Below are 55,171 nucleotides of genomic sequence, written 5' to 3'. Positions count from 1 at the left end.
GCGATGCTCGTGTTCGCCTTCTCCGGCGCTGCCTTCGCCGCAGGAATCAACCACTCCGGCCAGCAGCGCCTCGGTGCTGCCGCCACGGCTCCGGCCAACGGCTACAACCAGGACGGCTCTCCCAACCTCGCCATCCCGGGCGCCGGCACCAACACCTACATGGACTGGAACAAGGGTCTGGGCGACAACGCCAGCAACGGCAGCTCGCCGCACGGCAACTACACGACGACAACCGTAAAGTGTGTCGTGTGCCACGCGGTCCACTATGCCGGCGCCAACGGTGCCCCGGTCGGCTCTGCCACCGGCGTCGCTGACACCCTGTTGCGTGTCCGTGCCGACTCGGCGTGCATCCTGTGCCACGCCACCACCGGCCAGGCCGTCAACGGCCGTCCGGTCTACAACGGTCTGGGCGGCGCCATCGTCGGACCGGGCAACACCGGCGGAGCGACCGACAACGGTCACATCACCGGCACCAACTGCACCTACTGCCACACCAACGTCCACGGCGCCAACGCCGATGAGTCGGTCGCGGCACTGCAGGGCTTCCTGCTCAAGAACATGACGGCCACCAACGTGCAGGGCACGGGTGCCACGACGAACAACATGATCGATGCGATCACCGCCATCGACCACAACGCCGTGAACCAGGGCTTCGCCGCCGGTGCCGCACTGAACGGCACGATCGGCCAGTACGCCACGGACACCAACCACGCCCTCTACGGCGAGCAGGCCGTCGGCATCTTCTGCGCCGAGTGCCACAACGGTGCGTATGCCACCGCCGCCGCCGGTGCGTCGACCAACGTGCTCAACGCCTCCGGTACCTTCGTCGCCTACTCCGGCCACCGCATCGCGGCCGGCGCGACGAGCAACTGGAACTCCGACGGCTCCAAGTCCACCGGACTGGTCCAGAACCAGGCCGTCGCATGGGCCGCCGCCAACAACTGCAAGAGCTGCCACGACGCGACCGACGACTTCAACAACGCCGCCTTCCCGCACTCGTGGGGCAAGAGCGGGGTCAACTCCAGCAAGATGTGGCTCTTGACCGCCGCTGACGCTGGTGCGACCAAGGTCTCCGTAGGCCAGGCTTCCGCCACCACCTACAACAGCTCGACCAACCCGGTCCAGCTCACTGACGGTGTGTGCCTGAAGTGCCACGTCGCTTCCGGTGGGGCTGCTGGTGTCGGCATCACGTTCTAGATCGCATAAAGAGCATGTGGTGTCTGACACAGCTCTCAATTAGGAGGTTGAAAGTGGATAAAGGACTTACACACTTCATGAGGGGACGGGTGCGTCTCGCCCTTCTGCTCGTGGTCTGCATGGTCGCGATCGTCGCTGTCCCGGCGTTCGCACATGCGGCTGCATTCTCTGCCGAGTACCCGGCCCCCACAGCGACCCTGCACGGCCAGCCCGCGGTCGTCAGCGTCGACGTCGCCGGTGCGGCAGTCAACCCCAAGACCGCGACCATCACGGTCAACGGCCACACCTACAATGCCTTCGTGTCCGTGGCCTCGGCCTCGGGCTCGTGGACTTCGACCGAGGTCCTAGTCGGCACGGTCTACAAGACCCAGTGGGTCTGGGGCGCCACCGGCGCAGGGAGCACCACCGTCTCCTGCTACCCGAGCACCCTTCCGACCGGTACGACCATCAATGTCGTCATGAACGCGGCGGACAACACCGTCCCTAACGCCCCTGTCGCACTCACTGACAGCTGGTCGTTCACGATTGCCGTCAACGGGACGCCCGTCACGCCGCCGGCTGGGTCGGTGTATAACAACGCCATCTGCACCACCTACTGCCACACGGTTGGTGGTACTGCTATCGGCGTTACTGGCAACCACGCCAAGGATTACGTGAACGACAACGCTATGGGTCCGGACTGCTACTCGTGCCACCAGGGCGCCGCTGCGCCCGTTCACGGCGTCCCCACCTCGGCGTCGATGGTCGGCAACCATCTGACGGTCCAGAGCGAGATTGCAGCTAACAGCGCCGGGTGCGTCTCGTGCCACGGCAGCGATCTCCTCAGCGTTGCGACAAAGAATGCCGATGGTACCTACACCGTGCCTGCGGTGGGTGGAGCCACCGAGCACCAAGGTTGTTCATGCCATGAGTACCATGAGGCATCGGGCAAGATGGCGTGCGAAGGCTGCCACGTCAAGCCGATGGATCCGACCGCTGCGTACCCGTATCACGTGGGTGCGCACGATGCACTTCAGGCCGGTATCGGCGGTACAAAGAGCTCCGCATGTGTAACGTGCCACGGTTCCGATCTCCTGAATGTTGCCGCCGGGCCAATGACCCAGGGCGCACACGCGAACTGCGTTTGCCACGCTCAGGGTGTGGCCACGAGCGCTACAACGGAGTGCGTGAGCTGCCACACCGGCGGCGACGCCGCTCATGGGTTCGCAAACGGCTTGACGCATGGTGGCGGGGGCTGGATCGCAGCTTCGGGCCACAACACCACGACCTACAACGGCTTCGGTGGGTTGAGCAAGTTCGATGGTTCCCAGGGTGTCACGCTACAGGACACCTCCGGCGCAACCGTGCTCAGCACGTGGGCGACGCCAACGGTCAACGTGTTCAATCCTAGTGCCAAGGATGCCCAGGGTAACGCGTTGGGCTGGAACTCGATCGTTACGTGCCAGGATTGCCACACCGGCCTGAACGCTGCCGGTCCTCACGGTGCCGCTCAGAACTGGGGCATCGACCCGAACTATCCCGCGCCGTACAACATGGCGGTCAACTCGCACGCCACCGAGAGCGGCATGGCAGAGCGCTCGGGTACTCCGACCTTCACCGCGACCCAAGTCAGTGGTCCGATGGCGGACCTCACCGGCTTTGGCAACGGGGCGAACACAGCCTCCTACCGCGACTCGAAGCTGGCCGCTGCTGGACTTGCTGACGCCAGCAACGCCGGCACCGCGAACGCTGTTATCTGCGCGAAGTGCCACAAGCTCTTCGACTTTGACAACGCGTACACGGCTGGCAACTACACTGCGGGTAGCCACGGGTATGGCTACGTGAACGCCACCGGCATTGGCAACGCCAGCAACACGGCGCACTCCAGCCACCACTGGGACCTCAACAATGGTGCTGCCGACTGCGTCAGCTGCCACGTCGGTCTTCCGCACGGTTGGATGCGTCCTCGCCTGCTGGTCAACAGCTACAACGGTCCTTACACCGTGACCGTTGCTGGCGTAGACACGACGGCTACATCGGTTGCAGACCCGCCTCCATACCTGGATTCGAGCGCTCGCCTGATGACGCCGACGACTGGCACCAACCTCATTCCGCGTGGTATGGGTCCGCTGAGCACCGTCGACCAGCACACGCTGGTTAACGGTGGCGCCACCTGGACCGAGGCCGATTGCCTCGCTTGCGCCGGATCTGGCGCCAGCGGCCTCGAGCACACGGGTGATGCGAAGGATGCGAAGCTCAAGTAACTTTGGGCACAGTTGCACTGAGGTGTTCTGATTCAGTGCACGATGGGGGCGGGCAGCGATGCCCGCCCCCTTTTGCTCGCGCCGCTTCTCGGTCGCATTGGCGGTTGCGTCTGAAGTCTTGGATGCGCAGGGCGTCGACGACCTTAGTTCGGGTTCTTCACAGCCGTCTACGCGCGCGCGAGGCGAGACTGGGTGTGCCGCGAATCTACCGCGAATCGAGCGAGTATCAGATGGCATGGCCGATCGCGGTCAGGGTTACCGCATGCGCGCTGAGCTGCTTGACCTATCCCTCGGGCGACGCGCACAGATACGTGCTGAAACGCTGCCGTACCATCTCGAGAACGATTCAGGTGGTATCCCCGCGGCATAGCCTTTTCGGACAGACTGGCGCTCCCGTGCTTGTGACAGCCTGCATCTGCCGTGGAGGCGCCCCGGCATTGCGCGCGGGTGTCCGCCCCCCGGGTGGCTCCCGAACGCCGATCACGGCGGATACTCACAACGTGAGCCGGATGATGGCGCGGTCCCGTGGCAGTCAGCTGGCGACAGCAAGACGGGCAGAAAGGTGGTTTCCCCGGCCCCCTACACGCGCGCGAGGCGTTCGGCCCGTGCGTCCTATCGTGCGCCTAAGGGATTGCATCGCAGTGAATTTGAGTGTCGCTGAGTACGTTTAGCGTCGGGCGGAGTGTGCTGGAAGGCGCCTGATTCAAGCGCAATGAGCTGGCACTAGATGCTCTCGAAAACTGTTTAGGGGGTATCCCCCCCTACGAGAGTTCGAATCCCTCCCTCTCCGCCATTTAGCTGGGAAAACGCGGTCCCGGAGCCTCTCGAAGAGGAGCCGGGACTGCGCTGTTCCCAGCTCGATTGCTCCGAATCTGCCCCAATCTCAACCCAGAATTGGCATGAGTCTCTGCGTTGGGAGGGCGTGCGAAGGCAATGCGCTTTGGAGGTCGTCAGTGGTCGCCGGAAGGGGTAATTCGAACTCTAGAGGCGACGTCGTGGCCTACACGGCCAACTTCGCGGTGAACGCCGTGTACTACTCGACCATGACCAAGCTCTCAGGCTCGTCGAGCGGCAAGCGCAGGAAGTCCCACAAGCTGACGGGGACCGTCTCGCCCGCCGGACCCGGCAGGGTGACGATCGCGATGAGCCGCCTGGTCGGCAGGAAGTACAAGGCCGCAGGCACGGTGAAGGTCGATGTGGTGGGCGGCAAGTTCTCCTACAGCTTCAAGCCCAAGTACAAGGGGACGTGGCACTTCGTCGTGACCTACTCCGGCGGCGTTGTCGGAGTGACTACCTACCCGTCGTCAAAGCGCGGGACCAAGAGCATCAAGGTGAGCTAGCACCTGGACTGATTAGTCACGCAGACGGCAATTCCCGATTTGTGTGGCCGGGGCAACGTGCAACAGAGGCACTCCTGGTGACGCTCCAGTGACGCCCCGTGTCGCCACGCCCGGGCGGACGACGACCGACACGGATCTAGGACCCGCAGCCAAGAGGCGGTGCGCCTGGCTCACCACGGGGTTAAGATGAGTCAACGCCTGTGAACTTGGGAGGACTTGGTGCGCGCTCGCTCGATTCTGGCTCGTTCCGCGGGCGCTCTGGTGCTGTGCCTAGCCCTCGTCGCATCGACTCATGTGGGGCACGCTTTGGCGCAGGGCGCCTTCGTCCCGGCACCGGCTCGCTCGGACGTGGCCTATGACGACTCGCGCGGCATCCTCTACATCACCGACGGCGACCACATCGACCGATACGACGTCGCCGGCGGGCGATTGCTCACGCCGTTCGTCGTACCCGGCAGCATCCTGCGCGGCCTCGACCTGTCCCCAGACGGCAAGACTATCGCCGTCGCCGACCAGGTGTACGTCGGCGACTTTAGCTCGCGAGCCGTCGGCACCGCGCGATTCGAGCTCGTCGACGCCGTGTCCGGTGGCGTTCGCACTATCACGTTCCCCAGACTCTACGGCGAGGGGGGCACGTGGATGGTGGCCTACGGCAGCGATGGGCGCCTTGTCATCTCGTCGAGCTATCCCATGTACGTGTCGACCTCACTCCTGCGAGGCTACGACGACGCGAACGGCGTCACGACCATCAACTCGACGGAAGGCAACGCCGCCCTAGCGCCCAGTGGTGACAGGAATTACATAGGCCTAACGCTTCCAGGTTGGATGACAGACAACCAGTGGGCCGTCCACACGGTAGGCACCAGTGATGTTCAGCGCTACCCGTACGCTTTGCCCAACGCGTGGTGGTGGGGCTGGGACATCGCGGCCAACCGCAACGGAACGCAATACGCCGTTCCGAATGGCAACGCTGGCCTTGGCATCTACAGCGGTACGGGCGACAGCATCACGCAGATCGACGGCGTGCCAGGTGGCGCCAAGTACAGTCCCACCGCCGACGTGCTGTACCAGGCCAAGTCTGGCGAGACAGTCATCAATGCCTACGACACCGCGTCGTTCAGCAAGATCGCCAGCTACGACTTCGAGACGCCGTTCGTGGTCTCCACGAGTAGTTGGCGGAACCTGAACACCATGGTCATGAGCTGGCCCAGGATGGCCGTCGCCCGCGACAACAGTTTGCTGGCCGCTACCGTCACCGGCGGCGTACGCGCCATGTGGCTCAAGCCCGCCGTGACCGGAACCGTGCGCTCGTCCTCGCACGGCTACCCTGTCGAGGGCGCGACCGTGCAGTTGTGGCGCGACGTGGCAGGAACTTGGTCCGTCGAGGCCACGACGACGACGGGGCCGGGTGGCTCCTGGAGCTACGTCACCACCGACACCACTCCGCTGCGCGTCCACGTGGCCGACGCCAGCGGTGCGCACGCGCCCGCATGGGTGGGCGGCGCCGATCTGGCGAGCGCGGCAAGCGTCGTCGCAACTCTCGCGCCTGCGTCCGCAGACGTGACGCTTACGCTGGCCCCCTCTGCCAGGGGCACGATCACCGGCACGCTGCGTTCGAGCCGGAACCAGGCTCCGCTCCCCGGAATCTCCGTGGCCGCCTATCAGGAGGCCGACACCTCGACGGTCATCGCGTCCACAACCACGGCCGCCGACGGGACCTACCACCTCAACGGTCTGAGTCCCACTTCATATCGGCTCGCGTTCACAGATGCTACGGGCGAGTACGGCCACTCCTTCTTCCGGTCGCAAGGCTCGATCGAGGCGGCCACGCTCATCTCCGTTGCGGCGTCCGCCACGGCCGTCGCGACCGACACGTTGACCTACGTACCGTACTCGCTCAACGGCCGTGTGACGTCAGGCTCCGGCGCCACGGCCATCGCGGTGCCCCGAGCTGTCGTCGAGCTGTGGCGGCAGGGCTCCGGAGGCGCGTTCTCGCTCGAGACCTCCGTCGCCGTCGACTCTGACGGCAGGTGGAGCTACGCCTCGGACCGCAACGAGCCTATCAAGGTCCGCGTGACTGATCCGGGCGGGCTGTGCGCAGACACGTGGTTCGGCGGCACGGAACTAGGATCGGCGACTGCTGTCGTTCCTACACGCGACGGCACTCCTGCCTACGTGACGATGCCCATCCCCAATCCAGGCTCGATCTCGGGAACCGTGCGCAGCAGCAAAGACCAGCTACCCCGCAGTGGCATCCAGGTCGCCCTCTATCGCGGGGCCGCCGTACCGTCCGTGCTTGCGACCACCGTGACGGCCGCAGACGGCACCTACCGCTTTGACGGTCTCGACATAGCGGGCTATGCCGTCGCGTTCACCGACCCAACCGATGCGAACACGGCAGCGCTCGTCCCAACATGGCCCGACCAGCCTTATTACTCCCAGCTATGGATCGACGCTGCAGGCAGGGCCATCACCCAGGACATCACACTCACGTGGCGCCCCGCCAACGTCAACGGCAAAGCCACGTCCACGTTCCAAGGCCTGCCTGTGGCGGGCGCCGTCGCTGAGATATGGCGCCGAGGCGCAGACGGCGGCTACGCGTTCGAGGCCACAGTCACACCCACCGGCTACGACCCCATGTTCACGTACGGCTCCGATGACCTCGACCCGGTGCGCGTCCATTGGGTGGACCCCTCCGGCATGCACGCTGACACGTGGTTCGGTGGCTCGTCGCTTGCCTCGGCGACGGATCTCTATCCCGAGCGCGGCGGCGGTGGGCCCTCGGCAAACGTGATCATGCCGCTTACGAACCCGGCGACCATCGAGGGAGTGGTCCACAGTAGTGACCACGGGACGCCGCTGGCTGGCGTCCTCGCCGAGCTCCGGATCTACGCCTGGCCCCAGACAGTCGTAGCCACCACCACCACATCAGCGGATGGCACGTACCGTTTCGACGGCCTAGGTATCTCCGGCTTCACAATCCAGCTCGACGACCCTAGCGGCGCGCACCTCCCGCAGCTGTACCCCGGCGGCGACCTCTACCCTGACAACGGCGTCTGGATCTCCAAGCCCGGTACCGTGACCGCTGAGTCCACCATGACGTTCATTCCGATGCAACTCACCGGTATCGTGACCTCGTCATACCGAGCCAAGCCCGTCTCTGGCGCACTTGTCGAAGTGTGGCGCGCGGGCGACGACTCCGTCTGGAGCTGCGAGACCACGCTTACGGCTGACGCTGCCGGCTCCTGGACGTACTCGACCGACACCACTGCGCCCGTCCGAGTGCGTGCGATCGACCCGCTGGGCTCGCGCGACCCAGCATGGCTGGGCGGTACCGACGTCGCGAGCGCGGCAGACTGCGTGCCACTGCGAGGGACTCCTCCGCGCGCGGACATCGTGCTGCCCATGACGCACCCCTCATCCATCTCTGGCACCGTGCGCTCCGACCGCGACAACTCCGTCGTGGCCAGCGTGTCCGTCACGCTGTGGGCCGACGACGACGGCGTGCTCACCCAGATGTGTTCGACGGCGACGGCCGCCAACGGCACCTACTCGTTCCCGGGTCTCGGCCCGTCGTCGTACCGCATGAGCTTCGAGGACCCCTCCGGCAACAACGAGCCGTTCCCCGCGGGAGCGCTCATCGCCATAGCGGCGCCGGTCAACCTGACGCGCAACGTCACGCTGACCTTCGTTCCGTACACGGTCCAGGGCACGGTGACCTCGGACTTCCACAACATGCCGGTGGGCAATGCGTCGGTCGAGATCTGGCGTAAGCAGGCCGGCACGTGGACCCTCGCAGACATCCAATTCAGCGACTACGACGGAACGTGGAGTTACGAGACCACGTCTGATGAGCCTGTGAGGATCCGTGTATCCGACTCGTCGCTCATCTGCGAACCGGCATGGCTCGGCGGAGCCGTCGTTGCCAACGCCAGTGACATCTACCCCGATCGCAGTGGCGACCCGCTGGCCGATATCCAGCTGCATGTGGCGCAGGCGGCCTCGATCGACGGCGTGACCTACGACGACTACACGATGGCGGCGCTTCGGGGCGTCTCGGTGTCGCTCTTCGACGCGAACGGCGACTGGGCCTCCATCTTGGCTTCCACCACGAGCGGGCCGGACGGCAGCTTCCACTTCACGGGTCTTGCTCCCGGCGACTACTTCCTCTATTACGCCGACCCCACCGGCAAGTACGAATCGCAGTGGTATGACTACGAGTCCACGGTCGACTGGGCAGATCCGATCACCATTGACGCTCCCGGCCACCAAGACGCCAGCGCCTACCTCGACCCGGTCCGCGTCCAGTACCTTGCGACGCTCACCACCGCGACCGTCACGGTTGGCTCGGGTGCGCAGTGGGCCGGCCTGCCCTTCACGCTCACATCTGAGATGTACGACTCGATGTGGGGTGACGGCCTGGACGGGATGCCGGTAGTGGTGCAATCGTCAGCCGACCGCATCCACTGGAGCACGCTGGGAGCTGCCTCGGCCAATCCGTCCGTGTGGTCCGGTGGCTACCAGTTCACCTGCTTCGCCCCGGACGCCACGCCGCGCTACTATCGCTTCTACGTGCCCGCGACGCCCGACGTCGTGAGCACGAGTTCGCCGGACGTCTTCGTGCACCCCGCAATCCGCACCGCGTCGTGGGGCCCTCTGTCCGCAAACGGCACCGCGGCGCCCAACGTGACCGTCGCTGGTCCGATGTTCCCGCTTGAAGCCCAGCTACGCGACCAGTTCGGTAACCCGGTCGTCGGCGCGTCCGTCCACGTGAGCCAGTCACTCGACGGCCGCACATGGTTCGACTGCCCCGCCATCGTTCGCGAGACCGCGCCTGGGCGCTACACAGCTTCCGCCGAGGCCGGACGCGGCCGCATCTTCCGTTTCGAGTCACGCACCGGAGGAACCGCCACTCCCGCGGTCTCTGGGATTGTGAGCGTTCTCGCTCCGCGCAAGGCGCAGTGCTGGTTCTCCAACGGCCTACCCCATGTGGGCCGGACTACCGAGATCAGTGGCTGGTTGTGGCCTAGAGGCAAGAAGGGCACCAAGCTCGTCAGCGTCGTTGTACAGCGCAGGGTGGGCGGCTCGTGGAAGGCCTACAAGACGTTCCGGCCTGCCATCATCGACGGTCCCACAGGCGCCTCGCGTGCGCGCATCAAGCTCAAGTACTCCAAGCGGGGCGCCTATCGCGTCCACATGTATGTGCCGGGCACGAAAGGCTTCCTGCCGACCACTACGCCGTGGGTAACTTGCGCGGTCGTCTAGCGAGCCCCTGAGAACCCCACATCTCATGCGAAACACTTTGGATGGAGCAAGGAGGGGATTCTTGAGCAGGTCTCGTCGGCGCACTCGCCCCGTCCACCTACCCTCGGGCCGAGTGAGTCGAATCGTGCTGGCTGTTGTCCTTGTGGTTCTCATCGTCGCCTATCTGGTCTACCGGGTCCTTCACCACTGAGGTAGTGCGGAGGTTTCGTGGTGCTCCGCTCGGCTCATGTCAGCGAGCGCTGCTTGTGCCTCGGGCGCGTCGAGCGGATTCCGGCAACAATGGCCGCGACTGCCACCTCCTTGCAATGGGGGTTCCCTGACAGCGTCCGTCAGGATTCGACATCAGGCACCGACTAGGTCGTCTCACATGTGGACCAGATAGCATCTTGCGCCAATCTCCGACAGTCGCAGTCGGCCGCGCACTCGCACTCGAAGACTGTCTAGGGGGGTATCCCCTACGAAGGTTCGAATCCCTCCCTCTCCGCCATTTAGCTGGTCAAACGTGGTCCCGGACACCTCGAAAGGGGTGCCGGGACCACGGTGTCTTCCGACGGCAAGGTGTGACTTCCATGAGGCTTCCCGCAGGTCAGGTGCCTGGAGGTGCGCGGCAGTCGAAGCACCGTCGAGTCAGCAACACCGAAGTCCGGCCGAGCGATTGAAGAGTACAGATGCATCTGCCTGCGGAAACGCGCTGAAGCCGCCGGATCAAGACGGCGGCGATGCGACCCGATGACGGCCCCGAAACCAACGCCCCAAATGTGCGGCCCGACAGCGTGAGGTGTCTTCGAGAAGAGGCTTGAAGAAGTCAAAGAAAGGTAACAAATACATCTTGTTAGTATGTACGAATTAGTGGTATAAAACTCCCCATGTTGGGTGCCTTAGGGCCGCCAAATGGTCGGTTCTTCGGTTCCGAGAATGAAACCACTCGGCCAGTATCTGCCTCGACTCACTCGCCGCGTGGTTACTGCCGCCGCTTGGGAAATGGGGATCGACGATGTTGAAGGGACGCACGCTCTGGCTTCTGGCCGCACTGCTAACGATTGTGATTTGCTTCGCTCCCGGCACCGCGCTGGCCGCAGTGACCAGCGTTCATGCTGGCAGCGCCTCAGGTCCAAGTAGCTCCCCGGAAGGGACGCCATTCACGCTCTACGTGATTGGAACCGGGTTCGGCAGCTCATCGCAGGTGACGTGGACTCCACCTAGCGGCAGCGCGATTACGCTGGCCCGGCTGTCCCAGACCACGACTCAGCTGACGGCTTCCGTTCCGGCGACCGCGGTGGTCAATGAAGGTGCGTCCGGCACCGGCACGACTGCCTACAGGGTCAGCGTGACTGGCACTGGGGCTGGCGGTCCGCTGAACTTCCTGATCACCGAGGCGGACACGCTGACCGTGACGCCTGTGACAATCAATGCGACGTCCGGTGCAACGTTCTCGGGAACGATCGCCAATCTCTCGGACACGTGGGACAACCAGAATCCCTCCGAGTTCACGGTCGGCATCAACTGGGGCGATGGTTCGGCTACCGACACCGCCGGCACGGTCACGAGGACTGGCGTCGGAACGTACAGCATCTCCGGGTCTCACACCTACACGAACCCATTCTTGTCTACGACCGTCAAGACGGCGACCACGTACCCCGCGTCAACGATCCCTATAGCCAACAACGGCACTACCAACTTCGCCTCGTCCGGATCGCTGGTGGTGTTCACCGGGTCCGGCTACCAGACCGTGAGCTACACCGGTAAGACGACCGGCACGAGCGCTTCGTTCACGGGTGTCACGGGCTGGACCGGAAGCGGCACCCTTGCGGTCGGCAATCCGGTGACGCAGCAGTACCAAGCTGTGACCGTCGCGGTCACCGACCCGTCTCCCGGAACCGCCAGTTCGGTCGGCACGAGCTCGCTCACTGTTGCCGACGGGACGACCTACCTGATGAACGCCGGCCCCTTCTCCACGACCGAAGGCCAGACCTACACAGGTTCAAGCCCCTTCTTCCCCGGCAGCATCTACACCGGAGCGATATTCCCGACTACCGGCTGGTACCGCCTGCTGGTCAGCAACGGCAGCACCTCGGCGTGGTACACGCTCTACACGTCGGGCCCGAACAACTACATGTATCCGAATAGCACATCGGGCTCGGTCGTCTTCCCGACCGTAGGCCAGGTGCCCTACTCCGAGACGCTGTACCTGAACAACGGGACGCCGGTCGCCAGCGCGGCGAGCACGGTGACCGTCAACGACGCGGGTCTGTCGTACTACAGTGCCGTCAACACGTATCACACCGTTGAGGCGTCCTCGACTGGAACGATCCAGGTGGGCAAGTTCCTAGACAGCTACATCGGCGGTGGCGACCATCATGGTGACTTCACTTGCACGATCCACTGGGGTGACGGCAGCACCGACACGAGCGTGCCCGCCGTCTATGTGAGCAGCAACACATACACGGTCAGTGGCTCACACACGTATTCCGAGGAGGGCACCTACACGGCGACCTACGACGTCGCCGACGTCGGGGGCAGCACGCTGACCGGCGTGAGTACCGCTATCGTCGCGGTTTCGGACCCCTCCGTCGTCGCCACCGGGGTGGCGCCGCTCACGACGCCCTTTGGAACCCCTCTTGGCACTCAGGTGCTCGCCACGTTCACCGACCCGGCCGGGCCCGAGGCCAACGACGGCACGCACTACGCTGCGACTATCGACTGGGGCGGCAGCTTCGGCACGAGCGACGGCGTGATTGACTTCGCCGACGGCACGTTCACCGTGAGCGGGGACGTGCCCTACAGCGACCCCGGTACCTACTCGCCGACCGTCACGATCAACCACGAGGCGAGCACGCCACAGACCGTGACGGACTCGGTTGTCGTCCAAGCGCCAATCACCAACGATATCGTCCCGAGCACTCTGGGCAACGGCTCGATCACGCCTGACACGACCCAGACTGTCGTGTACGGATCGGACAGTCCGACGTTTACGATAACCCCGGGCGTGGGCAGCCAGATCCTTGACGTGGTGGTCGATGGCATCAGCCAAGGACCGATCACCAGCTACCAGTTCACGAATGTCACTGCGCCGCACACGATCTCGGCCATCTTCGCCATCGACACCTTCGACATCGTCCCGAGCGCCGGCGCCGGCGGCTCGATCTCGCCGAGCACGACGCAGACTGTCGACTACGGCTCGGACAGCGCGACGTTCACGATCACGCCGGACGCTAATCATCACATCGCCGACGTTCTGGTCGACGGGGTGAGCCAGGGCCCGATCACCAGCTACCAGTTCACCAACGTCGGTTCCGGTCACACGATCAGCGCGAGCTTCGCCATCGACACCTTCGACATCGTCCCGAGCGCCGGCGCCGGCGGCTCAATCTCGCCGAGCACGACGCAGACTGTCGATTACGGCTCGGACAGCGCGACGTTCACCATCGCGGCTGACGTGGGGCACCACCTCGTCGACGTCCAAGTCGACGGAGTGAGCCAAGGTGTGCTGAGCGCCTACAAGTTCACCGGCGTCACCGCAGGGCACACGATCAGCGCGACGTTCGACGTCAGTCCGATTCCGAGTGTCACATCGCTCTCGACGTATAACGGCGCACCCGGCACGATCATCACGATCACCGGCACCAATTTCGGGAGTACCGAGGGCGCCAACGTCGTGACCTTCGGCGGCTTTACCACTACCGCGCTCACGTGGTCCGATACTCAGATCACAGTCGTCGTGCCCGATGGAGCGCTCGAGGGTTATGTGGGCGTTTGGCGAGACGGCGTGTGCTCCAACGGTCTGTACTTCATCCCGTTCGACACGCCTGTGGTCACCTCGATTTCACCCGACTCAGGTCCCGTTGGATCCACTGTGACGATTTCCGGCTCCGGCTTCGGAGCAAGTGAGGGTTCGGGCGTCGTCACCTTCGGTGGGGTTACTACGACCGCTCTAACGTGGTCTGACACCACGATTACCGTTGCCGTGCCGCCTGGCGCCCCGGCTGGTTACGTGGGTGTGTGGCAGCACGGAGTGTGCTCCAACGGCATCTTCTTCACGCCGGGCACGGTCCCAGCAATCACCGGACTGTCCACGAGCATCGCTCCGGTCGGGACGACTGTGGTCGTCACCGGCAGCGGGTTCGGCGCGAGCCAAGGCAACGGCAAGGTCACTCTCGCGGGCGAGACCTGCGCAGTGCAGAGCTGGTCCGACACGTCGGTCACCTTCGTGGTGCCTGCTGACGCTACCGCCGGGTACGTCGGCGTATGGAACGATGGCGGAATCTGCTCCAACGGCGTGTGGCTGCAGCCTGTAGCGCGCATCGACGCCTTGTCGAACTGGTGGGGTGCCCCGAGTAGCGAGGTCACCATCACGGGTGCTGGCTTCGGTGCCACGCAGGGCAGCAACATCGTAACGTTCGGAGGCGTTACAGCGGCAGTCGTGAGCTGGTCTGACACGGCCATCGTCGCGACGGTACCCGCCTCGGCAACTGCCGGCTACGTGGGTGTGTGGACGAACGGCTTCTGCTCTAACGGCATCTACTTCCTGTCGATAACCCCGGCGGTCATCACGAATGTCGATCCCGGCTCGGCGTCGATCGGCAGCACGATCACGGTGACCGGCACCGGTTTCGGCGCCAGCCAAGGCGCGGGCGACTCGGTCACCGTCGCTGGGGTCACTGCCACTATCACCAACTGGTCTGATACCTCGATCACGGCGCAAGTTCCCGTGGGTGCAACGACAGGCTATGTCGGCGTATGGAAGAGCGGCGTGTCCTCCAACGGCTGGTACATGAGCGTGACGCCGTGAAAGGCAAGCGTCTCATCTGGACGCTCGTCGGCATCGCAGCCGTAGCCGCTGCTATCGCTCTGGCAGTCGTGCTCGTGGGAGTGAGTTCGCCTCACTCCCCGAGCACGGCCGGCCCAGGCTCCGCAGCCGCCACGCAGAGCGCGCCGGCGCCCGTCCCCGCAAGTGCGTCGCAATCCTCAACCGGCTCTCCGGGTGGACCAACGACGCCGGCAGTCGAATCAGCCACTGGTGTCGGGCAACCCGCGCCCGGGTCCTCCTCGGGCGGGCCGAAGGGTTCGTCGGGATCGCGAACGATACATGTGGCCAATCCTGCCGTGCCGGTCGCGCCCGTCAAGCCCAAGCCGAGCGGCCCAGAACTCAAGGACCACGTGTCAGCCCCGTCGGCGGTCACGTTCTTGGCAGTGAAGAACTTCGGTGCCCCACAAACGTACGCTGCGGCGATCACGCCGATCGGCTGGCAGGACAAAGCGGCCGGCATGCTCGTAGCGCGTGTCACTTCGGCGAGTCTTTCCGGCGCCATTGACGCGGCGACGGGTCAGCCGATGGGTGCGCCCGCGTCTGGCGCCGCCGATCACAGCAAGGAACTCGCGGGATTGACGCTCATCGCGTCGACCAATCCCGGTGTGCGAAGCGAGATCACGAATCAGCAGAGCTACAAGGCCTACATCGTTCTCCTGCCGTCAGGCGGCGGCGCGGTCTTCATCGTCGACAGGCTCAGGTGAGGTCATCAATGCCCATACAATTGACGCGAACCCAAGTGACTCCGGATTCGGGAAGCCGCAACGCTCGCTCGTTCGTCTCAGTGGCGGTGGCGCTGTGCTTCCTCGTTCTGGTGGCCGTGACCGTCTTGGTTCTGGACTGGACGACGGCGCTGTCGCTGATTGGCGGCGGGCTCCTCGTTGGGCTCGGCGCGGTGTGGCCGACGTTGTGGCTCGCTGCTGCGGTCAAGAGCCGCAGCGAGCGTCGCGTGAACGCGACGGCACAGAGCGCTCCGCCCTCCACACCCACTGGTTTGCCAACCATCTTCAGCGGGGCGCCGGTCCGCCTGACTGTGCTCGTCCCGGCGCGCAACGAGGCGTCGGTAATCGGAGGCATGGTTTCGCAACTCATCGCCCAGACTCACGCAGATTTCCAAGCCCTCATCATCGCGAACAACTGCACAGACGACACGGCCGCCGTCGCTCGCCGAGCGGCCGCCGGGGACGCACGCATTGAAGTCCTGGAGGCGACATTCGAGCGCGGCGTCAAGGCCGACGCACTCAACTTCGCACTCCCGCAGGCCACCGGCGATGCAATCGTGCAGCTTGACGCCGACAACGTCGTGGAGCCGAGCTTCCTCAAGAGTATTGCCGAGGCGTTCTTCGATCCCGAGACCCAGGCCGTACAGACGGCCATCCGAGCCTCCAACGTCGAAGCGGGCATCCTGCCACATCTGCAGGACGTCGAGTTCCAGGTTTACTCCGATGTCTTCAACGCCGGTCGCGCCGCGATCGGCCGTACCAGTTCGATCGGCGGCACGGGTTTCGCCATCCGCACTCCGCTGATCCGCGAGTTCGGAGGCTGGTCGCGCCATCTCGTCGAGGACTTCGAGCTGCATCTTCGTCTTGCTCGCGCTGGAATCAAGGTGGGCTACCTGGGCTCGGCGGTGGTCTTTGACGAGAAGCCAGCTACATGGGGGGCGCTGATCAACCAACGCAGGCGTTGGATCCGCGGGCATGTCTCGCTCGCCCTCTCGCCGAGAAGCGCGAGCGGGCTGCCGTTGCTCGAGGCGATCTACCTGTACTCGCCGCTGGGTATTGCGCTCTCGCTCGCGCTGTTGTGCCTCGGCTATGCGGCGGCCATGGCGCCAGGGCTGCTGCCGCCATTCGCCTACCTGTCGCCGATCTTCTGGCTCGCGAGCATCCTCGCTACGGGAGTGATGCTGTTCTTCGTCACGCGTTCGCGGGGCCACAAGGTGGGCCTGTTCTCGCTCTTGGCCTACCTCCTCTTGTTCGGCTTCCACTGGGTCGTCGTGCTCTTTGCTGCGCTGCTCCCGGCGTCTTGGGCCAAGACCAAGACAGTCCATGGCCGAGACGCTCGACGCGGCCTGGCGGGTTACCTCGGCGTGGACGGGATGCGCTCCGGCGCGGTGCTGGTCGCCACCCTGGTGCTGGCCGGGTTGTGGCTGACGCCGTTGGTCGGGGCGGTCGCCTCACCTGAGGTCCGCGCCCACATGCTGAGCCCGATCCAAGCACCTGACGCGTCCACGGTCGCAGTCATGAGCGTGGTCGAGAGCGCGGAAGCCGCTGGGCGCGCCTCCCTCACCGGCACCGTTGTGTCTGCGACCAACGGCAACCCCATCAAAAGCGCGGCGCTCACCCTGAGCCGGGGCAAGCTTCACTATCACGCGACCTCCAACTCGCACGGCACGTTCTTGATCACCGTGAGCAGGCCAGGCACCTACGCGTTCACGGCCGCCAAGTCAGGTTACTTGAGGGGCTCATGCTCGGTGCACTTGGGTTCGGGCGAGTCGGTGAGGGTGATGGTGATGCTGTCCAAGCAGCACAGTGGCGTCATCTACATTGTCCCGGTCCCGTACTAGGGCCGCAGTGCGGTCGCTTGAACGTGAAGCGCGCGCCGTTCCTATCGCCAGAGAGAGGATGAGTCTGATGAGCTCGAGCCAGCGCAGCTCGCGCGTTGTTGGTATCGCGATTGTCGCGATCTCGATCGTCGCGGCGGTCATACTCCCGCCCGCCGCTCTCGCAGCTTCCGGCGACAGCGAGAGCCACGCGGTTCCTCTCACGATCGGAACGAGCACGCCGGGGACGCTGACACAGGCGCCCTCCTCCTCGGCAGATTACCTGTTCGTGTACTCGGTCAACCTGACGGCGGGCCAGACCATCGCGGCGACGTATACAGTGTCACCGGCGATCACGGACCCCGACGTGCTGGCGTGGGCATCGTTTCGCACCGACGTCGCGTGGCTCGGCTCGGCGTGGATCTCGCCGACGAGCCGAGTGACGCATCTGCTGGCGCCCAAGTCAGGTACGTACTATCTGGGTGTGTTTGGCCGCAGCACGCCCGGCACGTTCACCATCGACACGTCCTTGGCTCCGCCAATCGAGTACACGCTGTCGAAGATGGTGGCGCCGAGCAGAGCGAAGAAGACGAGGTCCTTCAAGGTGTCCAGCACGCTGATTGGGCAGTTCGACGAGTTCAACGTGCCCGTCAGCTTTCTTGTCATGCGCAAGTCGGGCCGGCTCTTCAAGCCCTACCGCACCGTCAAGGCGACGCTTGCCAGCCGCACTGACGGTCGGCACACGTTGTTCTCGGCGAGGCTGAAGTTGCCGAAAGGCACCTATCAGGTACGCGCGCGCTTCCTCGATGCGGCCCACAGCGTGCCGCTGAAGAACCTGCCGCGCACGGTCACCGTCAACTAGCGACGCGCGGTCTAGGCGCCAGCCGATGCCGTGAGCACCTCGACGATCCTCTCGGCGGCATGGCCGTCGCCGAAGGGGTTGGCCCGCTTCGCCATCGCGTCGTAGGCGCCTGCATCGCTCAACAGCACCGATGCCTCGGCCACGATGTTGTCGGCGTCCGTGCCGACGAGCTTAACGACCCCCGCCTGCACGGCCTCGGGCCGCTCGGTGATGTCGCGCATGACGAGCGCTGGCTTGCCCAGAGTCGGCGCTTCCTCTTGCATGCCCCCGGAGTCCGTCAGCACGAGTGTCGACGCCTGCATCAACTTCACGAACGGCAGGTATTCCTGTGGCCCGATGAGGTGTACACGCTCTTGCCCGCCGAGCGCTTCGCTTGCGATGTCCGCGCATGCGGGGTTGCCGTGTGTGGCGAAGAGGATCTCGACGTCGTCGAATCTGTCGGCCAAACGTCCGACGGCCGAGCAGATCGACTCCATCGGCGCTCCCCAGTTCTCGCGTCGATGTGCGGTGACCAGCACGATACGCCGACCGCTGGCGAGTACGTCGGAGATCTTGCCGGGGCCGAAGTCGTACGGCCTCTGCGCAGTCTGGATGAGCGCGTCTACCACGGTGTTGCCGGTGACAGTGATGCTCTGCGGCTCGACGCCCTCCCGCAGGAGATTCGCCTCTGCGACGCTGGTCGGCGCAAAGTGCCACTTCGCGATCTGTGTGGTGAGGCGCCGGTTGGCCTCCTCGGGATACGGCTGTTCCAGGTCTTGGGTTCGCAGCCCGGCCTCGACGTGTCCAACTGGCACGTGGTGGTAGAACGCTGAGAGCGCCGCGGCAAACGTCGTCGTGGTATCACCTTGCACGATCATGATGTCTGGTCGTACCCGCGCCACCAGCGGCGACAGCCCTCCGAGGGCCCTTACGTTGATGTCGGTGAGCGATTGCCCGACCGTCATGATGTCGAGGTCGAAGTCGGGCGCAATCCCGAACACGCCGAGCACTTGATCAAGCATTTCGCGGTGCTGAGCCGTCACCGCGACCAGCGTCTCGAACTGCTCGTGGCGCTCTCGAAGGCGCTCGATGACGGGCGCGAGTTTGATCGCTTCGGGGCGTGTACCGAACACAACTAGCGCGCGCACGCGATTGCGCACTGCAAACCCTCCTGATCGCTACGTTAGGGCGGAAGAGTCGTTCTCGAGTCCTGTTCCCGTTCGTGCGCGATTTTACGAGTCCGGTGCGGCCCCCAGCGAACGATATCCGCTGAGCGGAAACGGCCTCCGATGACAAGTCCCCGGTCGGCAACGATCGTTTGACCAGCGCTTTCTGAAGCAGCCCCGTTCGCCGAGTAGGCGCCGGGGCTGCTGTGCGTTGGCGGATTCGAGCGGTGCGGGTCGCGCGCGCTAGCGATCCTTCAGCGGCACGTAGTCCTGCAGCGCAGAGACGCTCTTGTACGCCGGGCGAATGATCTTGCCGCCGTTGGCGAGCTCCTCGAGCCGGTGTGCGCTCCAGCCCACCACGCGGGAGATAGCGAACAGCGGCGTGAACAGCTCGGAGGGGATGTCGAGCATGCGGTAGACGAAGCCGGAGTAGAAGTCGACGTTGGCGCTGACACCCTTGTAGAGCCGACGCTGCGCCGAGACGATCAGCGGCGCGAGCCGCTCTACCCGCGTGTGCAGCTCGAACTCCTCGGAGTAGCCCTTCTCGGCGGCAAGCTTCTCGGCGTAGCCGCGCAGGATTACCGCGCGAGGGTCCGAGACCGAGTAAACCGGGTGGCCCATTCCGTAGACAAGGCCGGTGTGGTCGAACGCTTCCTTGTTCAGCACTCGATGCAGGTAGTCGGCGATCTGCTCGTCGTCTTTCCAGTCGGTGATGGTAGCCCGAAGATCGTCGAACATCCCCACTACTTTGAGGTTTGCTCCGCCGTGCCGCGGACCCTTCAGCGAGCCGAGCGAAGCGGCGATTGCCGAGTAGGTGTCGGTGCCGGTGGAGGAGACGACGTGGGTGGTGAACGTGGAGTTGTTGCCGCCGCCGTGCTCAGCGTGGAGTACGAGCGTCATGTCGAGCACGAGTGCCTCGAGCTGAGTGAACTTGCTGTCGGGACGAAGCATGTGCAGGAAGTTCTCGGCGGTGGAGTACGAAGGCTCGGGGCGGTGGATGACCAGACTCTTGTCGTGAAACTTGTCGAGATAGGCTTGGTACGCGTAGACGGCGAGCATCGGGAACTTCGCGATGAGGTGCAGGCTCTGGCGCAGGACATTGCGCGTGGACGTGTCGTCGGCCTGCAGGTCGAGCGTGTACAGGCCTAGCACGCCGCGCATCATCGCGTTCATCGCGTCGCGGCTCGGCATGCGAAGGATGCCGTCGTGGATGAACGACCGGGGCATCTTGCGCATGTCCGAGAGGTACGCGTCGAACTCCTCGAGCTGCGAGATGTTCGGAAGCTTGCCGAAGAGCAGCAGGTAGGCCGTCTCTTCGAACCCGGGCTGGCCTTCAGCCACGAAACCCCTGACGAGGTCGGTGATCTCGATCCCCCGGTACAGCAGCTGGCCGGGGGCGGGAACCAACTGGTCGCCCTCGACGCGGGTGCCGACCACGTCGCCGATGCGCGTGAGTCCGGCCATAACTCCTCGGCCGGTCTGGTCGCGAAGGCCTCGTTTGACGTCGTACTCTACGTAGAGACTCGGATCGACCGGGCAGCAGTCGTTGGCAATGACCGTCCATGCATCGAGAGACGCGTCCCTGCCAATGGGCACGCCCAAGTGCGGCTGGATCGGCGCGCTGTTGTCGTCCTGCGCCATGTGCTTCCTCTCGTCTGCGACTTGTGCCCCCGGCCGGAAGCGGCTCGAAGGATGCGGTCGCGATTTCTGTCTAGGTTCTGGGCGGCCGCCCGAAGCGGAATCGGCGTCGGCTTGCCCCGCTGCTGGGGCGTTCGCCCGCTGGCAGCACCGAAGTGATTCGGTACTGAATGATACATCGGGAGGCGGTATGGGGGTTACTTCACGCGCTTTACCAAATATGCGCCCGCAACTCAGCCGCCCGCACCATCGGCGTTCCATCGGGGATTTGGAAGGCTGCTGCGAACGCGGGGAGGTTTGCGAGCGGACCGTTGACGCGCACTCGAGCGGGCGAGTGCGGGTCGACGTTGACCAAGAGTCTGGCGTACTCGTCGGTGAAGTTCGTGTGCCACACGGTCGCCCATGAGAGGAAGAAGCGCTGCTCGGACGTCAGGCCGTCGATGAGTGGCGCATCGGTCGGCAGCACCTTTCGAAGCGCCGCAAGCGCGATCGTCAGCCCGCCGAGGTCGGCGATGTTCTCGCCGAGGGTAAGGCGCCCGTTGACGTGCAGGTCGTCGACGGCCACGTACGCATCGAACTGTTCGACCAGCACTTGCGCGCGGCGATCGAACTCGGCGCGGTCGGCCTCGGTCCACCACTCGCGCAGCGAGCCCTTGGCGTCGAAGTGGCTGCCACGGTCGTCGAAGCCATGCGTGATCTCGTGCCCGATGACCGCACCGATCGCGCCGTAGTTCACGGCATCGTCGGCCTCGGCATAGAAGAACGGCGGCTGCAGAATGCCGGCGGGGAAGACGACCTCGTTGAGCAGCGGGTGGTAGTAGGCGTTGACCGAGTGTGCCGGCATTGCCCACTCGCGAGTGTCGACCGGCTCGCCAAGACGGCGCAGCTCACGGTCGTGCTCGAAGGCGGCGCAGGCCATGCGGTTCTCGGCGTGCGAGGTCCGGCCGATGGATAGCGCCGAGTAGTCGCGCCACTCGTCCGGGTAACCGATCTTGTACGTGAAACCGGCCAGCTTCTCGAGCGCCTGGGGCTTGGTGGCGTCGGTCATCCACTCGGCGTCGCGGATCGCATCGCCCATCGCAACCAGCAGCTGGTCGACCATCTTCTCGCAGCGATGCTTGGCCTGCTCGGGGAAGGCAGCGGCGACGTAGAGACGGGCGACCTGCTCGCCGATGTCGGCGCTGGCAGCGACGAGCACGCGCTTCCAGCGCGGCCGCTGGTGCTGCTGGCCGCCCAGCGTGCGGCCGAAGAAGTCGAACGCCTCGTCCTCGAACGCGGGCGAGAGCGAGCTCGCGTACGCCCGCACGAGGTTCCAGCGAAGGTAGTCGCGCAGTGTCTCGATGGGCGCCTCGGCGAGTGTGGCTTCGAGCGCAGTGAAGAAGCCGGCGTTGTCGATGTTGACGCTCGCCGATGTCACACCCAACTCGCGCACGAAGCCGGTCAGTCCGAAGGCAGGCATCAACTCGTCGAGCGAGTCGACCGAGTGGCGGTTCATGGTGAGGTTCACGTCGCGCAGCTGCTCGTTGGTGTAGCACGCCTCGGCGAGGCGCGTCTCGAAGGCGAGGATGCGCTCTGCAGCCGCACGCGCAGCCCCAGCATCATCGCCGAGATTGACGAGCTGCTTGGCGATGTGGCCCACGTACGCCTCGCGCAGCTCGATTGAGCGCTCGTCGTCGCGCGTGTAGTAGTCGCGCTCCGGCAGGCCGAGTCCACCTTGCCCGACGTAGACGAGATAGGCGTTGGCGTCCTCGAAGTCTGGTGCGATGCCGACGTCCACCAGCACGCTGATTGCGAGCGGTTGCAGGTCGCCCGCGAGCGCGCGGACATCGGCGATGCTGGCGACGGCGGCGACCCGCTCGAGGTAGGGTGCAAGCGGCGCCGCCCCCGCAAGAGCGATCGCGTCCACGTCCATCGCTGCGGCGAAGTAGTCGCCCACCATGCGGCTCGGCGTTCCCTCAACCTGCGCGCTCTTCGCGGCGTCGAGCAGCAGGTGGTGCAGCAGCTTCTGGTTGCGCTCGTTGACCTCGTGGAAGGCGCCCCACGAGCCGTACTCCGGCGGGACGGGGTTGGCGTCGAGCCAGCCGCCGTTGGCGTAGCGGAAGAAGTCCTCGGAGGCGGGGACGTTCTCGTCGAAGAAGGCGGGGTCGATCGCTCGTGGCGCGTCGGTCATGGAGGCTCCCGAGGTGTGAATGCGGGTAGTGGAGTGGAGATTACCCGTTCCCGGGCGCCCGCGGCGAGCAATTCACCTCGACCTCACAACTGCAGGCGCTACTTCACGGTCAGCTTGATGGTCTTGGAGATGACCGGGCCGCGCCCCGAGTCGCCGGGGAAGCTGGCTCGCAGGTAGTACTTGCCGCGCACAGTCGGCGTGTAGTGCAGCGACCAAGTCCCGGCCGAGGTTGTTGTGACCCAGCGCTTCAACTGGCCGTGCCTAGGGACCGACAGAGTGATGCGAACGGTGCTGCCGGCTCGGCCAGGGCGCAGGACGCCGGAGATGCGAACCAGACGCCTACGCTTGGCGGTCGCCACGTTGGTCTTGATCGCGAGAGAGCTTGGCAACAGCGATGGTGCCGCAATCTGCCTGTACGCAAGGCTCGTGAAGCCGGAGTTCAGCGCCGAGACGCTGCTTGCCGATGTGTCCACGCGCCAGTCGCTGGTCAGTGGCGCGTCGAACCAGCAAACGCCGTCTATGCGTGTGTAGCGCTGCGCGATGGCGTCGAACATGTCGGAGATCCAGGCAGCCTTGCCACTGCCGCCTTCAACACAGCTCGTCTCGGCGATGAAGATGGGCTTGGGCGTGATGGCTGCGACCTGGTCGTAGGTCGCTCCAAAGACCTCGGAGAAACTGCGCCATGGCGAGCCGTTGTTGTAACCGTCCATTGCAGCGTAGTCCACGTACGCATCGCCGGGGTAGAAGCTCGCGACGTCGTAGTCGACGTTGGGGCACCAGACGAACTTGACGTTGGTGGCCCCCTGCTCGGCGAAGATGTCGTGGACGTGCCGATAGGCGGCGATCAGCGCTGCCGGCGTGTTGGCGCCAGTCGTTCCCCACGGGTACCAGTCGCCGTTCATCTCGTGGAAGGGCCGCAGCCACACCGTCTTGCCGTAAGACTTGGCGGCCTTCGCGAAGGAATTCAGGTACGCATCGTCGCTACCGTTGTTGATCGTGGCCAGCCCGCTGTTGCTTGTCGACCAGAACTCGAGCGTTACGAGTGGTGTGGCGCCGGCCGCATCGACGTTCGCGCAGGCGGTAGTCGGGAAGTTCTCGGTGTCCGCGATGAAGAAGTTGACGACCGAGGCATGAGTGCCGAGCTCGGCCTCCGCCGCAGTGATCGGGGCCATGCTGTTGGGAGCGCCTGGGACGTAGAGACCGAGCCAGCGGGGTGGGGTGGTCGCAGCCAGAGCGGGTGCGGCGAACGCACATGTCGAAAGGAGGACGGCCACTGCGGCCGCCACGAGAGCGAAACGCTTCTGCATGCTTGTACTTCCATCTAAGCGAGTCGTATGCAGGCGAGTCGCCCGCAATGCAAGACAAGCATGATGGGTCCGCATGAGAGGAGTCTGAGGCCAGTATTACGAGGTTCACATTAATAAAGGAAACGAATGGAGGTTCCGTGTGGCGGCGGCCGGCAGCGGGGGTGTACAAGGTCATCTACGGCCCATCCAGCCGGCCGCGGGGTGCTCGTGCGAGCGCGTATCGGCACTGGCTCACGTTTGTTCTGTGACGCAGGTCACCGGAGCTCCAACTATCCGGTCAAGGTCTTGTGCGGTGCGCCGATGAGGTAGGTGACGGGGGTTCCGAGATTGTGGATCCCAGCGGTACCCCGAGGAGAGCACCATGAAGACCTTGCCCCGCCTGATCGTGCTTGTCGCTTTGGTTGTTGCCGCACTTGCCGCCACTAGCTCCGTCGCATTCGGCGCGTCGCGACTCGTCTTTTCCGACGAGTTCAACGGACCGTTGAGCACAGCGACCTGGGCCAACGACACTCCGTGGAACACCCACTACACCACCGGCGAACTCGAGTACTACGACCCTGCCAACTGCACGTTCGCCAACGGCATGATGACGCTGAAGACTGAGACCCGAGCCAACAACGGCTATGCGTACAGCTCAGGCATCGTTACCAGCCTCCCGCACACCAAGTTCACGTACGGCTACTTCGAGATTCGCGCCAAACTCCCAGGCGGACCCGGTATCTGGCCGGCATTCTGGCTCACCAACGACAGCACGTTGGAGATCGACGCGCTCGAGATGTTGGGTAGCGACTCCCACCGTATCTACGGCACGCTGCACGAGCACAATGCGCAGATCTATCAGGGCATCAAGGACGGCCCGGACTACTCGGCGGGCTTCCACACCTACGGCGTCGACTGGCAGCCCGACCACGTGAAGTGGTACATCGACGGCGTCGAGTACGCCTCGTACAACCACGCGGTGCCCGCAGACCCGATGTGGATCACGCTGAACACCGCGGTGGGTGGCCCGTGGGGCGGCGTGCCCACGTCGGCGACGCACCTCCCGGTCAACTTCGACGTCGACTACATCCGTGTCTACGACACGATGCCCACCGCTAACGTCGCTCCCGTCGCCAACGCTGACTCCTACGCAACCGCGTACGCCACGGCCAAGAGCGTCTCGGCACCGGGCGTGCTCGGCAACGACACCGACGCCAACGGCGACAAGCTGACCGCCTCAGTCGTCACTCAGCCCACCAACGGAACGCTTACGATGGCGGCCGACGGCTCGTTCAAGTACACGCCCAACGCCGGCTTCTCGGGAATCGACTCCTTCACCTATCAGGTCAGCGATGGCTTGGCCGCCTCGGCTCCAGCCCAGGTGTTGATCGGGGTAGCCGGTTCGGACGTGCGCGGCCCCTTCGCGATGGGCGACTCGTACGCCGTCGGCGTCAACACCACGCTGAACGTAGGCACGGACAACGGCCTTCTGGCAAACGATATCGACACGATGGGCCGCAGTATGACGGCGCTTGTCGCCGTACAGCCCACGCACGGCACGCTGGCCCTTTCCGACGACGGATCGTTCGCGTACACGCCTGCCTCGGGCTACTCGGGAGTCGACACGTTCACGTACATCGCGGCCGACGGCAGCGCCGTGTCCGACCCGACCGGCGTTTCTGTCACCGTCGTCCAGCCCAAGACGATCGCGACCATGCCGGTAGTCAGGCTCAAGAGCCGCGCTCGGCGCACGTACAACGTTGGTGGAGCGGTGCGCTTCGCCGCCAAGCCCAAGTCCAAGGTCGTTGTCTCGTTGCAGATGCAGCGTTACCTGCGTGGCGCGTGGCACGCGTACAAGACGCCCAAGATGACCAACCCCGCCGCGAACTACAAGACGGTCGTCAAGCTGCGCAGAGGAACGTTCAGAGTGCGCGCGTCCGTCTCTGTCGGAGGTGCGAAGGCGGCCACCTCCGTGTGGGCAAAGTCGTTCCGAGTGCGCTAGACCTCAACCGCGCTACGACTGAGCGGGCGTCCCCTCCAGGGGCGCCCGCTCTTCGTCTGTCCGGCTGGGTGCCTGGGTCTGCTCCACACGCCGCCGGTGCTACTCCAAGGGCAGGCGCACGGTGGTGACGCAGTCCTCGCTGCCCTCGTCGATGAAGCCGAGCTCCGAAACCACCTGCAGCATGCGGTGGTTGTTGGAGTCGATGTAGCCGCTGATCTCGCGCAGCCCCTTCTCCTGTGCGATGCCGATGATCGTGTCGGTGAGCTTGAAGCCCAGTCCGCGGCGTTGGAACTCGTCGTGCACGATGACTGCGAACTCGCCTCGGCCACGGTCGGCCTCGCCCATCAGGCGCCCGACGCCGATAATCCGCTTCTTCTTGCCTTGGCCCAGCTCGCCGACGATGGCGATCTCACGGTCGTAGTCGATGTTGACGAACCGCGTGAGCAGCTCGTGGCTGATGTCGAGGTGGCTCACAAAGTAACGCTGGCGAAGTGTTAGCTCGGAGACGGTTCTGAGGAAGTCGGCAATCATCGGCTCGTCTTCGGGGCGAATCGGTCGCAGAAGCACCTCAGTGCCGTCCGAGAGCCGCCAGGGCGTCACATAGCGTGTCGGGTAGGGGGTGATGACCATATGCGGTCGCTTGGGCTTGTTATCCAGCACGCTCTTGTCGATCACGATGCGCGCATCGACGGCGCATGCCTTGCCATCGGCAATCACCAGCGGATTGATGTCGATCTCGGCGATCTCGGGGAAATCGACCACGATGTTGGAAAGCACGGTGAGCAGTTCCTCGAGCTCCTCGACCTTGGGTGCAACCACTCCTCGGCGAGGCGAGGCGATCGTCCGAAAGATGCGCGTGTCCTCCATCATGCGGCGGGCGAGAGTCTGGTTCAGTGGCGGCAGGCTCACCGAGAAGTCGGCGAGTCCCTCGGCTCCCACGCCGCCGGCCCCGAATACGATCACGGAACCGAACTGCGCATCCTTCTTCATGCCGAGAATCAGCTCGAAGTCGACCTCGCGAATCATCTTCTGTACCGAGACGCCCTCGATGACGGCCTTGGGCGAACTCTTGGCCACGCGTTTCATGATGCGCGCCCAAGCTGCCTCGAGATCGGCCGGGGAACACACCCCCACCTCGACGCCGCCGGATGCGCTCTTGTGGGTGATGTTGTGCGACATGATCTTGAGCACGACCGGGTAGCCGACCTTCTTGGCGGCCTTGAGCGCCTCGTCCACGGTCTCGGCGGTGACTTGCGGCACGACCGGGAAGCCGTAGGTGGTGATGAAGCGCTTCGACTCTTCCTCAGTCAGCACCGTGCGCCCACCGGCGACGATTCGCCGCAGCATCGCCTGGAGGTTGTGCTTGGGTGGGGCAACGTCGATTGCGAGTTCTGCGGGGGTCTCGTAGAGCAACTCGAGGTTGCGCGCGTACTCGTACATGCTCATGTACGTGCGCACCGCCTCCTCGGGCGTGTTGTAGCAGGGCACCGCCGCCTCTTGGAAGATGGCGCGTCCCGCGGCCACCGTCTCACCACCCATCAGCGCGGTGATCACCGGCTTGGCCGAGCCCTTCACGAGCGCCGCAACCTTCGCCGCCATGTCGTCAGGTCGCGCGTTGCCCTGCGGCGTGTAGAGCAGCACGATGCCGTTGACGCCCTGGTCGGCCAGGCACGCCTTCATGGCGGCGACGAATCGGTCGCTTCCTGCGTCTCCGAGCAGGTCGACCGGGTTGGCGTGGCTCCAGTAGGGCGGTAGCGCCTCGTCGAGCGCCGCCATCGTCTTGTCGGAGAGCTGGGCGAGGCGCCCGCCGTGTTCGATGACCGAGTCGGTCGCCATAACTCCCAGCCCGCCGGCGTTGGTGACGATCGCGACGCCCGGTCCCACCGGCAGGCGGCGCGAGTCGAGAACCTCGGCGGCGTGGAAGAGGTCGGCCACCTCGTGGACGCGGAGCACGCCCACGCGCCGGAAGGCGGCCTCGTAGACCTCGTCGTCGCCCGCCAGCGCGCCGGTGTGCGAGAGCGCAGCACGCGCGCTCTCGGAGTACCGGCCCGGCTTGAGCACGATGATTGGCTTGTTGCGTGCGAAGCTGCGGGCTGCGCTCATGAACCGCCGAGCGCTGCCGATCGTCTCCATGTACACCAGGATCGCGCGGGTGTGGGAGTCCTCGCCCAGGAAGTCGATCAGGTCGGCGAAGTCGACGTCGACCATGCTGCCCACCGAGGCGAACAGCGAAAAGCCGACATGCGCGCTGACCGCCCAGTCCAGCATGCCGGTGCCCAGAGCACCGCTTTGCGAGATCAGCGCGATGTCGCCCGGCTCGGGCGAGACGGTCAGGAACGAGGCGTTGAGCCCCACGCTAGGCCGGATGATGCCGAGGCAGTTGGGGCCGACAACGCGCATCGGGTAGTCGCGCAAGATCTTCTTGATGCGTTTCTCGAGAGCGAGGCCTTCTTTGCCGGTCTCTCCAAAGCCCGCCGACACCACGATCGCGCCGTAGACGCCGGCCTTTGCGCACTCGAGCAGGATCTCGGGGACGCCCGCGGCCGGAGTGGCAACGACGGCGAGGTCGATCGGTACGCCAACGGCGCCGATGCTCGGGAAGCACGGGACGTCGAAGATGGTTTTGTGGTTGGGATTGACCGGGAACAGATCCCGTCCCTCCGAAGCCATCAAGTTCTCCATGATGGTGCGACCGACCGTGTCTGGCGTTTCAGTGGCGCCAATTAGAGCGATCGTCTTGGGATCAAGCATTCTGCGCATGTGCGAAGCACCTCCAGTGGTGAGCGTTCCCTGTATACCCGTTGCGGCATCGCTGCGGGCTGCGCAACCCTGCCAACCACGAGTAGTCTGAGCAGCGGATAGGGCACAAAGACCAAACGGCCGCCCGGCCGTTGAATCGCCGAGGAGGTGCGTCGTGGCGCGAGCAGCACTGATCTGGGACCCTGCGCTCGCCGCCTACGACCTCGGCGATGCGCATCCTCTCAACCCGTTGCGCCTGACACTGAGCGTGGAGCTTATGGAGGCGTTCGGCATCCTGACCGGCGACGCCCTCGTCTCGCCGAGACCGGCCACAGAGGCGGAGCTGTTACTGGTCCATTCGGCGGGCTACATCGAGGCCGTGCGTCAGGCTAGCGACTGGAACTCCGACTTCAGGCCGATCATGGGCCTCGGCACCGACGACAACCCCACCTACCCGGGCATGCACGAGATCGCCGCGCTCACCGCCGGGGCGTCGATTCGAGCCGTCGATGAGGTGCTATCTGGCCGCCGCACGCGCACTTTCTCGATCGCCGGTGGCATGCACCACGCGCACCGGAGCCGCGCTGCGGGCTTCTCGGTATACAACGACGCGGCGGCGGCGATCGCTGTCGCGCAAGCGGCACATCCGAGTATACGTGTGCTCTACATCGATATCGACGCGCACCACGGCGACGGCGTGCACGAGGCGTTTCTTGGCTCGGCAGACGTGCTGACGATCTCGCTGCACGAGAGTGGCCTCTACGCGTTCCCCGGCACCGGTTTCCCCGGCGAGAGCGGTCACGGGCCCGGCGTGGGGTTCTCGGCGAACGTACCGCTGCCGGCGTACGCGACCGACGAGTGCTACGCGCTGGCCTTCGACGAGGTAGTGGCACCGCTGGCGCGGGCGTTTCTGCCCGACCTCATCGTGGCGCAGCTAGGAGTCGACGCGCAGCACGACGACCCGCAGACGGAGCTGGGCCTCACGCTGCCGGGCTACCGCGCGCTCGTGCGCGGCATCATCGAACTCGCCGACGAGCTGTGCGACGGCCGCCTCGCCGCGCTTGGTGGAGGCGGCTACCACGTCGTCGAGGTCGTGCCGCTCGCGTGGACGTGGGTGATGGCCGAGCTTCTGGGCCGACAGCTCTCCGACGAGGTGCCCGAGTCGTGGCGCGCGGCGGTGCGAGCGCGCCTCGGCGAGGAGCCGCCACGCAGCATGGGCGCCAACGACCGGTTCGATTCGGCACCCGAGCTTGCCGGCAACGTCCTCGCGCTCACCACCGAGCGCATCCGAGAGGTGCAAGCGGCAGTCTTCCCGCATCACGGTCTGACCCACCGCATCGCGCCGTAGCGGCTGGGGCTTGCGAGCTGCCTTTCAGTCACCGCCACGCATGTGGGTACATCCCACTAACGCGCCTTGACGCAGGCGCGAAGGCTGCCGTGAAAGACGCGTTCGCGGCAAAGGCCGTGGCGGCCGGCGGAACGATCGCTGTTCCCTAGCGCGCCGTTCCCGGTTCGGGCTGGCTGACCTACATCGCCGATCCGGCCGGGATTCTCTTCGGCATCATGCAGTACGACGAGACTGCGAAGTAGTGCACATCGCGACCGCGACCCGCACCTGAGCGGTCCGGCGTCGCGAAGGACCGTTCTCGCGCAGCCCCGGCATTCGAGCACATGCCGGGGCTGCCTGCTGCACCGGCATGTGCTCGGGGCGTCTGCAGATCGATGCCTACCCGTTCGTGCCGCGGCTGGGGCCGCCGCTGTAGCTGTACTCGGAGCCGAAGATGCTGTGCGGGATGAAGTAGACGGCGAGCGTGACCAGGCCCGCCCCCACCACAATCCAGCGATTGCGGCGTTTGCCCCAGTTCAGCACGACTGCGACCACCCACGCCAGCAGCTCCACGACCACCTTGTTGTCGGTCCAGTCGCCTCCATAGGGGAATCCCGACCACCACACGCGGAACGCGTACCACTGCACGATCGGCCCCAGCACGAACGCGCCCAAGAAGAACGCGATCAGCGTGGCCCACAGCATCCACGTGTAGTCGCCGTCGATGATGGCTTCAAGCGACGTGCGAATCGCGAACAGCATCGCGAGGAAGATCACCAGGATGTGGATGGCCAGCACGAAAATGGGCACGTCGCCCTTGTAGCGCGCCAGAATCGCCTTGTCGCCCGTGACTGAGAACGGCTTGCCCGAGCCGTCGTTGAGGTAGACGAGGTACTCGTACTTGCCGGCGCGCTCCTTCAGACTCGGCAGCTGGGCGCCCACGCCGCCAACATTGGTCACGCTGCCCCGCCGAGAGAACTCGAACTGACCGGCCTTCAGTGGCAGCTCCCGCCATGCGTCGCCAGACGTGTAGCGGCGAAACTTCACGGTTGCGGTCAGCCCCTGCGGCACCGGGTCGAGGAGGAGCACCTTGAGATCCGTGCCGATGGTCTCGCTGCGCAGGAACTCGAAGTGAACCGGGCCCTTCGCGGTTTGGACGGTGCCTTGAAGCGGGTACGTCGGGCCGGTCTCGTCCTGCCACAGAAGCGCGGCCCCGGTCACGGCGCAGGCAATCAGCCACAGAATGACGCTCGTGATCACCGGATGACTCGTGATGAAGCGCCTCAGTCCGCCCATTGTGCGACGTCCTCCCCCGCTGGCCGAAGTCAGTCTTCACGCCCCTGCGACTTCGCCGAGAACCCATCTCACTCCTGCGTGGCCCAGGCGAGTTGCGCCGCTGCTTCCAGCGGCTAGTGACGCGACGCCGCCCTCCAAGTTCGCTCGGCCAGCCGAGGGGGTATCTTCCAATCCAGCGAATCCGGCCTCGCATCAGCGCGAACGAGGAGCGACCCTTGGCGAACTTCGGCGACATCTTGCACGGCGGGAAAGTGGACGGGTCGGAGCTCCAGCGCGTCCGCGACGTTCTACTTTTCGAGCAGCCGAGACTTCAAGAACGGCTTGTCAGATTCTGGGCGTTGCTCATCCTCGCCGCCGCGATTGCCACGTTCGGGCTCATCGGCGACTCTGTGGCAGCCGTCATCGGCGCGATGATCGTGGCGCCGCTCATGCTGCCGATCATGGGTTTGGCTTTCGGCATCGCGATCGGGGATCGCAAGGCGATAGTGAGTTCGCTGCTCGTTGGAGTTGGCGGAATGCTGACCGCGATCGCAGTGGGTTTCGTCCTGACGCTACCGTTCTCGCGTACTCTCGACCCAACGAGTGTCGGCCAGATCATATCCCGCACGTCCCCGCGCCTCGTCGACCTGCTCGCCGCTGTCGCGACGGGATTGGCGGGCGCGTTCGCCATCGGGCGCAAGGACGTCTCGGACACGCTGCCGGGTGTGGCAATCGCAATCTCATTGGTGCCGCCGCTGGCTAACGTGGGCATCCTGCTCGCCGTGGGTCGACCGGACTTGGCCCTGGGCAGTCTGCTGCTGTTCTGCACCAACTACCTGGCGATTCTGCTCACCGGATCGTTTGTCTTCGGACTCATGCGATACCCCCAGATCGCGCTTGCCGGCCAGTCCATGCGTGCACGTCGCACGGCGATCGTGCTCGTGGTCGTGCTCATCTGCGCTATCACGGTGCCGCTTGCTCTGACGAGCTACGACGTAGCGATCACCAACATCATGGAGCGCCGTGCGAACACCGCTACCGAGGCATGGCTCGCAGGCAGCGACTACCGCGTCGTGTCGGTGAACGCTGGTGAGCAGGTGCAGATTGCGGTCACAGGAAGTGGGAAGCTCCCATCGACCGACGTGCTCAAGGCGGCGCTGCGCGGCAAGCTGTTCGGCAAGACGGTCGCGCTGGACGTCATTCCCGATCAGCGACAGGTGTTCCCCAGCCAGTAGCGTAGCGTTCGTTTGGCGGCCGCCGGTCGCGCATAACGAGCAGCGGGGAGTGGCGTTGCCCGCGTCCTCGAACCCGCCGGCACGTGCGCACGGGCGTTGAAGGGCGTATCTTGCGGACGAGAGAGTACGTTGTGCGCGCAACGTCCGGCGCGAAGGCCGTCCGCGAGGTAGGTTATCCGTGATCCGCAAGCCGCGCTCTGCACGCCGAGCACAGCAGCCATCCAGTCTCCGCGCCGTGCGCGCCTTCATCGCGCTTGCGCTGGTGCTCGCGGCCCTGGGACTCGCGGGCACGAGCGCATCCGGTCGCGCATCGATCGCCCTTGCCGAGACCACCCCTACGGTGGGCGAGACCTCGTCGAGCCCAGAACCCACGGGCACCGAAGCCAGCGACCGCCCGCTTGCGGGCCGTGTCAGCGCACCGTCGCGCGGCGCGTACATAGGCGTGTTTCGGCCACCTGCGCCGTACCAGGCGACGGCGCTCTCCGCGTACAAGACCCTTTCGGGCAAGTCTGCGTCGATCGTCATGTGGTTCCAGCCGTGGGCGCCGAGCGGGGCCGGGCGGTTTGACGCGGCATCGGCTATTGCGCTTTGGAATCGCGGCGCAGTCCCGTTGATCTCATGGGAGCCGTGGAACCCCGGGGACCAGCCACACAACCTCAAGACGCCGAGCGACATGCCGGCATGGACGCTCGCCAAGATCGGCGCCGGCGACTACGACGCCTATCTCACGCAGTTCGCCAGAGACGTGAAGGCGGCGGGCGGGCCGGTCATGATCAGCCCGTTCCACGAGATGAATGGCTGCTGGTATCCATGGTGCGGGTTGGCGAACGGCAACAGTCCGGCGCAATTCGTGACCGCTTGGCGTCACGTCCACGACCTCTTCGAGCGCGAGGGCGCAACCAACGTGACATGGGTGTGGAGCGTGAACTTCGAGAGCCGCCCCGCACTCCAAGTCAATCGGTTCGCGGCGTACTACCCCGGTCCGTCGTACGTGGACTGGGTGGGCGTGAGCGGCTTTAACTGGGGCGGCATGGGTGGCGGTCCATGGCGGAGTTTCGACAAGATCTACAAGACGCCGCTGAGCTACCTCAAGACGACTCACAAGCCCGTCGTCATCACGGAGATCGCGTCAGTCGAGAACAAGGGGAGCAAGGCACACTGGCTCACTGACACGTTCAAGCGCATACGCACGCGGCATCCCGAGATCAAGGCCGTCATCTACTACGACGCCTTGGAGCACGGTCTCGGCCACAAGCAAGACTGGCGGATCAACAGCTCCAAGAAGAGCCTGGCGGCATATCGCGCCGCCGTGAAGCCGAGCGCCTTCATCGGGAGTACCCCAGCCGCGCTTTCTCAGTGGCGAGCCCGCCTCACCTCCGAGCAGTGGGTCGGCCTCTTCGCGCTGAGGCGCTACTGAGCGCGATTGCGCTCGCTCGACGCCTCGCCGAACAGCCATTGTGCGCTGCGTTCGGCCCACGCATGGCGCAGGGGGAGTAGTGTTGTCCTCGGCCGAGCATCCGAGCACTCACTCGAACTCGCCACATTCCCGGGGTCGGCTCGCCGCGAAGGCGCGTCTTCGGGCAACAGAGCCGAGGACCGATGTCTCGTATCGACGATCTCATCGAGCAGATCAAGACGCTCGAGGACGAGATGCAGGTCGAGTTCGACAAGAAGAGTCATGACTTCGCGTACGTCATGGACGAGAAGCGCGCCCAGTTCAGCGAGAGCGTCACAGAGCTTCAGCGCGCGTCAAAGACCGGCCTATTCACCTACATGACCGGTGCCTCGCTCCTCAGCTGGCTCGTTTCCCCGGTCATCTACGCGGGGTTCGTGCCGCTCGCCTTGCTCGACGTCTTTCTCTCCGTCTATCAGGCGATCTGTTTCCCCGTCTATCACATCACCAAGGTGAAGCGCTCTGACTATCTGCTGCTCGACCGAGGCGACCTGCCGTACCTCAACATCCTTGAGAAGTTCAACTGCTTCTACTGCGGTTATGCCAACGGCCTGATGGGCTACGGCCGCGAGATCGCCGCTCGCACCGAGCAGTTCTTCTGCCCGATCAAGCACGCTCGGAGGGTTCTGGCCGCTCACGATCACTACCCGAACTTCTTCGAGTACGGCGACGCCGAGAGTTACCGGCATGGGCTTGAGCGGCTGCGGGAGAAGCTGGTCGAGGTTCCTGAGGAGCAGTAGCGCCGTATCGCCCAACGAGGGCCCGTCTCGAGTTCAGGATGGCCCCGGATGATCGTTGTGGACGGGCCTCGAAGGACCGCGCTAAGCGTCTGCATCCTTGGTGGTCTCGGCCTTGGCCGAGGACCCAGCGGCGGAGTCCTCGTCGTCTTCCATGCCATCGCGAATGGACTTCATCGTCTGGCCGAGCGACTTGCCCAGCTGGGGCAGCTGCTTGGGGCCGAAGATGATCAGCACGATGATCAGGATGATGATGAGTACTTGGGGCTCGAACAGCTTCACTGGGGTCTCCCTAGGCTCGTGGGCGACGGAGTTTCTGATCCGTCTCGGCGCCAGACCGCGCGTCGAATCCGAGGCACACGCTCTGCGCAGGCGCCGCAACAGCTGCGATCGCGAAACGGGCGAGATGGATGTCGCATGTCTCTTGCACGTGACGATTCTACTCTCGCAGACCGACCCTGTGCCGCAACTTTCAGAGAATAGAAAGGACGGCCCCTTAAGGACCGCCCTTCCGTGAGTTGCAGCTAGATCGAAGCTTAGAGCTTGGTGATCTTGCTGGCCTGGAGCTTGCCGTTCTGGCCAGTGGTGATCTCGAACTCAACGGCCTGGCCCTCATCGAGGGTCTTGAAGCCGTCGCCCTGGATCTCGCTGAAGTGAGCGAACAGATCGTCGCCGTCCTCGCGCGAGATGAAGCCGTAGCCCTTGTCAGGGTTGAACCACTTAACGGTACCTGTAGCCATTCCTTACCATCCAATCTCGTACCCCGGCGGGGTACACAAAAATGCGGTGCGGTCTCCCGCATGCCAGCGGGTTGACGCACCGCAAACATCCGAGCCCGTGTTCGGACTCGCCGACAGTATGACGGCTTTCGCGGAATTTGCACACCCCTGCATTTCTCGGCAGTTAGTTGACTGGCCGAGACGAACGCAATCGTGCTCCCCGGCACGCCGAATGCTACCGTGCAGGACGTGACGCGAACGCATAAACAAGCCCGTTTCGCTCTCAGCGCGCTGCTCGCGGTGGTGCTGCTTGCTGCTTGTTGCCTCGCCGGCCTGTCGTCGACGTCGAGCACAGTTGGCAGCGACAATGCAACGGCGCCCAACCTGCTCGCGACGCACTCTTCGCCGACGTCGGCGGGCAGTATCGAGGCGAACGCGAAGCTGCAGGTCACGCGTGGAGGGCAGTCCACGGCTCTGACGCCGGGCGTCCTTACGTCGGCGGCTGGCGTGGATGTCGCCGCGCTACCTCGGTTGTGTGCTGGCGTGTCGGTCGAACCCTTCTCGTTGCGACTGCGGATCTGAGCGCTGCCTAGCAGCTCATCCGTTCCGCAATCCAGAAGGGAATCCCATGGTATTCACCACAGGCCAATGGCTTGGCATCGCCGCGTTCACGACAGTTGTGGTTCTCGTGGGCATCGCGCTGCTCAAGCTCGACAGCATGATCGGCACCAACCACGGAGTTGACGAAGGCGAGGTGCCGCAGGAAACGGCGGCGCAGGCTGCCGTGGCATCACCCACTCGAAGCACGTCGCAACATCTTCGTCGACGCCGCTAACGATGGCGTGCCGGGCGCTGCTCCAACAACTAGATGGAGCGGCGCCCGGCTTTGCGTGTTGGGAATCAACTTCCTGAGCCGAGAACAGAAGACACTCTCGTGACTAGGGAGACTCACATGCTGGTATTCAGCGGACTCGTCCTGTTCGGCATATTGATATTCGTCGTACTGGCCTTCATCTCCGGCTTGCGTGTCGCATACCAGTACCAGCGCGCAGTCGTGTTCAGGCTGGGACGAATGAAGGGTATCCGCGGGCCTGGACTGTACTGGCTTGTCCCGTTTGGTTTCGACACGCAGCGCAAGGTCGACATCCGCACGCAGACCATCGACATCGAGAGCCAGGAGTCGATCACCAAGGACTCGGTCACGGTCAAGGTCAACGCGGTCGTGTGGCTCAAGATCACCGACCCGGAGAAGTCCGTCATATCGGTTGCCGACTACTACTCGGCGTCGTATCAGGTGGCGCTGACCACCATGCGAAACATCATCGGCCAACACACGCTCGATGAGGTGCTCAAGGAGCGGGACAAGATCAACACGGCTCTGCAAGAGATCGTCGATCAGGCGACCGAGCCGTGGGGCGTCAAGGTCGAGATGGTCGAGATGAAGGACGTCGAGATTCCCGTCCAGATGCAGCGTGCGATGGCGCAAGAGGCGCAGGCCCAGCGCGAGAAGCGGGCCCGCATCATCAAGGCCGAGGCCGAGAGCGAGGCGGCGCAGAAGCTGGCCGATGCCTCCCTGATCATCACCGCCAATCCGCTTGCACTCGAGTTGCGCCGCATGCAGATGATCACCGAGGTGGGCGCCGAGCAGAACACGACGACCATCGTCATGATGCCGAGCGAGTTCACAACGCTGGCCGCGAGCATCAGCGACCACTTCAAGGCGAAGGACACCCAGTCCTGAGCCGTCCAGACGCCGGGCCGGCAGCGTGAGAGTCGCGGTCTTTGGCCCCACGGGTCCCACGGGCCAACTCATCGTGGCCGAGCTTCTGGCACGCGGGGACACCGTCGTCGCGTACGCGCGGCGGCCGGAACGCCTTGGGCCGCCCCGCGAGCGCCTCGAGGTCGTCACTGGCGACCTCGCCGACGTTACCGCGATCGCACATGCGATCGCAGGAGCTGATGCGGTCGCGAGCGCTCTAGGACCCCACGGCCGCTCGCCCGGGCTGCCGATCGCTGCCGGGGTGGGCGCGATCGTCTCGGCGATGGGGGAGGCGGGCGTGGGGCGCATCGTGCAGGTCTCGACGGCGAGCGCGCCCGACCCGCTCGACCGGCCCGACTTCCGGCAGCGCCTGCTGGTCTCGGCGGTGCGCACGCTGGTGCCGACGGCGTACGCCGAGGTGGTGGCCATCGCCGAGATTCTGCGCGGCTCCGGTCTCGACTGGACGCTCGTGCGCGTCCCGCTGCTCCGCACGACGCATCGTCGACCGCGCCCGCTGCGCGTCGGCTACCCCGGTCGTGACGACATCGGCTTCGCCGTTAGTCGAGAGAGTCTCGCGCGGTTCGTCGCCGAGGAGGTCGGTGCTCGCCGATACGTCCGGGCCGCGCCGATGGTCTGCGACGATCCCGGCGGCTAGCGCGCGTGATGAGCCGATGGTCAGCCGTCAGGGCTCTCGGCGTGTCCGGCCGTCGTCGCGCTGGACTGCAGCTTCTCGGCGGGATCTGGAAGCCGAAAGCAGAACTTTGCCCCGCGATCGACTTCGCCCTGCGCTCTGATCTCGCCGCCGTGCCGAGCGACAACCCGTTGCACGGTCGCCAGGCCGATGCCGATGCCCGCGAACTCGTCTTGCCGATGCAGCCGTCGGAACGGCTTGAAGAGTTGGTCGGAGTAGGCGGGATCGAAGCCGGCTCCGTCGTCGGTCACACATATCCAACGTTTGCCATCGATGTCGGCCGAGGTCACGTCTATGTGTGCGACCTCTCGGTTCTTCGAGTACTTCCACGCGTTGCCGATGAGGTTGCGCATAAGCGACTCGACCATCCGCAGGTCGCCGAAGGTCGTGAGGCCGGGCTCGACCGTGGCTTCGACGATCCGCCCGGGTTTGCCCGCACGGCGCTCTTCGAGAAGCGATGTGGCCATGGCGCTGATGTCGATGGCGTCGCGAGTCATCTCGCCGCGAGTCGTGCGAGAGAGCAAGAGCAGTGCGTCGATTAGCTCACCCATGTTTCTGCTCGCCGCGACAATGTGTTCCAAGTAGTCGCGGCCCTGAGCGTCCAGGCCTGCGGCGCAGTCCTCGACCAGCGCTTGCGAGAAGCCGCTCATTGCGCGCAGCGGAGCACGCAGGTCGTGCGATACGGCGTAGGCGAACGCCTCGAGTTCCGTGTTAGCGGCCGTGACCTCGGCGGTGCGCTGCTCTACCCGCTTCTCGAGCATGACGTTGAGGTTGCGGATGGCCTCCTCGGCCAGCTTGCGATCGGTGATGTCGGCGAGTGCCATGACGAACCGGCCGGAAGATGGGCTCGTCGCGCTGATGTGAAGCCAGCGCGGCTCGGTGGACAGCGGCAGGTACTCGTCGAACTCGGCAGGCTCCTGAAGCGCCGCAACTCGGCCGAGACTGTCGAGGAGCTGGGGATTCGCTTCGAGGATGCCCGGAAACGCATCGGATGCGAGGCGGCCGACTATGTCACGGACGCCCGTGATATGGCCATAGGCAGGGTTCACTTCGAGGTACCGCCAATCGACGGGCCGCTGCTCGTCGTCGAGGATCATCTCGCAGTAGGCCACGCCTTCTTGCAGCGTCTCGAAAAGGAGCTGATACTTCTCCTCGCTCGCTGCGAGCGCGATCTGGGTCTGGCGGTTGAGCCGGTCGTAGACATCGCCGAACAGGTAGCCCATGGCGACGAACAGCGCTGTAGTGGCGATCGCTCCGGGATGGATGTTCCATGAGAATCGCGGAGGCAGGAAGAAGTAGAGAACGAGCAGGCTCGAGATGAGACTCGCGGGAACCGCGGCCCTGCGTCCGCCGAGCGAGGCGGCGAAGAAGATGGCTGGGAAGAAGAAGAAGTACACGGCAGGCTGCACCCAAGGCCAAAGTGCCAACTGCAGTACGAGCGCCACGAACGGCAGTGCCAACGCAATGGCGATACGCCACCGAAGGTCGATTCGCCACAATGTCACGCCGAGCACCGCCTTCGAGTCTTGATCCGCTGGTCGTCGTGCGCCGGCTACCGGGGAAGGGTCGCAAGGCAGGCGTCGACCACGTCGGCGTCGTAGCGAACCCCTCGGCCATCAGAAAGCTCCTCGACGGTCTGCTCGACTGTCAGCGCCGGCCGATACGGCCGATGCGCGAGCATTGCCTCAGTGACGTCCGCGACTCCGATGATGCGCGCCTCAAGGCAGATCTCCGAGCCTCTGAGCCCTGAGGGGTAGCCTGAGCCGTCGAGCCTCTCGTGGTGTTGCCGCACGATCTCGGCGATAGGGCCGCCGAGCTCCGCGTCCTCGAGAATCTCAGCACCCACCTGAGGATGGCGCTGCATGATGAGCCATTCGTACTCGTCCAGCTTGCCCGGCTTGACCAGAATCTCGGCGGGAACCGCGATCTTGCCGATGTCATGGAGCACCGACGCTGTGTGGATCATCTCGACGCGCTCAGGCGAAAGACCGAGCTTCTCGGAGATACGAACGGCAACTTCGGCCACGCCCTCTTGGTGGCCAGCGGTGTACGGGTCGCGCTTCTCGACCATGTGTGCGGCGATCGATACCGAGCCGCGCATCGAGCGCTCCAGCTGCTCGACAAGCGCCTTGAGCTGCTCGGCCGAGTTGCGCCTTGCCGTGATGTCGGCCAGCACTACGACGAAGCCCTCGAGCTCACCGCCAGCTGGGTGGACTGGATCGATGCTCACGTCGAACCATCGAGCATCGCCGTCGCAGCACGGCCCGAGTTCGAACTCCCGCGCTGCGCAAACGCAGTCCTGCTCAGGGACTTCAGCCTGACCGGGGCACAGTGCGTTGAACATGGCCGAGATGTGTTTGCCCACTATCGCGTCGACTGCCATGCCGAACGTCTTGCTCGCCGCGCGATTGATGCGGTGTATCCGGCAGTCTGGATTGAGTATCAGGATGCCGTCGGACAGCGCGTCAAACGTGTCATGCCACTCTTGTCCAGCCACGACCAGCCCATGCTGGGCCTCCACGAGTGCTTTGCGCTCCCCGGCCTCTCGCACCGCGCGTTCCACGACACCCCAAAGGCGATCGAGGGTGTCCTTGGAGACGTAGTCGGTCACGCCGCTGCGCATGAGTTCGACGGCGCGCTCCTCTCCAAGCGTTCCGGAAACGACCACGAACGGGACTAGGGGTTGGGACTTGCGAGCCATTTCGAAGGCCTCGACAGCGCCAAACCCGGGCAGGGCGTAGTCGGAAAGCACGATGTCCCAGGTGGTTCGTTCGAGTTGAGATTGCAGGCCTGCCGCGTCAGAAACTACGGCCGTCTCGATCTCTCGGCCATGGCGGCGCAACTCGCGGTCGATGAGCGACGCGTCGGCTTGAGAGTCCTCGATCATGAGGATGCGGAGCGGCTCCGGCATGAGTTCCGGCCTGCTAGGTGGGCGGCGGTTCGTTGAGCATCATCCAGTACAGCCCGATGTCACGGACTGCGGCCGCGAACTCGGCGAAGTCAACGGGCTTGCGAACGTAGCTGTTTGCGCCGAGATCGTAGCTAGCTACAATATCGGACTCTTCGCTGGAGGACGTGAGCACAACTACGGGCAGCATCTTGAGTCGCTCATCGCTGCGGATACGCCGGAGAACCTCAAGGCCGTCAATCTTTGGCAGCTTCAAGTCGAGCAACACGACCTGGGGCGTGTCGCAGGGGTCCCTGCCGGCGAACGTACCCGTACAGAAAAGGTAGTCGATCGCCTCTTGGCCATCGCGAACGACATCGATAGCGTTCACGATGTGGTTGCGATTGAAGGCGCGAATCGTAAGCAGTTCGTCGTCAGGGTTGTCCTCGACGAGCAATATAGAGCGTCGAAAGTCCCCCATTGCAGCAAGCCCCCCAAGTCCACGGTTCGCTCTGAACCTGTCGGCGCACACGTCCTGCCCCCGCAGACCTGCGCTTATTTCGTCCACGGAGTGTGTACCCCACAATCGTTTGGCTCTACAAATGCATCGCCTTAGTACGAGTTGAGTAACAAGAGGCAGTCGGCTTAGCCTCGGCGTACTCTGCGGAGTAGCGGCGAATGCGGTAGCCTACGCGTGACAAACGCCCGGTTGGAGGGACGTCGCCATGGCGACACAGCACACGGACCGTACACTCCCCGAGCCGCGCGACGCGGCCCGCAACTCGCGCGCAAGGCTCGTGCGCTCGGTTCTCGGCGCAGGGCTCGTTGCGCTGGCGCTGACCGCCGCGCTCGCCACACCGCCGCATCGGGTGCTCGCGGCCGGCGTCCCGGCACTCGCTTCGGGGATGGCCGACACCAGCGGTACCGTCGCTACGAGCGGGACTCCCGGCGCGACCGGCACTGCCGACGCCACCAAGTCCGTCACGCCGACGCCAACCACCACGTTTGCGCGTATGGCGGGCTCCAAGCTCTACATCCACTTCCCGGCGCCGGCTGACAAGCTCGTTGCGGTGGGATTCCACCAGGCGTCAAACACGAAGTCAGTACGCTTCGTGCCGACCATGACCTGTCACAAGATCGACAAAGCCGCCAAGACCAAGGCCCTGCTCAAGAGGGACAAGAAGCTCAAGCTGTTCCAGCAGCCCCTTCGTGGGCGCGGCGACTCCAATTTGACCGCCGCCGACTGCGCCGTTCCGCCCAAGACCGTCGTGTTCGCGCCGGTCGATGGCGTGGTCACCAACGTGCGGCACTACATGCTGTACGGCTACATCTACGACCTGCGCCTCGAGATCAAGCCGGACGGCTCGCCGCATCTGCGCGTGGTGATGATCCACATCACCGGCGTGAAGGTGAAGAAGGGCGACCGCGTGGTGGGCGGAGTGACGCCCGTGGCCGTGGTGCGTCACTTGCCGTTCGTCTCGACCATCAACCGCTTCGTGCCGGTCAAGCCGATCGACCACGTGCATGTCCAAGTGAATCTCGACACGTTCAAGGGCTCGTTCTGAGCGCAAGCCGCCGCAACGAACTCGTCGACGCGCTCAAGTTCTTCGCGATCGCGTTGGTCCCGCTCCAGCACCTCCTGAGCCTCCGCTCGGAGTTCATGAACCTTCCGGGCGCCCATTGGGCCGTTCTGTTCATGCTCTCGTTCGACATGCCTCTGTTCACGTTCCTCTCGGGATACGTGCTTCCTGGCCGGGAAGGCACTAAGCCCTTGGCGTTCCTGCGCGGCAAGGCGCTGGTGCTGCTGGTACCGTACTTCGCTTGGGTAACCGTCGAGACGCTGCAGCGGCGGATACCACCGGCGCAGTGGGTGACCCGCCTCTTCAACGCTGCGATCCAGCCGCATGCGGGCTATCAGATGTGGTACCTGTGGGTGCTCTTCGCGCTGTTCGTGGTCTTCACGCTGGCTCGCATCGTCAGCAAGTCCGACATCTGGCTCGGCGCGGTGGCCGTCGGCATGGCGTGCACGCTCTTCTTTGCCTTACCGACGGTTGCCGGCATCGACAAGATCGTCTGGCTCTTCCCGTTCTTCGTGCTCGGTTACCTGTGTAGCAAGCACCGAGCAGCGCTGCACCGCCTCGACACGGTGTGGGCGATGGGAGGCGTCGTGGGCTTCTCGGCGCTGACCTGGCTGCGCCTGCCGGGCGTGGTCCCGGCGTTCGCCACTGCGACTACGGGGATCTCGGCGTGCTGGGCGCTCTTCCGCCTGCTGCCAAAGCCCATGATCTCGGCGCAGGCATGGGTTGGACGCAAGACATTGGGTATGTACGGCGGGCAGATGGTGCTGCTTCCATACCTGATCGTCGGTGCGGGTTGGCCTGGCGTCATCGCCTCGGAGGCGCTGATCCTCGCGGGCACGACACTGTTGGCCTGGGCGCTCGAGTTCACGGTCTTCACCCGCGCGGCGTTCCTCGGCCAGTGGCCCCGGTCCATGCGCACTGCCTCCGCGCCCCGCGGCCATGCCCACCCCCGAGCCGCGTCCGATCGCCCAGGAGCCCGAAGGCTAGGACGCCGTTGGGTGCGTCTGAGGAGCCGGCGGCGCTTCGAATCCGTTTGCCGCGTCGGTCAGTGCGCCGAGCACGGCGCGCATCGCCGGCGAGTCGCCCGAGCCGGCGCGCACGGCCGCGAAGATGCGGCGCTTCATCGGCGGATCGACGAGCGGTTCGATGGCGAGGTTGATGCCGCGCAGGTCGGTCATACGCGGTGCGATCCCCACGCCCAGACCCGCCTCCACCGCCGACCCGATCGCGCGGAAGTAGTCGCTCTCAAACACGATGCGCGGCTCGAAGCCAGCGGCCTGAGCGACGCGCTCGACAGCTTGGCGGCTGGTTGCACTCTCCTGAGCCACACACCACCGCTCGTGGGCAAGGTCTCGGAGTCGAATGGGCGTGCCGGCGAGCCGATGCCCCACGGGGAGGAGCACGAAGACCGGCTCCTCGAGCAGGTCGTACCGATCGACGCTGGGGTCGGCCTGCATCGGAACGAAGTCCCACTCGTGTGAGAGGGCCACATCCAGCTGGCCGGCACGCAGCGCAGGCAGCGAGCGGACCGGCTCGAGCCCGCGGGCGACGACCTCGAGGCTCGGGTGCTCGCGAGCAAGCCTTGCCATCGCTGGCAGTGCGATGCTCTGAGCGGCCGTCTGGAACACCGAGAGGCGCACGGTGCCACTGACCTCCTCGGAGAACCCGACCACATCGGCAAGCGCGGCCTCGCACTCGGCGAGGATCGTCTCGGCGTGGGCGACCAGCCGCTTGCCGGCGTCGGTCAGGCGGATGGAGCGTGCGGTGCGCTCCAGCAGCGGCACCCCGACTTCGCGCTCGAGCGTAGCGAGCTGGTGGGAAACCGCCGGCGGCGTGAGGTAGAGAGCCTCGGCGGCGGCGGTGATGGTGCCGCGCGCGGCAACCTCCCGCAGAATGCGCAGGCGGGTGTTGTTGAGCATCGGAGCTCCTTGAAACAGACGGCGGCGGGTCGAGCTCGGCAGGCGCATCCGTCGGCACGAGAGGTACTTATTTGGATGCTATACATAGAATAGAACAAATGGACGTTATGCTCAATCGGAGGCACGATAGGGTTGCTCGAACCCACGGACCGCCGAAACTCCTGGAGTGACTGCAATGCTGCTCGTTGCCGCCAAGACCCTGCTCACGCCGATGCTTCTCGCGCTCTGCACGGTCGTCTCGCACAGGTGGGGTGACGTGGTGGGCGGTTGGCTTCTCGGCCTGCCGATGGTTTCGGGCCCGATCTCGCTCTTTCTCACGCTGCAGCACGGCCCGATGTTCGCCGAGTCTGCCGCGCGCAGCACGCTACTGGGATTCGTCGCGTGCGGCATCTTCTGCTTGACCTACGTAATGCTCGCCGAGCACCGCTCGTGGAAGCTCTCGCTGGCAGGTTCTGTCGCTGCGTGCCTTGCGTCCGTCGCACTGCTCTCGCTTGTGCACCTCCCGCTTGCCGAGACGCTGATCGCGGTGGCGGTTGCGCTGCTGACAATCAACGCGCTGCTCGGATGCCCGGCCGAGCCGTCGCGATCGACTGCGACCCCGTCACGCCGAGGAGTTGCTGCGCGCATGGCGCTCTCGGCGACACTCGTTCTTGCGCTGACAACCTGCTCGGGCGTGCTTGGCGGGACTGTCAGCGGCCTGCTTGCGCCACTGCCGATCCTGGCCGCGCTCATGACCGCTGCTGCCCATCGCCGAGAAGGCGCCGCAGCCGTGCAGGGACTTCTGCGCGGGATGTCTGTTGGGATGTGGGGCGGCGTGGCGTTCTTCGGCGTGGTCGGGCTGCTGCTCGGAACCGCCACTCCGATCGCGACCTACTCGATTGCACTGGTGGCAGCAGCGCTCGCTGGATGGGTCGCGACGTGCGTTGCAGCCCAACGTCCAGGACTACGGCTCCAGCAGCACCTTCATGACGCCGCGCTCAGCCGCGAGGCTCATCGCTTCGAGGCCGTTGGCGAGCGGATACCGCTGCGCAATCAGCTGCGTGGGGTCGACATCGCCACGCTCAAGCAGGCGTATTGCGGGCGCGAACGGGCCGCAGCGTGAGCCCACGATCGTGATCTCGTCGACCACGAACGGCGAGAGGTTCAGGGTGACATCGCCCGCGTAGGTCGACTTGAGGACGAGCGTGCCGCACGGTCGTAGAGCCGCGCGAGCCATGCCCAACCCGCTTGGAGAGCCTGTCGCTTCCACTACCACGTCGTAGCTGCGGGGCGCGATGTCGCCCTCGACGATTGTGGCGATGCCGCGGGCGTGCAGCAGATCGCGCTGGAGTTGGTGGCGCGCCGCGACGTGCAACTCGGCGCCAGTCAGAGCGAGCACCTGCGCGACCAGCTGGCCGAGCCGTCCCGCGCCCACCAAGAGCACGCGATCCGTGGGTGCGATGTGGACCTGCGTCACGATCTCGACTGCCGCGGCGAGCGGCTCGGTGAAGACGGCGGCATCGTCGCTGACCGAGTTAGGGACGCGGTGTAGGTTGGCCAGTGGTAGGCGCACGAACTCGGCGTGAACGCCGTCGCGTGCCGATATCCCCAGGACGGTGCGACCCTCGCAGTGCGTCGGGCGGCCTGCTCGGCAGGTTTCGCACGTGCCGCACGCGTCGTTGATCTCGCCGACAACGCGCGCGCCGACCCACGCCGGGTCTGGAGCGTCAACGACCTCGCCGACGAACTCGTGGCCGAGCACACCGCTGTAGGGGTAGTAGCCGCGAACGAGCTCCAGGTCGGTGCCGCAGATGCCCGAGAGCCGCACTCGGATCAGCGCCTCGCCGGCCGCAGCCGCGTCAGGCATCGCAACATCGCGCATCGAAAGCTGCCGGTCCTCGAGCCAAAGCGCCTGCATGGGTCCTCCGATTCGCGCCGCCCAGACGCCCACCAGCATAGCGCGCGCCGCGCGGCCATCGGCGCATTCTGACTGCCGGGCGCTAGTGCTGGTTGAGCAGCGTCGCGAACGACGCGATGCTTTCGCCGCCAGAGACGCGCACGCGGCGCATCAGGAAGCCCTGGCTCGGCCGAGCCAGCCCGCCAAGCGTCGTGGTGGCGCCGAGATAGCCAGCCTGCTGGACCGCCGCCACGCCGGCCGCATCGAAGCGCCCCGACGGGTAGCAGAAGAAGTTGACCGGCACGTGGTAGAGGGCCTGCAGCTGCTTGCGCGAGCCAGTCACCTCGAACGCCAGCTGCCGGGCCGATAGGCCTGGCAGTTCGGTGTGGGTGACAGTATGGGAGTCGATCTCCCAGCCCGCCTTGATCAGCGCGCGGACAATCGGCTTCTTGAAACGCAGTTTGTGGCGGCCGACGATCAGGTTGAGCACTCCCGGCCACTGAAGCTCGTTGAGGAGTGGAGCCACGACGGTGAAGTCGGGCGTGTCGCCGTCGTCGAACGACAGCACGACGGGTTTGTCCGGCAGCGTGCCGCCGTTATGCCAAAAGTCGTAGACCTGCTGCAATGTCACCGCGTGATAGCCGTTGGTCGCGAGATAGCGCAGCTGAGCGATGAAGTCGCCCTGCCTGACGTAGAGATCGGGATTGGGCGCGCCAGCTGGAGCGATCCCGATGATGTGGTACATCAGAATCGGCACGCCGAGGTCGCGCGGTCCGGTGATGTCCGTCGCAGGCTGGGGGTCGGGAAGCCCGGCGATCGGTGGCAGCAGCTTCGCGGCCCAAGGCGCAGGGCCGCTGGAGCGGCTCGTCGATCCACTCGGAGTCGCCGAGCCAGTCGCGTCGGCCGGCCGTGTCCGGACGCGCGAGCCAGCCGCCGAGACCGCGAGCGGAGCGGCCGGCGCCTGTCTAGGGCCGGCCGAGTTCATCGCGCAGCCGGCGTCGAGCGCGCTCAGTGCGCAGCTCGCCACCAGAACTGCGGCGAGGGTGAGTCTCTTGAGTCGAGGCGATCGCACGTAGGCCCTCCGTCGATGCGGTCGGATCTGTGATGTCGGCCCCGAGGGCCGAGCAAACAGACTACACCCCAGTGCAAACACCGCGCCGCCAGCGCCAACCGATGGTCTTCAGGTTGTTTCATTTCATTGACGCAAGTCATTGGGCGCTCGCCGATGGCTGACTACAGTCGACGTGGACGCTCGAGGGGGGCGATCTTCAACGGCCCGGCGCAGCCCGTGCACTCCACGGACACGCCGGGCCGTCGGCGCACTGGGCTAGTCGCGCGCGCTGGGCTCGGCAGGTGACGGGTATCTTCGATACCCTAGACGACACTACCGAATCCTTGGACATCTGGAGCCAGCATGACCCCCGCCGAGAACCCCCCGCGCCAGCCACTCGTGGGCGCCGAGATCGATCGCCTGCGAAGCCTCACGTGTGCGAAGTGGAACTGGCACGACGAAGACGTCATCCCCGCGTGGGTCGCCGACATGGACCTGCCGCCCGTTCCGGCAGCGGTCGACGCAGTTCGCGCGCTGGTGGAGCGCGGCGACTTCGGCTACAACATGGCGGCAGAGTTTAAGCTGCCCGAGGCGTTCGCCGAGTGGCAGCAGACCAACCACGGCTGGTGCCCCGACACCGAGCGCGTGCGCGTCTTTTGCGACGTGATGCAGGTGGTCACCATCACGGTATGGCTGCAGACCAAGCCGGGAGACGGGATCGTCGTCTTTACGCCGGTCTACCCACCGTTCCTGGGCACGGTCGAGAAGACCGGGCGCCGCATCGTCGAGTGCCCGCTGGGCGCGGACAACGGTTGGGCTCTCGACCCCGAGCGGCTCTCGGCGGCTGTCGACGAGACGACGACGGCCATTCTGCTGTGCAACCCTCACAACCCGACTGGCCGTGCGTTCACTCGCGACGAGCTAACTGCGATCGCGGATGTCGCCGAGCGTCACGACCTGCTCGTCATCTCCGACGAGATCTGGGCCGACCTGCGCCATGGCGACGTCGTGCACACGCCGATGGCGCTGCTCGGCGACGAGATTGCGGCGCGCACACTGACGATCAACGCCGCGAGCAAGTCGTTCAATCTCGCGGGCCTGCGCACTGCCGTCGCGCATATCGGCCACGCCGGACTCGCCGAGGCGATCGCCGCCGTGCCGTCGCACGTCTTCGGCGCTGTGGGCTCGCCCGGCGCAGAGGCGTCGCTCGCCGCATGGACGCAGGGCGCACCGTGGCTCGCCCAGACCCGCGCGCATCTGACCGCGCAACGTGACCACCTCGCGGCGCGCCTGGCCGCAGAGTTGCCGGAGGTTGGCTTCACAGTGCCCGAGGCAACGTACCTGGCGTGGCTGGACTTCCGAGCACTGGAGCTAGGCGACGATCCGGCGAAACGACTGCTGGAGACGGCGCGAGTAGCGCTGTCGAGCGGACTGGACTTCGGCCATCGCGGGACGGGCTTCGCTCGGCTGAACTTCGCCACGACACAGCAGATCCTCGACGAGATCCTGGACCGGATCATCGAGGCGGTGCGCTAGCTGCTACATGCTCACGACGCGATTGCGGCCCGTCTGCTTCGCGGCGTACAGGCCGTGGTCGGCTCGGTCGATCAACGCCGAGAGATCGGTTGTTCCGTCGAGCGAGACGCACGTGACGCCGGCGCTGATCGTCACTCGAATCTGCGCGCGGTCGGACTCAACGACGGTCGCCTCGACCGTCGTCCGCAGCCTCTCGGCGGTCTCGGCGCCGGCCGGGCCGTCCATGCCTACGATGAGCACCAAGAACTCGTCACCGCCATAGCGAAGCGCCACGTCGGTCGAGCGGGAGTTGCTGCGCAGCTGGCGAGCGAGCGAGACCAGCACGCGGTCGCCGGCAAGGTGACCGTAGGTGTCGTTGACGGCTTTGAAGTGGTCGATGTCGAAGATCGCCAGACACACCGACTCTTGCCGAGCCACCGCAGCCCGCAGTTCCTCGGCGAGTACCGAGAGATGGCGCCGGTTGTACAGGCCGGTGAGCGGGTCGAGCGAAGCCTGGGCCTCGAGGCGCGCCTGGGCGATTCGGCCGTCCTCGACCTCACGCTCGAGCGCGAGGCTGCGCAGGCGATGGATCTCGGCGTCCTTGCGGGCACTTTCGAGCTGGTTCTCAACGCGAAGGTGCGCCAAGCGTGTCTGTGCCTCTTCATTGATCCGGGCCTGTTCGAGTTCGTGAAAGAGTCGGTACTCGCCGAGAGCCGCTCCCACGTCGCCGCGAGCTTCATAGATGCGGGCCAGCAGCTCATGTGCGGTATAGACCTCCACCGCGCGGCCAGCTTCAGACGCGATTGCGAGCGCCTCGCCCACTGCCGCGAGTGCCTCGTCGTAGCGTTCCTGCTCGACAGCGATGCGGCCGATAGTCATGAGGTTGTCGGCGGCGTCTTGCTCGGAGCCACACTCGCGGGCAAGGTCGAGACCGCGGTGCGAGTACTCGACGGCAGCGTCGAGGTCGCCCTTCTCGAGGTAGACGGTCGCGACCGTGTCGAGCACAGATACCTCGATGTTCCGATAGCCATGGGCCGAGACGTACTCGAGCGCGGCCATCGCCGTCTCCAGCGCGCTGTCGTAGTCGCCGAGCGAGAGGTAGGTGTACGCGAGGTTGTTGCGCGCGAGCGCCAGATTGACGTCGTCGTGCACTTCTCGGTAGATATCGATGGCTCGCAGGTGCTCGTCGAGCGCGTCAGCGGGGTGGCCCGAAACCTCGTGCACGCTGCCCATCGTGTCGAGCGCCTTGGCCTTGGCGGCCAAGTCGCCGACCTCCTCGGCCATACGCATCGCCTGAACCAGCACCTCGATGGCCTCGACGAAGTTGCCCTGGGAGAAGCGCGCCCAGCCCATCGTGGCGTACAGATCGGTCAGGATGGTGGACGGCTCTTCGCTATCGAGAAGCGCGATCGCCTGCGAAGCCTGCGACATCGCGACGTCCGAGAAACCCAGCGTCGCGTTGTAGTAGGCGAGCATGCTGAGCGCCTCGGCCATCCCGTGGCGGTACTGCTCGCCATCGGAGCCGACTTCGCAGGCAAGCTCGAGGCTGGCCTCCGAAAGTTCTTTGAGGCGGACGTAGTCGACTTGGCGAACGGCGCGTGCGTCGTAGTAGAGTTCGTCGGCCCGCTCTCGGCGAGCGAGGTCCTCGGCGCTGAGCTGCGAAGAGCCGCTCGTGGCGCTCGGGTGCTGAGTATCGCCTTCGACGAACTCGCTCAACGATGTCCCTTTCGTGCGATCCCAAACGTGGGGCCAACGCGTGTTGCCAGCTGGATTCTACCCCCGCCGAGCCAAGCCAGCCGCCGCTTCCAGAATGAGCAGCGCCGCGAGGCGCACGGTTCTCGCGTCGCGCGCGTCGATCGTTGAGTCGATCTCGGCGATGTCCATGCCGGCCACGCGCGGGTCGCGGGCGAGCGCGAAGACGAGCTGGCGCAGGTCGTCAGCACAGATGCCTCCGGGCGCGGCCGAGGGGCAGCCCGGAACCTCGGCGCGGTCGCACACATCGACATCGACATCGACGAACACCGGTCGCCCGCCCGCGCCAGCCACCTCGAGCGCCGCAGCCGCGACGGCATTGAAGTTGGCCGCGCGCAGGGCCGCTCGCGGCATCACCTTGATACCGGCCTCGCGCGCCCGAGCCGCATACGCCGCCGAGTTCGAGAAGTCCGCGATGCCGATCTGCACCACGTTGCAGCCGGGCAGCCCGGCTTCGAGCAGCCGGCGCACGGGTGCGCCGTTGTTGCAGCCGTCACGCAGGTCGTGGTGCGCGTCGATGGTGATCAGGCCGCACTCCGCCAGCCGCTCGGCGAACAGGCCGGTCATCACGCTGTACGTCAGCGAGTTGTCGCCGCCGATCGCGATGAGGAAGTGGCAGCGTCTGGCGGCCTTGGTCACCGCGTCTTGAACTCGCGTCTCGCCGTTGGGCCCGTCGGGTTCGATGATGTCGCCGAAGTCGAACGCGGACAGCTTAGCCACGTCGACCCCGTGACTTGCCGAGTAGGTCGAGTAGCGCATCAACGCTTCACGCACTGCGGATGGCGTCTCGTGCGCATTGGTGGGCGTGATCGAGGTCCGATACGCCGGAACGCCGAGCACGGCGATGTCGGCGACGCTCGCGTCGAGCGCGGGCGCGGGAACCAGCCACTCGCCGGCGCGAGGCCACAGGGGGTCGGATGGCAGCGTTTGGTCGGTCACGAGACTCCTCGTCTCATCGGCTCCGCGACGCTCCATCCGGTTGGAGTGGAGCAGTACCCCGCGGCGCGCCTACACTTTGCGGGCATCTTCTCTGATGCATCGGCTATCTCAGAGTATCCACCAATCGCGGGCTCTCGCCATCGCCGAGTCCCCGCCAACTCGAAGAAGGACCGACATGCCAGGCACCGTCACCGTATCCACCGGCCCGCTGACCATCGCCGACGTCGTTGCTGTAGCCCGCGCCGGCGCTCGCGTCGAGATTTCCGCCGAGTCGATCGCGGCCATCCAGCAGTCTCGCGCGTTCGTCGAGGAGCTCGCCAAGTCCGGCCGCGCCGTCTACGGCGTCTCCACCGGCTTTGGCGCACTTGCGACCAAGTACATCGATCCGTCGATGCGCTCGCAGCTGCAGCGCTCTCTGATCCGCTCACACGCAGCGGGGACGGGCGCCTGCGTCGAGACCGAGGTGGTCCGGGCGCTGATGCTACTGCGCCTGTCCACGCTCGCTACCGGGCGCACGGGAGTCCGCGTGCGCACGGCGCAGGCTTACGCGGACTGTCTAAACGCCGGGATAACCCCGTGCGTGCCCGAGTACGGGTCGCTGGGCTGCTCGGGCGACTTGGCGCCGCTATCTCACTGCGCGCTGGCAATCATGGGCGAGGGCGAGGTCCACGATGCGAAGGGCGTTCGGATGCCTACCGCCGAGGCGTTCGCCGCTGTCGGCCTGACGCCGGTCGAGCTGGAGGAGAAAGAGGGACTGGCGCTCATCAACGGAACCGACGGGATGCTAGGGATGCTGTGCATGGCCATCACCGACCTGCAAGCGCTGGTCAAGGTGGCCGATATCACGGCGTCGATGAGCATCGAGGCGCTGCTCGGCACAGACGCCGTGATGGCACCCGAGCTCCAAGCACTCCGGCCGCAGGTGGGGCAGGCGGCGAGCGCGCGCAACATGACGCGGATTCTGGCCGGCTCGCCCATCGCCGAGTCGCACCGCGAGGGTGACACTCGCGTCCAGGACGCCTACTCGCTGCGCTGCGCTCCGCAGGTCGCCGGTGGCGTGCGCGACACCATCGACCACGCGGCCGTGGTCGCCGGTCGCGAGCTTGCCTCGGCGATCGACAACCCGGTGGTGCTACCCGACGGGCGCATCGAGTCCAACGGTAACTTCCACGGGGCGCCCGTCGCCTACGTTCTCGACTTCCTCGCGATCGTCACATGCGATCTGGCCTCGATCGCCGAGCGCCGTACTGATCGGATGCTCGACCAGAGTCGGAGCAACGGTCTGCCGCCGTTCCTGGCGCAGGACCCGGGCGTGGACTCTGGCCACATGATCGCGCAGTACACGCAAGCTTCGATCGTGAGCGAGCTCAAGCGACTCGCGGTGCCTGCGAGCGTGGACTCGATCCCGTCCTCGGCGATGCAGGAAGACCACGTCTCGATGGGGTGGAGCGCGGCGCGCAAGCTGCGAAAGAGCGTCGATGGCCTTGCGCACGTGCTCGCTATCGAGATGCTCTCGGCGGCCCGGGCGCTGGACCTGCGCAAGCCGCTCGAGCCCGCCAAGGCGACCGGCGCGGTGATCGCCTTGCTGCGTGAGTACGTCGAGGGCGTTGGGCCGGACAGGTGGCTCTCCCCGGAGATACAAAAGGCCTACGAACTGATCGTTGATGGCAGCATCGTTGCGGCCGCTGAGGGCGTCGCTGGAGAACTCGAATAGGGCGGCGTCAGAAGAACACCGGCTCTTGTGGTCTGTCACATCTGCGGCCTCCGGAGTATGTTGCATAGACGTAGAACCGTTCTGCATCAATCTCAGGAGGTTCCCGCATGATCAAGGTCGCAGTATGGGGTGCCGGGATGATGGGCCAAGGGCTGCTCGGCTACATCTTGGATCGCCCGAACGATATCGATCTCGTCGGCGTGATCGATCGACATCCCGAGAAGCACGGCCTTACGGTGGGTGAAGTCATCGGCACCACGTGCGACATCGCCGTCACCGCCGATATCGACTCAGTGCTTGCCAAGAAGCCAGACGTCGTATGCATTCTCACCGCGAGCAACCTGCGCGAGATCTCCGACCAGGTCACCGCCGCGGTCACCGCCGGTTCCCACGTAATCTGCATCGCCGAGACGCTCGCCTATCCATGGGCGACCGATCCCGAGTGGGCCGAGCAGTTCGACGCGCTCGCCAAGCAGCACGGCGTCAGCATCCTGGGCACCGGCATCAATCCGGGCTTTGTGCTCGACGCGCTGCCAATAGCCCTGTCCTCAATCTGCCTGCGGGTAGACCGCATCGAGGCCTCGCGCATCAACGACCTGTCGCCCTTCGGCCCCACCGTGATGGCAAGCCAAGGGGTCGGCACGACCGTCGAGGAGTTCGAAGCTGGAGTCGCGGATGGCAGCATCGTCGGCCACATCGGCTTCCACGAGTCGATCGGGCTTATCGGCAAGGCGCTGGGCTGGGAGATCGACGAGATCAAGGAGACCCGCGAGCCCATCGTGACGGGCGTCGAGCGCGAGACGCCGTGCGTGAAGGTCGCTCCGGGCAACGTCTGCGGCTGTCGCCACGTCGCATGGGGGTATAGCAAGGGCGAGCTGAAGATCGAACTCGTCCACCCTCAGCAGATCCGTCCCGAAGCCGAAGGCCAGGACACCGGCGACTACATCAAGATCGTCGGCGACCCGAACGTTTCGATGGCCAACCAGCCCGAGATTCCGGGCGGCAAGGGAACGTATGCGAGCGTGGGCAACTACATCCCGCTGATCGGCGCAGCCGCACCGGGCATCGTGACCGTAGTCGACCTGCCGCTGCCGCGCTTCTGGGCTCCTACGACACGGGGGTGAGCTCCTTGTCCGACGTGCAGAACTGCAAGGCAGGGGAGTGGGTCGAGGTCGAGCGCGTGCTGCTCGAGCCCGCCGAGCGCGCAAGCAACCTGCCGGCTGAGACCGCGGGTCAGCCGTTGCTGACGTGGGTAAAGGGCTTCGCCGTCGCCGCTGTGGCACTCGGCGAGGAAGTCACGGTTGAGACGATGACTGGTCGGCGCGTGACCGGGCGGCTCTCGGCGATCAACCCGGGTTACTTCCACACGTTCGGGAAGCCGATTCCGGAACTGACGCACGTGGGTGCCGACCTACGGGCGCGCCTGGCCGCCTACCGAGCGGCAGGTGAGTGACGTGGCGAATCGCACCGACGCCATCCTGGCCCGCAAGGGCGAGATCATGATCCGAG

At 65.3% G+C, this 55,171-nt stretch carries 40 protein-coding genes; 23 read left to right on the top strand and 17 right to left on the bottom strand.

Annotated elements, in window-relative coordinates; translation table 11 throughout:
- From P4L93_00870 to P4L93_00830, 9 genes are all read left to right on the top strand, one after another.
- Positions 1-1,197 (top strand): hypothetical protein (locus P4L93_00870; GenBank protein ID MDR3685504.1); only part of this gene is annotated, 1,197 nt, incomplete at its 5' end.
- Positions 1,198-1,250: 53 nt separating this feature from the next.
- Positions 1,251-3,440 carry a hypothetical protein gene (locus P4L93_00865; GenBank protein ID MDR3685503.1) on the top strand — a complete coding sequence of 730 codons (2,190 nt, stop codon included), beginning with the start codon at positions 1,251-1,253 and terminating at the stop codon, positions 3,438-3,440.
- A gap of 995 nt (positions 3,441-4,435) precedes the next feature.
- Entirely contained in the window at positions 4,436-4,780 is a 345-nt protein-coding gene (locus tag P4L93_00860; GenBank protein MDR3685502.1) for a hypothetical protein, read from the top strand.
- A 219-nt stretch (positions 4,781-4,999) separates the two neighbouring features.
- The gene (locus tag P4L93_00855; GenBank protein ID MDR3685501.1) at positions 5,000-10,045 is read left to right on the top strand and encodes a carboxypeptidase regulatory-like domain-containing protein; all 5,046 of its coding nucleotides are present in this window, start codon (positions 5,000-5,002) and stop codon (positions 10,043-10,045) included.
- A 61-nt stretch (positions 10,046-10,106) separates the two neighbouring features.
- Positions 10,107-10,235 (top strand): hypothetical protein, encoded by a 129-nt coding sequence (locus P4L93_00850; GenBank protein ID MDR3685500.1) that lies wholly within the window; start codon positions 10,107-10,109, stop codon positions 10,233-10,235.
- A gap of 804 nt (positions 10,236-11,039) precedes the next feature.
- Entirely contained in the window at positions 11,040-14,834 is a 3,795-nt protein-coding gene (locus P4L93_00845; GenBank protein MDR3685499.1) for an IPT/TIG domain-containing protein, read from the top strand.
- 299 nt (positions 14,835-15,133) lie between these two features.
- A complete protein-coding gene (locus P4L93_00840; GenBank protein ID MDR3685498.1) occupies positions 15,134-15,556 on the top strand; it encodes a hypothetical protein in 423 nt (140 codons plus the stop codon).
- 8 nt (positions 15,557-15,564) lie between these two features.
- Positions 15,565-17,415 carry a glycosyltransferase gene (locus tag P4L93_00835; protein MDR3685497.1) on the top strand — a complete coding sequence of 617 codons (1,851 nt, stop codon included), beginning with the start codon at positions 15,565-15,567 and terminating at the stop codon, positions 17,413-17,415.
- Between the two features lie 67 nt (positions 17,416-17,482).
- Entirely contained in the window at positions 17,483-18,253 is a 771-nt protein-coding gene (locus P4L93_00830) for a hypothetical protein (protein ID MDR3685496.1), read from the top strand.
- Between the two features lie 11 nt (positions 18,254-18,264).
- Here the strand turns inward: P4L93_00830 and wecB are convergent, their stop codons facing one another.
- The 4 genes from wecB to P4L93_00810 form a co-directional block, all read right to left on the bottom strand.
- Positions 18,265-19,392 carry a UDP-N-acetylglucosamine 2-epimerase (non-hydrolyzing) gene (wecB, locus tag P4L93_00825; protein ID MDR3685495.1) on the bottom strand — a complete coding sequence of 376 codons (1,128 nt, stop codon included), beginning with the start codon at positions 19,390-19,392 and terminating at the stop codon, positions 18,265-18,267.
- A 249-nt stretch (positions 19,393-19,641) separates the two neighbouring features.
- A complete protein-coding gene (locus P4L93_00820; GenBank protein ID MDR3685494.1) occupies positions 19,642-21,039 on the bottom strand; it encodes a citrate/2-methylcitrate synthase in 1,398 nt (465 codons plus the stop codon).
- Positions 21,040-21,247: 208 nt separating this feature from the next.
- Complete coding sequence (locus P4L93_00815; protein ID MDR3685493.1) at positions 21,248-23,206, bottom strand: M13 family metallopeptidase; 1,959 nt, start codon at positions 23,204-23,206, stop codon at positions 21,248-21,250.
- Positions 23,207-23,304: 98 nt separating this feature from the next.
- Entirely contained in the window at positions 23,305-24,513 is a 1,209-nt protein-coding gene (locus tag P4L93_00810) for a glycosyl hydrolase (protein ID MDR3685492.1), read from the bottom strand.
- Positions 24,514-24,874: 361 nt separating this feature from the next.
- Between P4L93_00810 and P4L93_00805 the strand changes: the two genes are divergently transcribed.
- Positions 24,875-26,494, top strand: coding sequence for an Ig-like domain-containing protein (locus tag P4L93_00805; GenBank protein MDR3685491.1), 1,620 nt, complete (start codon positions 24,875-24,877; stop codon positions 26,492-26,494).
- Positions 26,495-26,593: 99 nt separating this feature from the next.
- On the opposite strand, the gene P4L93_00800 is transcribed toward P4L93_00805, so the two are convergent.
- Positions 26,594-29,254: a bifunctional acetate--CoA ligase family protein/GNAT family N-acetyltransferase gene (locus tag P4L93_00800; GenBank protein ID MDR3685490.1), complete on the bottom strand. Its 2,661-nt coding sequence runs from the start codon at positions 29,252-29,254 to the stop codon at positions 26,594-26,596.
- A gap of 154 nt (positions 29,255-29,408) precedes the next feature.
- On the opposite strand from P4L93_00800, the gene P4L93_00795 reads away from it, so the two are divergent.
- On the top strand, positions 29,409-30,581 hold the full coding sequence (locus tag P4L93_00795; protein MDR3685489.1) for an acetoin utilization protein AcuC: 1,173 nt from the start codon (positions 29,409-29,411) through the stop codon (positions 30,579-30,581).
- 378 nt (positions 30,582-30,959) lie between these two features.
- Here the strand turns inward: P4L93_00795 and P4L93_00790 are convergent, their stop codons facing one another.
- Entirely contained in the window at positions 30,960-31,856 is an 897-nt protein-coding gene (locus tag P4L93_00790; protein ID MDR3685488.1) for a hypothetical protein, read from the bottom strand.
- 215 nt (positions 31,857-32,071) lie between these two features.
- Between P4L93_00790 and P4L93_00785 the strand changes: the two genes are divergently transcribed.
- The 3 genes from P4L93_00785 to P4L93_00775 all read left to right on the top strand — a co-directional run bounded on the left by P4L93_00785 (position 32,072) and on the right by P4L93_00775 (position 35,263).
- Positions 32,072-33,070, top strand: coding sequence for a DUF389 domain-containing protein (locus P4L93_00785; protein MDR3685487.1), 999 nt, complete (start codon positions 32,072-32,074; stop codon positions 33,068-33,070).
- A gap of 178 nt (positions 33,071-33,248) precedes the next feature.
- On the top strand, positions 33,249-34,487 hold the full coding sequence (locus P4L93_00780) for a glycosyl hydrolase (GenBank protein MDR3685486.1): 1,239 nt from the start codon (positions 33,249-33,251) through the stop codon (positions 34,485-34,487).
- Positions 34,488-34,669: 182 nt separating this feature from the next.
- Positions 34,670-35,263 carry a hypothetical protein gene (locus P4L93_00775; GenBank protein MDR3685485.1) on the top strand — a complete coding sequence of 198 codons (594 nt, stop codon included), beginning with the start codon at positions 34,670-34,672 and terminating at the stop codon, positions 35,261-35,263.
- Positions 35,264-35,344: 81 nt separating this feature from the next.
- Here the strand turns inward: P4L93_00775 and P4L93_00770 are convergent, their stop codons facing one another.
- Positions 35,345-35,542 carry a twin-arginine translocase TatA/TatE family subunit gene (locus P4L93_00770; GenBank protein MDR3685484.1) on the bottom strand — a complete coding sequence of 66 codons (198 nt, stop codon included), beginning with the start codon at positions 35,540-35,542 and terminating at the stop codon, positions 35,345-35,347.
- Between the two features lie 254 nt (positions 35,543-35,796).
- Positions 35,797-36,000 (bottom strand): cold-shock protein, encoded by a 204-nt coding sequence (locus P4L93_00765; protein MDR3685483.1) that lies wholly within the window; start codon positions 35,998-36,000, stop codon positions 35,797-35,799.
- A 228-nt stretch (positions 36,001-36,228) separates the two neighbouring features.
- Between P4L93_00765 and P4L93_00760 the strand changes: the two genes are divergently transcribed.
- From P4L93_00760 to P4L93_00745, 4 genes are all read left to right on the top strand, one after another.
- Positions 36,229-36,561 carry a hypothetical protein gene (locus tag P4L93_00760; protein ID MDR3685482.1) on the top strand — a complete coding sequence of 111 codons (333 nt, stop codon included), beginning with the start codon at positions 36,229-36,231 and terminating at the stop codon, positions 36,559-36,561.
- A gap of 46 nt (positions 36,562-36,607) precedes the next feature.
- Positions 36,608-36,814, top strand: a complete 207-nt coding sequence (locus tag P4L93_00755; GenBank protein ID MDR3685481.1) for a hypothetical protein — start codon at positions 36,608-36,610, stop codon at positions 36,812-36,814.
- Positions 36,815-36,931: 117 nt separating this feature from the next.
- Entirely contained in the window at positions 36,932-37,720 is a 789-nt protein-coding gene (locus P4L93_00750; protein MDR3685480.1) for a slipin family protein, read from the top strand.
- 25 nt (positions 37,721-37,745) lie between these two features.
- Positions 37,746-38,393: an NAD(P)H-binding protein gene (locus P4L93_00745; GenBank protein MDR3685479.1), complete on the top strand. Its 648-nt coding sequence runs from the start codon at positions 37,746-37,748 to the stop codon at positions 38,391-38,393.
- A gap of 20 nt (positions 38,394-38,413) precedes the next feature.
- Here P4L93_00745 and P4L93_00740 read toward each other — a convergent pair whose 3' ends face one another.
- The 3 genes from P4L93_00740 to P4L93_00730 are packed head-to-tail and all read right to left on the bottom strand — an operon-like array spanning position 38,414 to position 41,797.
- Positions 38,414-39,934, bottom strand: a complete 1,521-nt coding sequence (locus tag P4L93_00740) for a DUF4118 domain-containing protein (GenBank protein MDR3685478.1) — start codon at positions 39,932-39,934, stop codon at positions 38,414-38,416.
- A gap of 47 nt (positions 39,935-39,981) precedes the next feature.
- Entirely contained in the window at positions 39,982-41,340 is a 1,359-nt protein-coding gene (locus P4L93_00735) for an HD domain-containing protein (protein ID MDR3685477.1), read from the bottom strand.
- 13 nt (positions 41,341-41,353) lie between these two features.
- Entirely contained in the window at positions 41,354-41,797 is a 444-nt protein-coding gene (locus P4L93_00730; GenBank protein MDR3685476.1) for a response regulator, read from the bottom strand.
- 244 nt (positions 41,798-42,041) lie between these two features.
- Here P4L93_00730 and P4L93_00725 point away from each other — a divergent pair, with 244 nt between their 5' ends.
- Positions 42,042-42,881, top strand: a complete 840-nt coding sequence (locus P4L93_00725; protein ID MDR3685475.1) for a hypothetical protein — start codon at positions 42,042-42,044, stop codon at positions 42,879-42,881.
- A gap of 349 nt (positions 42,882-43,230) precedes the next feature.
- Here P4L93_00725 and P4L93_00720 read toward each other — a convergent pair whose 3' ends face one another.
- The 4 genes from P4L93_00720 to P4L93_00705 form a co-directional block, all read right to left on the bottom strand.
- A complete protein-coding gene (locus P4L93_00720; protein MDR3685474.1) occupies positions 43,231-43,377 on the bottom strand; it encodes a hypothetical protein in 147 nt (48 codons plus the stop codon).
- 502 nt (positions 43,378-43,879) lie between these two features.
- Complete coding sequence (locus P4L93_00715) at positions 43,880-44,815, bottom strand: LysR family transcriptional regulator (GenBank protein ID MDR3685473.1); 936 nt, start codon at positions 44,813-44,815, stop codon at positions 43,880-43,882.
- A gap of 943 nt (positions 44,816-45,758) precedes the next feature.
- Positions 45,759-46,712 carry an alcohol dehydrogenase catalytic domain-containing protein gene (locus tag P4L93_00710; GenBank protein MDR3685472.1) on the bottom strand — a complete coding sequence of 318 codons (954 nt, stop codon included), beginning with the start codon at positions 46,710-46,712 and terminating at the stop codon, positions 45,759-45,761.
- An 82-nt stretch (positions 46,713-46,794) separates the two neighbouring features.
- Positions 46,795-47,763, bottom strand: a complete 969-nt coding sequence (locus tag P4L93_00705) for a polysaccharide deacetylase family protein (GenBank protein MDR3685471.1) — start codon at positions 47,761-47,763, stop codon at positions 46,795-46,797.
- A 342-nt stretch (positions 47,764-48,105) separates the two neighbouring features.
- On the opposite strand from P4L93_00705, the gene P4L93_00700 reads away from it, so the two are divergent.
- A complete protein-coding gene (locus tag P4L93_00700; GenBank protein MDR3685470.1) occupies positions 48,106-49,278 on the top strand; it encodes a PatB family C-S lyase in 1,173 nt (390 codons plus the stop codon).
- A gap of 3 nt (positions 49,279-49,281) precedes the next feature.
- Here the strand turns inward: P4L93_00700 and P4L93_00695 are convergent, their stop codons facing one another.
- Both P4L93_00695 and P4L93_00690 read right to left on the bottom strand, forming a co-directional pair.
- Positions 49,282-50,973: a diguanylate cyclase gene (locus P4L93_00695; protein ID MDR3685469.1), complete on the bottom strand. Its 1,692-nt coding sequence runs from the start codon at positions 50,971-50,973 to the stop codon at positions 49,282-49,284.
- Between the two features lie 57 nt (positions 50,974-51,030).
- On the bottom strand, positions 51,031-51,948 hold the full coding sequence (locus P4L93_00690) for an arginase family protein (protein ID MDR3685468.1): 918 nt from the start codon (positions 51,946-51,948) through the stop codon (positions 51,031-51,033).
- Between the two features lie 175 nt (positions 51,949-52,123).
- Between P4L93_00690 and hutH the strand changes: the two genes are divergently transcribed.
- The 3 genes from hutH to ortA all read left to right on the top strand — a co-directional run bounded on the left by hutH (position 52,124) and on the right by ortA (position 55,115).
- A complete protein-coding gene (hutH, locus tag P4L93_00685) occupies positions 52,124-53,662 on the top strand; it encodes a histidine ammonia-lyase (GenBank protein MDR3685467.1) in 1,539 nt (512 codons plus the stop codon).
- A 107-nt stretch (positions 53,663-53,769) separates the two neighbouring features.
- Positions 53,770-54,786 (top strand): 2,4-diaminopentanoate dehydrogenase, encoded by a 1,017-nt coding sequence (gene ord / locus P4L93_00680; protein ID MDR3685466.1) that lies wholly within the window; start codon positions 53,770-53,772, stop codon positions 54,784-54,786.
- A gap of 14 nt (positions 54,787-54,800) precedes the next feature.
- Positions 54,801-55,115, top strand: a complete 315-nt coding sequence (gene ortA, locus P4L93_00675) for a 2-amino-4-oxopentanoate thiolase subunit OrtA (protein MDR3685465.1) — start codon at positions 54,801-54,803, stop codon at positions 55,113-55,115.
- The last annotated feature ends 56 nt before the right edge of the window (positions 55,116-55,171 follow it).

It is taken from the genome of Coriobacteriia bacterium (genome assembly GCA_031292615.1).
Lineage (GTDB): Bacteria > Actinomycetota > Coriobacteriia > Anaerosomatales > JAAXUF01 > JARLGT01.
Note: the sequence above shows the minus strand (reverse complement) of the source record. Positions and strands in the feature narration are given on the sequence as shown.

Excerpts from the sequence above, each read along its gene's own strand:
- ord (MDR3685466.1), top strand. The coding sequence starts at position 53,770 with ATGATCAAGGTCGCAGTATGGGGTGCCGGGATGATGGGCCAAGGGCTG.
- P4L93_00820 (MDR3685494.1), bottom strand. The coding sequence starts at position 21,039 with ATGGCGCAGGACGACAACAGCGCGCCGATCCAGCCGCACTTGGGCGTG.
- P4L93_00750 (MDR3685480.1), top strand. The coding sequence starts at position 36,932 with ATGCTGGTATTCAGCGGACTCGTCCTGTTCGGCATATTGATATTCGTC.
- P4L93_00715 (MDR3685473.1), bottom strand. The coding sequence starts at position 44,815 with ATGCTCAACAACACCCGCCTGCGCATTCTGCGGGAGGTTGCCGCGCGC.
- P4L93_00725 (MDR3685475.1), top strand. The coding sequence starts at position 42,042 with ATGGCGACACAGCACACGGACCGTACACTCCCCGAGCCGCGCGACGCG.
- P4L93_00710 (MDR3685472.1), bottom strand. The coding sequence starts at position 46,712 with ATGCAGGCGCTTTGGCTCGAGGACCGGCAGCTTTCGATGCGCGATGTT.
- P4L93_00805 (MDR3685491.1), top strand. The coding sequence starts at position 24,875 with ATGAAGACCTTGCCCCGCCTGATCGTGCTTGTCGCTTTGGTTGTTGCC.
- P4L93_00810 (MDR3685492.1), bottom strand. The coding sequence starts at position 24,513 with ATGCAGAAGCGTTTCGCTCTCGTGGCGGCCGCAGTGGCCGTCCTCCTT.
- P4L93_00845 (MDR3685499.1), top strand. The coding sequence starts at position 11,040 with ATGTTGAAGGGACGCACGCTCTGGCTTCTGGCCGCACTGCTAACGATT.
- P4L93_00815 (MDR3685493.1), bottom strand. The coding sequence starts at position 23,206 with ATGACCGACGCGCCACGAGCGATCGACCCCGCCTTCTTCGACGAGAAC.
- P4L93_00755 (MDR3685481.1), top strand. The coding sequence starts at position 36,608 with ATGGTATTCACCACAGGCCAATGGCTTGGCATCGCCGCGTTCACGACA.
- P4L93_00730 (MDR3685476.1), bottom strand. The coding sequence starts at position 41,797 with ATGGGGGACTTTCGACGCTCTATATTGCTCGTCGAGGACAACCCTGAC.
- P4L93_00800 (MDR3685490.1), bottom strand. The coding sequence starts at position 29,254 with ATGCGCAGAATGCTTGATCCCAAGACGATCGCTCTAATTGGCGCCACT.
- P4L93_00700 (MDR3685470.1), top strand. The coding sequence starts at position 48,106 with ATGACCCCCGCCGAGAACCCCCCGCGCCAGCCACTCGTGGGCGCCGAG.
- P4L93_00720 (MDR3685474.1), bottom strand. The coding sequence starts at position 43,377 with ATGCCGGCAACCGTCGGTAAGGCAAAGAAGAGCGTGCACGCCATGCCG.
- P4L93_00830 (MDR3685496.1), top strand. The coding sequence starts at position 17,483 with ATGAGCTCGAGCCAGCGCAGCTCGCGCGTTGTTGGTATCGCGATTGTC.
- hutH (MDR3685467.1), top strand. The coding sequence starts at position 52,124 with ATGCCAGGCACCGTCACCGTATCCACCGGCCCGCTGACCATCGCCGAC.
- P4L93_00835 (MDR3685497.1), top strand. The coding sequence starts at position 15,565 with ATGCCCATACAATTGACGCGAACCCAAGTGACTCCGGATTCGGGAAGC.
- P4L93_00790 (MDR3685488.1), bottom strand. The coding sequence starts at position 31,856 with ATGGGCGGACTGAGGCGCTTCATCACGAGTCATCCGGTGATCACGAGC.
- P4L93_00775 (MDR3685485.1), top strand. The coding sequence starts at position 34,670 with ATGTCTCGTATCGACGATCTCATCGAGCAGATCAAGACGCTCGAGGAC.
- P4L93_00735 (MDR3685477.1), bottom strand. The coding sequence starts at position 41,340 with ATGCCGGAGCCGCTCCGCATCCTCATGATCGAGGACTCTCAAGCCGAC.
- P4L93_00765 (MDR3685483.1), bottom strand. The coding sequence starts at position 36,000 with ATGGCTACAGGTACCGTTAAGTGGTTCAACCCTGACAAGGGCTACGGC.